The sequence below is a fragment of the Microbacterium faecale genome (assembly GCF_014640975.1).
Classification (GTDB): domain Bacteria; phylum Actinomycetota; class Actinomycetes; order Actinomycetales; family Microbacteriaceae; genus Microbacterium; species Microbacterium faecale.
The window spans coordinates 56221-113190 of the sequence record NZ_BMHO01000002.1; the positions used below are offsets into that span (position 1 = coordinate 56221).

Consider the following 56970-nt stretch of genomic DNA (forward strand, 5'->3'; position numbering starts at 1 on the left):
GATCTCTTCGTCGCTGATGCCCCCGAAGAACGGTTCGAACACCGACGGGGTCTCGTCGGTCATGCCCGTCGGCACACAGTCGAACAGCAGCGCGTGCGGCTGCGGATCGATCGCCGGCATACGATCCGCGAGGATTCGCGCCGTCTCAGTCGCGCGCACGAGCGGCGAATGCCACACAGACTCGAACGGCACGCCGGAAAGTCGATCGGCGAGCAGGGCCGCCTGGCGCGCGCCGCGCGCCGACAGCGGTCCGTCTTCGAGACCGTGCTCCGCGTCCTGGTGCTCACCGTGGCGTACAAGGTAGATGTAGTGCGTCACAGCCGTCCGCTTCGTCGTGAAGTTCCGAGCGCGACCAGGATGCCACGGCCGCTGCCCGTGCTCCAGCCTATCGCGAACCGATGCGGTCCAGTCGCGCGGCCTGTGCCGTCGTCAGCTCCGCGGTCGCGGCGGGGGCGAGATCGTCGATGTGGTGCACGGCGAGCACGTCGACGATCGGCGCCGCGACGGCGCGCTGTGCGCGCACCCAAGCGAGCGCCGTGGCGGCCGCCGTCAGGCCCGCCTCGCGCGAGACGGCGTCGAGCGCGCGCATCAATCGCCCACGGAAACGAGGGATCCCCGCCCGCCCGGGGCGCGGAACGTGGGCCAGCAGGCTCAGGGGGATCGCATCGACGGGCGTCACCGCCACGCGCTGCGGCACAACGACGCGACGCAGATCGCCTTCGAACCCCGCCCGGTCGCCGAGGCCGTACGGGGTCTCGAATACATCAATGCGCGGGTAGCCGCCCGACGCCAAGACCCGCGCCTCGAGCAGCTGCGTGGCGTCGAGACCGTACGCGCCGACGGAGCGCACCGCATCGGAGGCGACGAGCGGCTCGGCGGCCGCGAGTGCGTGCTCGAGTCGCGTCGCGTCATGGCCCTGCGCGGCGGTGTCGAGTGTGAGAACGTCGACGCGCTCCGCCCGCAGTCCGTCGAGCACGCGATCGAAGCCCGTGGCGAGGCGCTCGTCCCCCGTGCGCGTGCGCCGTGGTGCACCGACGCGGGCAGTCAGGAGGATGTCATCCCTGACGCCGCGCGAGCGGATCCAGCCGCCGACGAGTTCGAGGACGTCCGCGTCGCGGTCGGTGACGTGCACGGCGTTGCCGCCCGACTCGGCGTAGCGATCCAGGATCGCGGTCGCGGCGCGAGGATCGATGCGGCCGAAGCCCGCGGTGCCGAGTGCGAATGGGAACACCTGGAGCCCGGTGCGACCGAGCGGAATCCGCGGGCCGTGTGCCACGGGCGGTCCGACCTCGGGAAGCGGCGCGGACGGATGTGTCGTCGCGTGGTCATCCCGCGCGCTGTGCGTCCGTGTCGGTGCTGTGTCCATCTGGTCCCCTCGATCCATTGAACCCCGCTCCCGCCGGACCCCGGCCGCGACACGCTTACGATTCGGTCACGGATCCGAACGACGACGCGGCTCGGACGCCCCTGGGAGCGTCCGAGCCGCGTGGCGTCTCGCGTCAGATGAGGATCAGGCCTCGACAGCCTCCTCGGCCGTCTCCTGGTCCTCCTGGACGAGCTCGAGCGACAGCTTGCCGCGGTCGTCGACCTTCGAGATCCGCACCAGGATCTTCTGGCCGACCGAGACGACCTCCTCGATGTTCTCGACGCGCTTGCCGCCGTTGAGCTTGCGCAGCTCGGTGACGTGCAGCAGGCCGTCCTTGCCCGGAAGCAGCGAGACGAACACGCCAAACTTCGCGATGTTCACCGCCGTTCCGAGGTACTGCTCGCCGACCTCGGGGTTGGTCGGGTTGGCGATCGCGTTCACCTGAGCACGGGCGGCCTCAGCCGTCGGGCCGTCCGTCGCGCCGATGTACACGGTGCCATCGTCCTCGATCGAGATCGTCGCGCCGGTCTCGTCCTGGATGCCGTTGATCGTCTTGCCCTTCGGGCCGATCAGCTCGCCGATCTTGTCGACCGGGACCTGCACGCTGATCACGCGCGGCGCGGTCGGCGCCATCTCATCCGGGGCGTCGATCGCCGAGTTCAGCACCTCGAGGATGCGCAGGCGCGCATCCTTCGCCTGGGTGAGGGCGCCGGCGAGAACCTCGCTCGGGATGCCGTCGAGCTTCGTGTCGAGCTGCAGGGCCGTGATGAAGTCGCCGGTTCCCGCGACCTTGAAGTCCATGTCGCCGAGCGCGTCCTCCGCGCCCAGGATGTCCGTCAGAGCGGCGTAGCGCGTCTCGCCATCGACGTCCTCCGTCACGAGGCCCATCGCGATGCCTGCGACCGGAGCGCGCAGCGGCACGCCAGCGTTGAGCAGCGACAGCGTCGAGGCGCACACCGACCCCATCGAGGTCGAGCCGTTCGAGCTCAGCGCCTCCGAGACCTGGCGGATCGCGTAAGGGAACTCCTCGCGGGTCGGGAGCACCGGCACGAGCGCGCGCTCTGCCAGGAAGCCGTGGCCGATCTCGCGACGCTTCGGGCTGCCCACACGCCCCGTCTCGCCCGTCGAGTAGGGCGGGAAGTTGTAATGGTGCATGTAGCGCTTGGACGTCGTCGGCGACAGCGAGTCGATCTGCTGCTCCATCTTGAGCATGTTGAGCGTCGTGACGCCCATGATCTGCGTCTCGCCGCGCTGGAAGATCGCGGATCCGTGCACGCGCGGGATGACCTGAACTTCGGCATCGAGCGGACGGATGTCCGCGAGACCGCGACCGTCGATGCGTGCGCCCTCGGTGAGGATCCGGCCGCGCACGACCTCCTTCGTCACGCCCTTGTAGGCCGCGGAGAACTCGCCGGGCGCGGTCGCCGGAAGCTCCTCGGATTCGGCCTTCGCGGCGACCTCGTCCTTGATGCGCGCCTTGAGCGCATCGTCGGCGTTCTGGCGCTCCTGCTTGTCGGCGATCTGATAGATGCCCGTCAGCTCCTCGAGCGCCTTGTCGCGCACGAACGAGAAGACCTCGTCGCTGTAGGACGGGAAGACGGGGAACTCGAGCGGCTCGCGAGTCGCCTGCGACGCCATCTCGGCCTGCGCCTGGACGAGCTGCTTGATGAACGGCTTCGCGGCCTCGAGGCCGCCGGCGACGATCTCCTCATTCGGCTTCACGGCGCCGCCGCGGATGAGGTTCCACGACCCCTCGGTCGCCTCGGCCTCGACCATCATGATCGCGACCTCGCCATTGTCGAGCACGCGGCCCGCGACCATGAGGTCGAAGACGGCGCTGTCCAGCTGCTCGGCATTCGGGAACGCGACCCACTGGTCCTCGTGCTGGCCGAGGCCGGGGACGAGTGCGAGGCGCACGCCGGCGATGGGCCCGGAGAACGGCAGACCGGAGATCTGCGTCGAGGCGCTCGCGGCGTTGATCGCGAGCGCGTCGTAGAACTCGCCCGGCGCGATCGAGAGGACGGTGACGACGATCTGAACCTCGTTGCGCAGACCCGTCACGAAGGACGGGCGCAGCGGGCGGTCGATCAGACGGCACACGAGAATCGCGTCGGTGGAGGGACGTCCCTCGCGACGGAAGAACGAACCGGGGATCTTGCCGGCGGCGTACGAGCGCTCCTCGACGTCCACCGTCAGGGGGAAGAAGTCGAAGCCCTCACGCGGGTGCTTGCCTGCGCTCGTCGCGGAGAGAAGCATGGTCTCTTCGTCGAGGTAGGCGGCGACGGCTCCCTGCGCCTGCTGGGCAAGGCGACCCGTCTCGAATCGAATGGTGCGGGTACCGAATCGTCCGTTGTCAAGGACAGTTTCGGCCGCGGTGATCTCTGGACCTTCCACGAGGCCTCTCACTTTCTGTCGTGCCCGCGCATACGGGCGTGCGTCGGGAGCAGGAGAGGAGATGTGTGCTGGCCACCAGGAGAAACCCACCGGGATGTCCGGGAGATCACTTCTAGGGACCAGCTCCTGCACGAGCCTGCTCCACTGAGGTGTTGAGTTGTTCGTCGCCAGCCTATCAGCGAGGGGTGTGAGAACGCCGGTGCGCGCGTACTGCCCGCCTGGGCGATCGCGATAGCGTGAGGTGGTGGAAGATCCCAACGCTCTCATCGGCTTTCTTGCGATCGGCATCCTCCTGGCCCTCGTCGGGCTGATCATCATCGCGATCACGAAGCCGATCCAACGCCACCTGCCGTCATCACCGACGGTCCTGTTCACGCCGCCTCCCGGCGACGTCTTCGAGCACGGTCTCGCTCTCCGCGCTGACCGCCGGGTGCTCTCCGCGGCGTTGACCGGGCTCGCCGTCGCGCGTCGCATCCGGATCCTCGCGCCGCGCGGACGGCGCGGACCCGTCGCCGTCGAGGTCGTCGATAAGGCGGGTCTGACCCCGCGTGAACACGCGTTTCTCTCCGCGCTGCGCCCAGGAAAGCTGCGGCCGCGGCAGCAGCGGCGCTACCTGCGCGCCCTGCGCGACATCGGCATCGAGGTTCCCGACGCGGCCCATGCCCCCGACGTGTTCTTCGTGAAGGGGCGGGCCGCGTTTCGGCGCCGTCAGCGCAAGCAGCTGACGCGCGTGATCGACGAGACGCGGCGCGAGATGCGCCGTGACGATCTCGTCCGTCGAGGATCCGGGTCGTTCCACCTCGTGCTGCTCTCGCTCATCTTCCTCGCAACCGCGGTCCTCGGTGCCGTCCTGATCCTCGGTGCGATCCTCGAGGGCGCGTGGCTGGGCGTCGTGGTCGTTTTCGTCGACATCGCGCTCGTATTCTGGGTGCTCACGCTCGCCCCGCCGCCACTGTTGCGCTTCACCGACCGCGGTCGCGCACTGCGGACGCACCTCTCTGGCCTGCGCAGCTACGTTCGGCTCGCCGAGGGCGAGCGGATGCGCGCGTTGCAATCGATGGACGGCGCCCTGCGCACCGGCGCGGGTGAGGCGACGGCGGGCGGCCGCGCCCTCGGGATCTCCCCCCGCCCGACAGCGGCGGACCCCGTCGCGCAAGCGCAGCTCGACCGCTACGTGCTCATCGAACGCCTCCTGCCGTACGCGATCCTCTTCCGACAGGAGCGGTCGTGGCAGCGGGAGTTCCAACACGTCGGCGGCGCACCGGACCTCGCTCAGAACGTGCGCGTGCTCGGTGCGACGCTGAATGGTCTGATGGCGGTGCTCGAAGTCCTCGTCATCATCGGCAAGGTGGGGCGGGCGGTCGGTCTCGTGCTGTCGTTCTTCGCTCGATCGTGACCCCGAACGGATCTCAGAGCGCCGCGGCGCCGTCGGACCCCTGACGGTCGCCCCGGTGATTCGGGACGACGACGTACTCGCTGTGCTTCGCCGACAGGCCGTCGCCGGCGGCGCGCCCGTGCAGCCGACGCCAGATCCACGGCAGCGCGTGACGGGTGAACCAGCGCCGACCGGACGAGTCCGCGGAGTGCAGCGCATCGTCGAGGTCGCCGAGCGCCACTGCGTCAGGAACGCCGAGGATCTCAGCGGCGCGGTACGACAGAATCCGGTGCCCGCGACTCGCGAGATGCACGCGGTCCTCCGCGAACATCTCGGGATCCGCGAGCTCGGGAAGTGCCTCGACGTCGACGAGGAATGACCCGGTCTGCCACGCGATGCGTCGCAGCTCGTGCGCGAATCGGGCGAAGCGACCAGCGAACATCCGCACGGCGCGCCGGCGCGGGAGGAACGGCATCACGAGCAGCACGTCGGCTCCGCTCGCGCGCACGCGGCGCACTTCGCGTTCGAGCTGATGCGCGAGGCGCACCGGGTCCGCGACGTGCGTGACGAGGTCGTTCGCTCCCATGAAGATGGCGACGAGGTCCGGATCCAGCGCGAGCGCGGCAGGAACCTGCTCGCTCGTCAGGTCACGCACGCGGCGACTGCGCACCGCCAGATTCGCGTACTGGAACTCCTCCCGCGCGCTCTCCGCGAGCATCGTCGCAAGCCGATCCGCCCAGCCGCGGACGTGTCCCTCGTCCATGCGCGACGTATCGCACAGGCCCTCGGTCAGCGAATCGCCGAGCGCGACGAACCGTCGCCAGCGCGGTGTATCGGCACGCCGGACGGGCGTGAGCGGGCGCGTCGCGGCGCGGACGACGAGACGATCGTCGAAGCGCCGCAGCCGCGCCGCTTCTGCGTAGTGCGACACCAGCTGCTCGGTGAGCGCTCGCCAGGTGCGCTGCCGCACCCCATCACGCGCCGCGGATCCGAAGGACCGTCGCTTCGCCTCGTCGCCCAGGAGGTCCTCGACGCGCCGGCGGAGGTCGGCGAGGTCTCCCGGGGCGTAGAGCCACCCATCGATCGAACTGCGGACGAGATCGACGGGACCACCCGATCCCGTCGCGACGACCGGAACGCCGCTCGCGAGCGCCTCCTGGACGGTCTGACAGAACGTCTCTGCCTCGCCCGGATGCACGAACACGTCGAAGCTGGCGACCGCCCGGCCGAGATCGCCGCCGTCAAGGAACCCCGTGAAGACGGCTCCGTCGAGCTCGCGCTCGAGCCGGGCGCGCTCGGGTCCGTCGCCGACGATCACGAGTCGCGCCCCGGGGATCCGCGTCAATGCCCGCAGGTCGTCGACCTGCTTCTCCGGGGCGAGGCGTCCGACGTAGCCGATGATCCGTTCGCCGGGCGCCACCTGTTGCCGCCACGCATCCGACCGATGCGCGGGCGAGAACTTCACCGAGTCGACGCCACGCCCCCACCGCCAGAGACGGTCGACCTCGAGCGCGGCGAGCTGACGCTCCGCGGCGCTCGAGGGTACGAGAGACAGCGTCGCCCGACGATGCAGCCGCGCGACGTGCGCCTCCGCGAGAGCGGCGACGCCCGCCACCCCGTACTTCGAGGTGTAGGCGATGACATCAGTCTGGTAGACGGCGACCGTCGGGAGGCCGAGGGCATCCGCGGCCACGAGCCCCTGCCATCCCAGCACGGCCGGCGAGGCGAGGTGCACGACGTCGGGGACGAAGCCCGCGAGGATCCGCTTGAGCTGCGCGACCGACGCGATCGCCACGCGCACGTCCGGGTAGCTCGGCAGCGGGACCGACGCGAGCAGCGCTGTCGCCGGAAGCTCATGGTTCACGTCCGAGCCGGATCCGCCCGCTGCGCGCGGCGCGACGATGAGCACCTCATGACCGAGGTCACGGAGGTGACGCGACACGTGCAGCACGGAGTTCGTGACGCCGTTCATGTGCGGAAGGAAGCTCTCGGTGACGATCGCGACGCGCATGGCCTCATCGTGGCCCTGCGCACCGGAGGGCCACGACCCGACGCGGCGGATGTTGCGCAGAGTTCACCGTCCCGCCCTCTGCCGCCCCCGTACCGTTCACCGCGCACCGCGGATCCCCGCGAGCGCGAGTCAGGTGAGCAGATCCGCGAAGGACGCGGCGCCGCCGAGATAGGCCTCGGGCGAGTACGGATCCTGCGCGGCGCGGTGAGGCCCTCCCACCAGCCGGTCGGCGAGTTCACGCGCGGCGCGGTCGATGCGCTTCTGCAGCGGCGCGACACGATCGGCGCCCTCGCCCCAGTCGTCGGACGCGGCGAAGACACCCGTCGTGACCGGTTCGGCGTGCAGGTAGGTGAACAGCGGCCGGATCGCGTAGTCGATCGCGAGCGAGTGGCGCGGGGTGCCCGCCGTGGCGCCGATCAGCACCGGAGTGCCCTCGAGCGCGTCGCGATCGAGCGCGTCGAGCCAGCTCTTGAACAGCCCGGAATAGCTCGTCGAGAAAATGGGCGTCACCACGACGAGCGCGTCCGCGGCTGCAACAGCCTCGTTCACCTCAGCGAGCGGCTTCGGAGCGAAGCCCGTCAGGAGGTGGTTGGTGATGTCGTGGGCGACATCGCGCAGTTCGAAGATGCTCGCGGTCGCCTCGACGCCCCGGCCGGCGAGCTCGGCCGTGACCGCGGCGGTCACGCGGTCCGCGAGCATCCGCGTCGACGACGGCGTGCTGAGCCCCGCCGAGACGACGGCGATCGTTCGTTCGTCACTCATCGCTTTCCTCCGAGCCCGAACGCGCTGCCGGCTGGCGCCGGCGCGTCCTGGTACGGGGATCCGCCGGTGACGTTGTCGCCACGGTTCGCGTTGGGACGCGGCTGGCGCGGTTCGTCGTCGCCGTACTTCGCCGTCACCCGCGCGGCATGCGTGGGCGCGTCCGGGACCGTCTCGGGCCGGTCATTCTGCAGCTCGCGGCGGAGCACGGGGACGACATCCTGACCGAGGAAGTCGATCTGCTCGAGCACCATCTTCAGCGGAAGGCCGGCGTGGTCCATGAGGAAGAGCTGGCGCTGGTAGTCGCCGAACGCGTCACGCATGGAGGCGTAGCGATCGATCACCTGTTGCGGCGAGCCGACCGTCAGCGGCGTCATCTCGGTGAAGTCCTCCATCGTCGGGCCATTGCCGTAGACGGGGGCGTTGTCGAAGTACGGGCGGAACTGATCCGCCGCGTCCTGCGAGTTCTTCGCCATGAAGGCCTGCCCGCCGAGCCCGACGATCGCCTGCTCGGGCGTGCCGTGGCCGTAGTGCGCGTACCGCTGGCGGTAGAGCCCAATCAGGCGCTGGTAGTGCTCCTTCGGCCAGAAGATGTTGTTGGCGAAGAAGCCGTCACCGTAATACGCCGCCTGCTCGGCGATCTCGGGCGTGCGGATGGAGCCGTGCCACACGAACGGTGGCACGTCGTCGAGCGGCCGCGGCGTCGAGGTGAAGCCATTCAGAGCCGTGCGGAAGCGCCCCTCGAAGTCGACGACGTCTTCACGCCAGAGTCGGTGCAGAAGCTGGTAGTTCTCGATCGCGAGCGGCAGGCCCTCGCGGATGTCCTTGCCGAACCACGGGTAGACGGGCCCGGTATTTCCTCGCCCCATGATGAGGTCGGTGCGGCCGCCAGCGAGGTGCTGCAGCATCGCGTAGTCCTCGGCGATCTTGACCGGGTCGTTGGTCGTGATCAGCGTCGTCGCCGTCGACAGGATCAGTCGCTCCGTCTGCGCCGCGATGAACGCCAGGGTCGTCGTCGGCGACGACGAGAAGAAGGGCGGGTTGTGGTGCTCACCGAGGGCGAAGACGTCGAGCCCTGCTTCCTCGGCATGCGTCGCGATGCGGACGATGTCGCGGATCCGCTGCGCTTCGCTCGGCGTCTCCCCCGACACCGGGTCGCGCGTGATATCGCTGACGGACATCAACCCAAACTGCATCGCTGTGCTGTTGGTGTCGTTCATGAGACCTCCACTCATTTCCATGCATTTGAATATACATGATGCAACGCGTGCGCCGCGAATCTATTCCCGGAACGACGAAAGCCCGCCCCACACCGTGGGACGGGCTTTCGAGAAGTCGATTGAACGCTGGGCGCTCCCCTCGGCTCCTGCGGCTTATCGGCACGTTCACCGGGCAAGCCGGTGAACCAGACAGTGCTGGCCGATACGGGCTTCGTCGTTAGCGACGGAGACCGATGCGCGCAATCAGCGCGCGGTAACGCGCGATGTCGACGCGCTGCAGGTAGCCGAGAAGGCGGCGGCGCTGACCGACGAGCAGGAACAGCCCACGACGCGAGTGGTGGTCGTGCCTGTGCTCCTTGAGGTGCTCGGTCAGGTCGGAGATGCGCCGCGACAGCAGAGCAACCTGCACCTCGGGGGATCCGGTGTCACCGGGGTGCGTCGCGTACTCTTCGATGATCGACTTCTTGACGTCAGCTTCCAGTGCCATAGAAATTGATCCCCTTCCTCGTCATTGCGCGGCGCTCCACACCGAATGTGCGAGCTCTCTGTATCCGCGGCCGCTGTAACGGCAATCAGTGAGTCTACCCCACACGCACGCGCGCCCCTCCCAGGATCCAGGAAGGGGCGCGGAGGTCACGCGACGCAGATCAGGCCTGCAGCGTGCCCTGCAGGTCGAGCGTGATCTTGACGGTCTTGCCGACGAGCACACCACCGGTCTCGAGCGCGGCGTTCCAGTTGAGGCCGAACTCTTCGCGGTCGATCGTCGCCTCGGCCGTTGCGCCGCCCTTGTAGTTGCCCCAAGGGTCGGAACCGAAGCCACCCAGCTCGAGCGAGAAGGTGACGGCGCGAGTGACATCCTTGATCGTCAGGTCGCCATCGACGACGAGGCCGTCGCCCTGCTCGCGCACGCCGGTACTGGCGAATGAGATCGTCGGGAAATTCTCGGCGTCGAAGAAGTCGGCACTGCGCAGATGGCCATCACGACCCTCGTCGTTCGTGTCGACCGACGCGACGTCAGCGGTCGCCTCGACCGTCGCGTCGAGCGGGTTCTCCGGCAGCACGAGCGTCGCCTGCTTGACGAGGAACTTCCCCCGCACCTTCGAGATCATCATGTGCCGCACCTCGAAGTTGACGTCGCTGTGCGACGAGTCGAGGACGTAGGTGCCTGCCTTGTATCCGGGAATGTCAATGGTCATGCGCTCTCCTTGCCACAACGGCGATTCGATGGCGCGACTCGTTCGCGCTCCATACAAGTATTCATCTGCATGTAATTAAAGTCAAGTGAATAGATTGTGAATCGTCCGTGACGCACTCGTGGGCGGGCCCAGGCCGGACCCGCCCACGAGTGAAGGATTCAGGAAGCGTCGACGAGGTCGATGATGAAGATGAGGGTCTTGCCGCCGAGGAAGTGACCGGCTCCGGACTCGCCGTACGCGAGGCGCGGCGGAATCGTCAGGCGGCGTCGACCGCCGACCTTCATCCCGGGGATCCCGTCCTGCCAGCCCTGGATGAGCATGCCGAGCGGGAACTGCGCCGGCTCGCCGCGGTTCCAGGAAGAGTCGAACTCCTCGCCGGAGTCGTAGTCGACGCCGGCATAGTGGATCGTGACGGTCGCGCCGGGCTTCGCCTCGTCGCCAGTGCCGACGATGATGTCGTGAACTTCGAGCTCCGCGGGTGCCGGGCCCTCAGGCGGTTCGAACTCGGGCTTCGTGCGTTCTTCGGTCATGCTTACATCCTGACCGATGCGCACGCGCACGACCACCGAATGCGCTATCGGCGAAACGGTACCGCCGAGACAGAGAACCAGCGCCCGGGTCTCGGCGAGGCCGGAGAACGCATCGGGCGCTGGTCTATGGAGACAGAGTCTCCCACCGTGACGGGGAAGTCAAGACCCCCGCGACCAATCGTTACCGACCCCGATCGGCGCGAGGAGGCGCGCGCGGGTACTCATCATGCGCGCCAGGAGGGCGTGCTCGTCCGCGGCAGCGAGCGGGTCCGTCCCGGTGATCGCGCGCTGGCGGGCCCAGGCGAGTCGCGCGCCGTCATGGATGAAGTCGCGCATGATGGGGCGCCGATCGCCCGGCAGGCTGCGCGCCCACGCGAGCCCTGCCGTCCGTCCCGGCTTCGTCGACAGCATGTCTGCCTCGGGCGCCGTGAACCAACCGGCGCGCACGTAATCTTCGAGACGCTCTCGGCGCAGCAGCAGCTCCGCGCGACGGATCCGGATCGACACGGCGATGAACACGATGAACAGCGGCACCTGGAGCAGTACGTACGGCAGGAGGAAACCGGCGAATGCGGCGCTCGCGTTCCAGAAGGCGTGCAAGGCGATCGCGACCAGGAGGCCCAGCAGCCAGGGGAAGAACACCGGCCGCGCGCGGCGTACTGCGAGACCGACCGCGAAGCCGCATGCTGCCGTGAACATGATGTGCGCGAACGGCGAGAGGATCGCGCGGAGGAAGAACACCGTCGTGAGCTCGCCGACCCCGCCCGCCAGGAGCGCCTCGACGAAGTATTTGATGTTCTCGACGAACGCGAACCCGGCACCAACGAGGCCGCCGTAGATGATGCCATCGAGCGTGCCGTCAAGGCTTCGCTTCGCCATCGCGAGGATCAGGAGGATGCCGAGGCACTTCAGGATCTCCTCGACGATGGGCGCCTGCACGACCGATCCGAACCACGAGAACATGGTCGCGTACGGCACCGCCGTATAGAGGAACCCGCCGATCAGAAGGGTCAGCGCGATCGACACGAACGCGCCCCACGCCGTCGCGAAGACCAGCATGCCGACGGGTTCGGGCTCCCAGCGGTCGAGCCAGAGCAACGCGAGCACCACAGCGGCGAAGGGCAGGAAGGCGATGACCGACGCGAGCGCCGGTGCGGCGAGTCCGTACTCCCTGAGGAAGAACGCGAGCGTGGCGAGCGCGAAGAGCGCGATGAAGGGCCACGTCCACACCCAGACGGTGCGTCCCTCCTTGACGAGCGACGGCTGCGCGACCGGCAGATGCGGCTCACTCGCGGGCGCAGGAGAGATCTGCGCGCCGTCGGCGCGCGCGGGTCGGGCGAATGCGCGGGGGTCGTACTTCCCTCCGGGAAAACTCGTCATCGTCTCGAAGTCTATTCACCTGCGGCTCCGCGCCCGACGGATAGGCTGGTTCCATGCGCTTCGCCCACGTGATCCTGCCGGAGTCCACCGATCCTGCCCTCGTCCACGTGACGGATGCTGGCGTCGTCGCCGTCGCCGACCTCATCGCCGACGGGCCGGTCACCCTCGAGCAGCTCATCGCGCGTGGACCGCAGGCGACCGCGGAGATCGAGGCCGCAGCGTCGGACTACGCGGGCGAGCGAATCGACGTCGCGGACGTCTCGTTCGCGCCCGCGGTGCTCACCCCGCCGGCGATCATGGCCATCGGCCTGAACTACGCGGCGCACGCGGGCGAGCTCAGCCTGACCAGCGACGATACGCCGACCGTCTTCACGCTGTGGCCGAACTCGCTCGCCGGCCACGAGGGCACGACGACCTGGTCGCGCACGATCAGCGAGTCGGTGGACTTCGAAGCCGAGCTCGGCGTGATCATCGGGTCGCCCGCGCGGGACGTGTCCGAGGAGGACGCTCTCGATCACGTCTTCGGCTACACCGTTGTCAATGACATCTCGGCACGCAACATCCAGTACTCCGAGGCGCAGTGGTGCCGCTGCAAGTCGTTCGACGATTTCACCCCCGTGGGCCCGTACGTCGTGACGGCCGACGAGATCCCGGATCCGCAACAGCTCGCGATCTGGACGAGCGTCGACGGCGCGGTGATGCAGGACGCGTCGACGAACCAGATGATCCGGTCGGTCGCGAAGCTCATCGCGCACCTGTCGACCGGCATCACGCTGATGCCGGGCACGCTGATCTCGACGGGCTCCCCCGGCGGATCCGGCTACTCGCGCACCCCGCAGGTGCTGCTCGTGGACGGTTCCACCGTCACGGTCGGCGTCGAGGGCCTCGGCGAACTGACCACGCACTGCCGCACCGTCGCGTAGCGCGTCGCGTCAGGCCCGCCGCTCGCCGGATAGCGCGGCGTGGCTCGCAAGGCGGAGGAGGGAGGCGCACCGGGGTGCGTCGACCGACGACAACGCAGCGAGGCGCGTCGCGCTATTCGGCGATGCCGAAGATGTCGAGGATCCAGGCGAGCTGGTAGGCCCGCTCGCGCCATGAGTTGTATCGACCGCTGACGCCGCCGTGTCCGGCGACCATCTCGCACTTCAGCAGCGCGTCGGCGCCGACCTCGCGCAACCGGGCGACCCACTTGGCGGGCTCGACGTAGTACACCCGGGTGTCGTTGAGGGAGGTCGTCGCGAGGATCCGCGGGTAGGTGACGTCATCGCGCACGTTCTCATACGGGGTGTACGAGCGCATGTAGTCATAGAAGGTCTCATCGTGAAGCGGGTCTCCCCACTCCTCCCACTCGATGACCGTGAGCGGGAGCGACGGATCCAGGATGGTCGTAAGCGCGTCGACGAACGGAACGTCGGCGAGGATCCCCCCGAACTGCTCGGGGGCGAGGTTGCCGACGGCGCCCATGAGCAGGCCGCCCGCTGAACCGCCTTCGGCGACGAGGCGGTCCGGGCTCGTGTAGCCGTTGTCATTCAGGAAGCGCGCGACGTCCACGAAGTCGGTGAAACTGTTGCGCTTACGGGCGAGCTTGCCGTTCTCGTACCAGGCGCGGCCCATCTCGCCCCCGCCGCGCACGTGCGCGATGGCGAAGACGACGCCGCGGTCGAGCATCGACAGGCGCGACATGGAGAAGTGCGGATCGATCGAATGCTCGTATGCGCCGTAGCCGTAGAGGTGCACGGGCCGCGGCGACTCCCCCGGCGTGCCGAAGGAACGCTTCCAGACGAGCGAGACAGGGATCTCGGTGCCGTCAGCGGCGGGCACCCAGAGCCGCTGCTGCGCGTAGTCGTCGCGGTCGTACCCGCCGAGCACTTCGACCTGCTTCAGCACGGTGCGTTCGTCGGTGGCGACCTCGTAGTTGAGCACGGTCGCGGGCGTCGTCAGAGAGTCGTAGTTCAGCCGCACGATGGGCTGCGCCCATTCGGGGTTGCCGGACGCACCGGCCGTGTAGAGAGGCTCTTGGAACGTGATTTCGCGCACCTCGCCGCTCGCGTAGTCGAGGATCCCCATGCGCGCGATGCCGCCGGAGCGATACTCGACGATCGCGAAGTCCCGCAGACAGTCCACGTCTTCGAGTCGGACGCCGGCACGGTGCGGGATCACAGTCTCGGGCTCCGCCGCCGGGTTGCCCACGGGAACGCGCTCGAGGGTGAAGTCCTCGGCGCCGTCGTTGTGGAGGACGTAGAACCAGTCTTCGCCGTCGACGACAGCGTGGTCGACGGCGTACTCCACGCCGTCCTCGCGTGAGAACACCGTGTACGTGTCGACGTCCTGGCCCTCGTACAGGAGTGGAACATCGTCGGCGCGCATGATCGTCACGTCGGTCGTCGTGTTCGACCCCGACACGATCTGGAAGAAGTCACGACTGCGCGTATATCCGGCGCCGACCCAGAACGCCTCGTCGGACTCATGGAAGATCTCGACGTCGTCGTCCCGGCCGGCATCTCCCACGCGATGCAGCCATACTCGGTCCGGCCGCCAGGCGTCGTCGACCGTCGAGTAGAGGATGAAACGCCCGTCCGGGGTGAAGCTCGCGCCGGCCGCTATGCCTTCGAGCACGTCGGGCAGTGGTTTCCCGGTATCGATGTCGCGTACGCGCACGGTGTAGCGCTCGTCACCGGCGAGGTCGACGCCCCACAGCATGGTGCCACCGTCGAGCGTCACGCCGAAGGCACCGAGGGCGAAGAACTCGCTGTCGGCGGCCTCGACGTTCGCATCGAAGAGCACCTGCTCACCGGGGATCTTCTCGTCGACCGACAGCACCGGCGGCGTCCAGTCCTCCGGGTCCGAGATCGGCGCACGGCACTGCAGTCCGTACTGCTGGTCCTTGATCGAGCGCCCGTAGTACCACCAGTCGCCGCGGCGGATCGGCACCGACAGGTCGGTCTCGCGCACCCGCGACCGGATCTCGTCGAAGAGCTTCTCCCGGAGCGGCTCGAGGTGCGCCAGTCGCTCTTCGGCGTACGCGTTCTCGGCTTCCAGGTGCGAGATGACGGCGGGCGACTCCTTCTCGCGCAGCCACTCATACGGGTCGCGGAACACCCGACCGTGGTGCGAACGTGTCGTGAGGACCTTCTTCGCGATGGGTGCTGCCGTCACACCTCCACGTTACCGTTGGTGCCATGTCGTTCGGTCAGCACGCTCCCGCCTCCCACACTCTCGTCCACATCAGCGACACGCACCTGCTCGGCGCGAACCCGCGTCTCGGCGGCACGATCGACGTGCGGGCCAATCTGCAGGCGATGCTCGACCGGATCGAGCGCCTCGACCGTGCCGACGCGATCATCATCACCGGAGATCTGACCGACCTCGGCGAGCCCGACGCGTATCGCGAGCTGAAGCGTCTCGTCGAGCCCGTTGCCGCGCGCATGGCGGCGCCCGTGCTGTGGGTGGCGGGGAACCACGACGAGCGGCCCGCGATGCGCCGCGACCTGTTGGGCGAGGACCCGTCTGAGCGCGCGATCTACACCGCGATCGACGTCGGCGGCCTGCGCGTGATCGCGCTCGACTCATCGGTTCCCGGCTGGCATCACGGCCGCATCGACGACGAGCAGCTGCGCTGGCTGCGTGAGACGCTCGCGGCGCCCGCGCCGCGCGGCACGATCGTCGCCCTGCATCATCCGCCGCTGCCGAGCCACGTTCCGATGTTCGACATCCTCGAGCTGCAGAACCAAGCAGCACTCGCAGACGTGATCGACGGATCCGACGTGCGCGCCGTGCTCGCTGGCCACCTGCACTATTCGATGAGCGGATCCTTCGCGGGGGTTCCGGCCTTCGTCGCGGCGGCGAGCTGCTACACGATGGACGTCGCTCGTCCGCCGCGCCGGATCAACGGCATGGACGCGGGACAGACCTTCCATCTCGTGCACGTGTACGACGACCAGATCACCAGCACCGTCGTTCCCGTCGACGCCGCCGACCCGGCCGAGGTCTTCACACCCGAGTGGTACGAACAAGTGGAGCGGATGACTCCCGCCGACCGTCTCGAGTTCTTCTCGCGAAAGCGGCCCGAGCCGTTAGCCTGAGGGCATGGCACCCGCGACGACGCGAACTGAAACCGACTCCTTGGGCTCGAGGGAGATCCCCTCCGACGCCTATTGGGGGATCCACACACTCCGCGCCCAGGAGAACTTCGACATCACCCGGCGCGCGATCTCGGTGTATCCCGAGCTCGTGACCGCGCTGGCGATGGTGAAACAGGCGGCGGCGCGCGCGAACAAGGAGGTCGGGGCGCTCGACGCGGCTCGGGCGGACCTCATCGACAACGCGGCGCAGCGTGTCATCGACGGCGAGTTCCACGACCAGTTCACGGTGGGCGTGATCCAAGGTGGCGCCGGCACCTCGACGAACATGTGCGCGAACGAGATCATCACGAACATCGCGCTCGAGATGTCGGGACATGAGAAGGGCGATTACACCTCCCTCTCCCCCACCGACCACACCAACCGTTCGCAGTCGACGAACGATGTCTATCCGACGGCGTTGAAGATCGGTGTGCTGCTGGCGCACCGCACCCAACTCGACGAGCTCGACCTGCTACGACAGTCGTTTGCGCGCAAGGCCGACGAGTTCCGTGACGTCGTCAAGGTCGGTCGGACCCAGCTGCAGGACGCGGTGCCGATGACGCTCGGCCAGGAGTTCCACGGCTTCGCCACGACGATGGGCGAGGACTGGAACCGGCAAGCGTCGAATTCCGAACTGCTGCTCGAGATCAACATGGGCGCGACGGCGATCGGCACCGGCATCAACGTGCCCCGCGGCTACGGCGAGTCCGTCCGCAAGCATCTGTCAGAGATCTCGGGCCTCGACCTGCGCACGGCGACCGATCTGATCGAGGCCACGAGCGACACGGGTGCGTTCATGTCGTTCTCCGCCTCGATCAAGCGAACGGCGATGAAGCTGTCGAAGATCTCCAACGACCTGCGTCTGCTGTCGTCCGGACCGCAGGCGGGGTTCGGCGAGATCAATCTGCCGGCCCAGCAGGCTGGATCCTCGATCATGCCCGCCAAGGTGAACCCCGTCATCCCCGAGGTCGTCAACCAGGTGGCGTTCGCCGTCGCCGGCAATGACATGACCGTGACGATGGCGGTCGAGGGCGGTCAGCTTCAGCTCAACCCCTTCGAGCCGGTGATCGGCCACGCCCTGTTCCAGTCGATCATCTGGATGCGGCAGGCGATGCGCACGTTGCGGGTGAACTGCATCGACGGGATCACCGCGAACACCGAGCGTCTCGGCGCCATGGTCGGCCAGAGCGTCGGCGTCATCACCGCGCTGACGCCGTACATCGGCTATTCCTCGGCAGCGGCACTGGCGAAGACCGCGTTGCTGACGGGGCGCGACGTCGCCGATCTCGTCGTGGACGCGGGTCTCATGGATCGCGCCCAGGTCGAGAAGTACCTGCGCACGGAACGCCTGACGGGCCTCGAGCCGCCAACGACCGCGATCCCCATCATCGCCCCGGAGGATCTCCCGTAACGCACGTCGACTGAGGCCAACGTCGCGACCCGCCTCGCAAGGCGGCCGAAGGAGGCGTGCCCGCGCACGTGGACTGAGGCCAACGCCGCGAGGGGGGACTGTGGGGTCAGCCGAAGAGGGCGGAGGCTTCTTCGTAGCGGGAGTGGGGGACTTCGTTGAGCTCGCCGAGGGCGTCGTCGAAGGTGACGCGCTCGATCTCGGTGCCACGCATCGAGAGCATCTCTCCCCAGGCGCCGTCGACGACGGCGTCTGCGGCGTGGAGGCCGAGGCGCGTCGCCAGAACGCGGTCGAAGCCGGAGGGCGAGCCGCCGCGCTGGATGTGACCCAGCACGGTCGAGCGGGTCTCGATCCCGGTCTTCTGTTCGATCATCGGGCCGAGGACTTCGCTGATCCCGCCGAGGCGCGGCCGGTTGAACGCGTCGAGGCCTTTGTCGGAGTATGCCTCTTCCTGGCCCTTCAGCTTGAAACCTTCGGCGACGACGACGAGCGGAGCACGGCCGCGCTCCGATGCGGACTCGACCTGCTCGCAGATGTCGTCGATCGTCAGGGGAACCTCGGGGATGCAGATGATGTGGGCACCGGCGGCCATTCCGGAGTGCAGGGCGATCCATCCGACGTGACGGCCCATGACCTCCGCGACCATACAGCGCTGATGGGAGTCACCGGTCGTACGCAGCCGGTCCATCGCCTCGGTGGCGATATTCACGGCCGTGTCGAAGCCGAACGAGTAGTCGGTCGCCGCGAGGTCGTTGTCGATGGTCTTCGGCACACCGACGACCGGCACGCCTTCCTTCCACAGCCGGTTGGCTGCCGCGAGCGTGCCCTCGCCGCCGATCGCGATGATGCCGTCGATCTTGTGACCGTAGAGGGTCTTGGTGATGTTCTCAGCGCCGCCGCGGTCACCCTCGTAGGGGTTCGTCCGGCTCGTTCCGAGAATCGTGCCGCCGACCTTCGACAGCCCCTTCACGTCCGCACGCTGAAGGGGGAAGAAATCGGCGTCGACCAGACCGCGCCAGCCGTCGCGGATTCCGACGAATTCGATGCCGTACTTCCGCGAGCCCTTGAGCACTGCTCCGCGGATGACGGCGTTCAAGCCTGGGCAGTCTCCGCCCGATGTGAGGATCCCGATCTTCATGCTCCGAGACTATCGGTTCCGGCCGGTGCGACGTTACGCGGAAAGCGCCTCACGGAGGAGTGATTTGAGCGTCGCGAGCTGCACGGATTCGACGTCCTCTGCCGGCATCTGCGCACCGTCGAGGGCGCGGGCGGCGAGGCCCTCCTTCGAGTCGATCAGTTCGGCGATCCGCTGATCGATCGTGTTCGCCGCGACGATGCGCCACGCCGTGACGGGCTCGCCCTGTCCGATGCGGTGCACGCGGTCGATCGCCTGCGTCTGCTCGGCGGCGGTCCAGCTCAATTCGGCGAGGACGACGTTCGAGGCAGCCTGCAGGTTGACGCCGACACCGGCTGCCGTGAGCGAACACACGGCGACGCCGACGGCGGGGTCTTCGTTGAACGCATCGATTGCGTCCTGCCGCGCCTGGGCCGTCTGCTCGCCGCGGATCGACACGGAGGTGAGACCGGCTTCGCGGAAGTGCTTCTCGGCGCTGTCCATGACGTCGATGTGCTTCGCGAAGAAGACCACCTTGCCGACCGAGCGCTGCAGTTGCACCGCGTAGTCGGCAGCGAGCTGAGCCTTGCCCTGTCCGATGCGGCGCACCATCGAGAAGACGTTGTCGCCGTCGGTTCCCGCCGCGCGGGATTCGTCGAGCTCCCCCGACGCCACGAGATGCACGATGTCTTCGTCGATATCCCCCGGCGCGCGCTCGCGATCGCCGCGCGCCGTGAGGATCCGGTGGTAGCGGTCGACGAGGCGTCGCTGGAGCTCGCGCTCCGCCTGCGCGATGGAGCGGCCGAACTCGTCGTCCAACTGCACCGGCATGTCGGCGATGAGCTTGTCCGGAAGGTCCTTCGCGACGTCCTTCTTGCGGCGACGCACGATGCCGAGGTCGATGACGGCCTGGCGCGCTGCCGGGTAGAACGACTTGTCCGCGGGTGTATAGCCCGCGGCGTCGAGGCTCTCCATGAGCTCGGGGCCGGGCTTCGTGCCGTCGGCCCATCCGAGGAACCGCCAGATCGCGTCGAAGTCCTCGACGTCGTTGATGAGCGGCGTTCCGGTCAGCGCCATCAGCAGGGGGTCTCCGCCCGGCGCGGTCTCGCGGATGCGTTGGCCGAGGGCGAGCACATTCTGCGACCGCTGCGAGCTGAGGTTCTTGATGAAGTGCGCCTCGTCGACGACCATGCCTCGCAACCCGATCTCGCTCAGCCACGCGAGGTGGCGGTCGAGGATCTCGTAGTTGACGATGAACACGTCGGCGAATGCGTCGACGTCGTTGCCGTCTCCCGTGATGACCGTCGCGCGACGCTGCGGGGTCCACCGCTCGACCTCGCGCGCCCAGTTCATCTTCACCACATTCGGGACGACGACCAGCATCGGGTAGGCGTTCGCGACGCTGGCGGCGAGCACCGACTGCGCAGTCTTTCCGAGGCCCGGCTCGTCGGCGAGCAGGAATCGACGGTGCCCGGCACGCACGGCCTCGAGGAACCGCGACTGGTGGACCATGATCTCGAGGCCGCGCGGCGAAAGCCGATCGAACTCGGGCAGCTCCGGGAGCTGCATCGTCGCGGCCCCGCCGCCGGCGCCCTGAGCGAACGCCTTGTACAGCGGGCCCATCAGCTCCCAGCTGTCAAGCTGCCGACGCGGCTGAGTGATCGGCGTGAACCGGGCCGGGTCCGGAGCGAGGAACGGGTTCGAGTCGATCCGCGCCTCGACCTGAGCGGGCCGCACGGCCCGCTCAGCCGCGACGGCCGGCACGATCGGCGCCGCCACCTTCGGCTTCGCGTCGTCGATGACGAGGTCCTCGGGCGGCAGCTCGACGCCGGCGTCGAGCAGCCAGTCGCGGCGCATGCGCTTCGCGACAGGGCTCGTGGCCTGGTCGACTTCGAGCAGTTGGATCAGCGAGGTGTCGCGCGCCGCCGTCTTCGCGAGGATCGTCGCGACGCCATCGAGTCGTTTGAGCAGCTCTGCGCGCGCCGAATCGGAGAGCTCATGGTCTTCCTTCACTCGTGCGCGCTCCTCGCGCACGAGGAAGGCGATGACCTGGAACTTCACGCGGTTGGTCGGCCCCAGCTTGTTCTTCTGGGACTTCGCCTCAACCTCACGCACCTTGCGCGCGAGGATCGGGATGATCGGTGCCACGTCGTCGCGTCGTGCGGACGAGGACTTCTTGCGCTGTCGCGCGGGTGCCGTGGTCGGCATGCTCCTCCTGAGCCGAATAGCCGTTGCCGTCAGAGGCGAACGGGCCGTGAGGTCGTGCATCGCGGGTTGCGGCTGTGAGCCGGTCCGACGAACGCGGACCGAGCGTCCATTCGTCGTCCCCCGCGGGTAACGCTAAATATTCTACGCCATGCCTTCAACTCCGGCGGGTAACCTGGCCCCATGCCCACCGAGCTGACAGAAGAATATGTCGCGTCGACGATCGATCACGCGATCCTCAAGCCGGACCTCACGCGTGCCGACGTCGACCGCGAGCTCGACATCGCCGCGGAATGGGGCGTGTTCAGCGTGTGCGTTCGCCCGTCGGATGTCGCGTACGCGGTTCGGCGTCTCGACGGCACGGGTGTCGCCGTCGGCACCGTGATCGGGTTCCCCCACGGCACCACGTCAACGGCGGCGAAGATCGCCGAACTCCGTCAGGCGCGTGCAGACGGCGCGAGCGAGTTCGACATGGTGGTGCACATCGGCGCCCTCCGCGACGGCGATGACGACCGCGTCACGGACGACATTCGCGGGGTCGTCGAGGCGGCGGACGGCATGGTGACGAAGGTGATCCTCGAGACGAGCCTCCTCGACGACGAGCAGATCGCTCGCGGCTCGCGGCTGACGGAGCTGGGCGGCGCGGACTTCGTCAAGACGTCGACCGGCTTCGCGGGCGGCGGCGCGACGGTGCCGCACGTCGAGCTGATGCGAGCGACCGTCTCCTCGAAGACGCAGGTCAAGGCATCCGGCGGCGTGCGCGGCCTCGATGCCGCCTCGGCGATGCTCGCGGCCGGCGCGACGCGCCTCGGCACGAGCGCGAGTGCGGCGATCCTCGGCGAGTTGCGCACGCGACAGTCGGGCGGCCCCGCTTCATCCGCAGAAGACGGATCCAGTTACTGACGCAGCGCGTCACGCGCCGCATCGACGTCGTCGCGCATCTGCGCGATGAGGTCGTCGAGCCCCTCGAACGCGACCATCCCGCGGAGCCGCGAGACGAACTCGACGTCAACGGTACGGCCGTAGAGGTCGAGGTCGTCGCGATCCAGCACGTGCGCCTCGACGACGCGCTCGGGCACATCGTCGAATGTCGGGTTCGTGCCGACCGAGATCGCCGCGGGGTGCTGCGCGCCGGATCCGAGGACCCCTTCCGCAGGCCGAACGGAGAGCCAGCCGGCGTACACGCCGTCGGCGGGCACGAACCCGTCCAGGCTCGGAGCGAGATTCGCGGTGGGAAAGCCGAGAGCGCGACCGCGGCGCTTGCCATGCACGATCTCGCCGCGAACGCCGTGGTCGTGTCCGAGCAGCTTCGCGGCACGTTCCACGTCGCCGACCGACAGCAGCTCGCGGATCCAGGTGGATGACACGCGTCGGTCATCCGCGACGTCGGCGGAACGGCTCGCGACCGGCGGAATGACCTCGACCGTGAAGCCGTGGTCGTCGCCCATGCGTCGCAGCAGCGTCGCATCGCCCGCGCCGCGGTGCCCGAAACGGAAGTCCTCGCCGATGAGCACGCGCCGTGCGCGCAGCCCGTCAACGAGGTAGCGCAGGACGAATTCCTCCGCGGGCACCGATGCGAGTGCCGCGTCGAACGTGAGCACGAGCGTCGCGTCAAGGCCGCTCGCCGCGAGCAGGTCGATCTTCTGGGCGATCGACACCACCTGCTCCGGGGATGCGTCGGGCGCGATCGTCGCGAGCGGATGTCGATCGAACGTCACCGCGACGGTGCGCGCTTCGTCGGAGGCGGCGTCGACGAGCAGCTTCTCGATCAGCGCGCGGTGGCCAGCATGGACGCCGTCGAACTTGCCGATGGCGACGACCGTGGAGCCGAATCCCTCCGGGATCTCGGCGGGATCGTTCAGCACGATCATGCGGTGTCCTTCCGGGCGCGCTCGCGCTTGGTCGCGAGGTACCAGATGCCGACGAGCGGCAGCACGAGGGGGATCCATACGTAGCCGTTGCCGTAAAGCGACCACACCGTGGCGTCGGCGTGGAAGACCTCCGGGACAGCCCAGCTGAGCGTGCCGATCACGAGAACGCCGACGAGTTCGAAGAGCACCGCGATCCAGGCGATGCGGTACCACGCGCGGCTCGCGGACAGCAGGAGGGCGATCGTGGCGATCACATAGACGACGGCAGCGGCGGCGCTCAGCAGGTACGGGAGAGGAGCCTCACCGAACCGGCCGACGATCTGGACGAACGACCGTCCGCTCGCGGCGAGCGCCATGACGCCGTAGACGAATGTGAGCACCGTGCCGATGCCCGTGACGCGGCGAGATGATCGAATGTCAGACATACCTGGGTCAGTTTATCCGGCGCACAGCGGCGTTCAGGCCACGGCCTGGATCGTCCAGATGACGTGCATCCGGTAGAGCATCACCGCGACCGCGAGCGCGAGCACGCCCATCACGACGACGCTCCAGCGGCCACGGTCAACGAACGCCCACACGATGCCGGCGATCGGGAGGACCGCCGCGGAGATCAGGTACGTCCAGAACTCGAGCAGGCTGCCGGTCGGCGCGTTCCCGGCGAACGGAGCGATGATCGCGACGACGATCTGCGCGATGAGCAGGACCTGCACGAGCGCGAGGGATCCGACCGAGACGTCTCCGGGGCGGCGGCCGGCGAGCCCCAGTGCCACGCACAGCACGCCGGCGATGACCGCCACGGCGATCTGCGCGATCGTGAACCACAGGATCATCGGTCTTCTCCCTGCCGCTCCGGCATGTTCATCGTGCTCTTCATCGTGTCGCCTCGACGCTCGACGACGCCGATGAGCTCTCCGTCTGGGGCGATCGCGGCGCGCTGGCCATCGAACGCCTCGGGCACCGCGACGCGCTTGCCATGGCGCAGGTCGCGTGCGACATCGGACGTGACCTCGAGCGCGCCCAGCACACGAGCAGCGACGTCCGCGGGCGGCAGGATCGGTGCCTGCTCGAGCTCGTCCGCTCCGCTCGCCTCGTCGACCGAGAACTCACCGACGCGCGTGCGACGCAGCATCGTCAGGTGCCCGCCGACGCCGAGAGACGCACCGAGGTCCCGGGCGAGCGCACGGATGTACGTGCCCGTCGAACAGTCGATCTCCGCATCGATATCGATGGACCTGGCCTCGCGGCGAACCGCGGAGACGGCGAACCGCGAGACGGTCACGTGCCGCGCGGCCAGCTCGACCGTTTCGCCGGCACGCACGCGGTCGTAGGCGCGGCGCCCATCGACCTTCACCGCCGAGACGGCACTCGGCACCTGCGCGATGTCGCCCGTCAGTGCGGCGACGCCCTCGCGGATCCGCTCGTCGGAGACCGCTTCGAGGTCTGCGCGCGAGCTGACGTCGACGACGTCGCCCTCGGCGTCGTCCGTACTCGTCGCGGATCCGAGTCTGATCGTCGTGCGGTACGTCTTGTCGAGCCCGACGATGAACGTCAGCAGGCGCGTGGCCGCTTCGACCCCGACGACGAGCAGCCCCGTCGCCATCGGATCCAGCGTGCCGGCGTGACCGACTTTTCGGGTCCCGCGCGCGCGTCGCGCCCGCGCGACGACATCATGACTCGTCACGCCGGACGGTTTGTCGACGAGCAGGATCCCGGATTCAGCCACCGAGTCAGTCTAGAGCGCGAGGTGTGTGGCCGAGCTGTTCGAGGTCGTGTATCGAGCCCGTTCCTCGGGAGCGATACACGACCTCGAATCCAACAGGACAAGCGGAGGACGGTCGATCAGCCGACGTACGTCATCGTCGTCCACGGCATGCGGTTGCTCGCGGGGCGTGGTTCGTCCTGGCCCGCCCACCGGCTCGTGTTGTAGCTCGGGAACTGTCCGTTGAACCAGGCGATCGGAGCGTGGTACATCAGCTCTGCGGCACGGTTCTGGAGCGCTGCGAACGCTTCTCCGCGCTGTGCCTGGTCCGCCGTCTTCAGCGCATCAGCCGCGGCCGCATCGATCTCGGAGTCACAGATCTGCGAGGGGTTCGCCGCAGAAGCCTTCTCCTCGTTGCACGTATACCAGCGAGAGATGCCGACACTCGGGTCTGCGCCGACGGTGCTCGCCTGGAGGGCGAGGTCAAAGTCGCTCTCGGTGAACACCTTCTCAATGAAGACAGCCGCCGTCGTTCCGACGAGGTTCAGCCCGATGCCGACGTCCTGGAACATCGACTTGGCGAGTTCCGCGATGCCGGACGTATCGGTGCGCTCCGACAGATACCGGATGTCCAGTGTGAACCGCGTGCCGTCCGCATCGCGCGGGAAACCGGCCTCATCGAGTTCCGCGTTGATCGTCTCGACGTCGCGCGGGAAGTCCCGTTCGAAGTCCACGTCCGGGCTCAGCGCCCAGTCCAGAGACTCGGGGAAGAACCCGTTGGTGGGTGTCCCGAAGCCCTTCAGGATCTTCTCTCCGATCGTGTCGCGATCGATGGCCGAGAAGACTGCTCGGCGTACCGCAGCGCTCTCGAGCGGACCTTCGCCGGCGTTGAACAGAAGCGAGATCGTCTGCGGATACGCAAAATCGTCCAACAGCTCGGTCGCGGGGTCGTCCGAGATTCGCGGAAGCTGAGCGCTGGAGATGACCGTCTGGTCGATCTCACCGGCAAAGAGCGCCTCGGACCGGCTCGTCGAGTCCTTCATGATGGGGAACACGACTCGATCCACCTGGACGTCACCACCCCAGTAATCCGGGTTCTTCACGAGCACCACGTCTTCGCCGGACGAGTACGACTCGAACATGAGGGGCCCCGTACCGACCGGTGCCATGTTGGCCTCGTTCGTGGCGTAGTCCGTGCCCTCGTAGACGTGTTTCGGGAGCATGAACTGCGCCGAGACGACCTCCAGCAGCGGGCCGTATGGCTCCGTCATGTGCAGGACGACGTCCTCATCGTCGGTGATCTCGACCGAATCCAGGCGGCTGTCGACCGCCGCGCCGAACGACGACAGCGGAACGATCTCTTCGAAGTTGAACTTGACGTCCTCCGCGGTGAAGGGCTCGCCATCGTGCCAGGTCACCCCGTCCCGCAACGACAGCTCGAGCTCACGCCCGTCCGGGCTCAGCTCCCAGTCCTCCGCGAGCCCCGGTGACATCGTGTAGTCACTCGACAGGAAGATGAGCGGCTCCAGCATCTGCGCACTGAACATCGACGTCGCCGGCGCTCCGACGAGCTGCGCGTTCATTCCTCGTGGATCGTCGTCGATCGCGTACACGTAGGTCCGATCCTCGCCGCCGGAATCAGAGGTCGCCCCCGCACAGCCAGTCAGCGCGAGCATCCCCGCGGTGACGCCGACGAAAGCGGTGCGGGCCCGGGTTGTCTTCTTCACTGTCTGCCTGCCTCCCTGCCGGACTCGAGCGCGAACCGACACCATCATCGTTCGCCATCCGACCTACATGTTCACTTGATGGTAACGCGGGGTTGCGGCGTACTCAAGGGCTCACACAGGTCAACCTTCCAGGCGCCAGGTGGTTCTCCTCACCCTTGACACCTGATGACACCATTCGCCGCTCACAGGAACTGATTCACATTACGAACTTTCAAATGTTATTGTGAACATCGTTCGTGAGTGTGTGCCGGCGGCGCCCACCCCTCAAAGGAGAGCCAGGATGCAGCAGAACAACGACGATCGACTCCAGTCCCTGCTTGACCGGGAGGAGATCTTCGACCTCGTTCGGCGGGAACGGTTCGCGCGGGACCAACGCCGTTACGACGTGATGAGCGCCTGCTTTCATCAGGATGCCTACGTGCGCACGAGCTGGTACGACGGACACGGCGGTCAGGCCTATGTCGACGCCTCACGCAAGGGGATGGTGGGACGGGGGAACAGCAAGCACTGGGTGTTTCCGGCGATCGCTCAGCTCAACGGCGACCGAGCGACCGTCGAGAGCCCCGCGATGATCTTCAATCGCGTGGCGGTCGAGGACGTCGATGTCGACTTCTTCGTCTTCTGCCGATTCTTCTCCCGCGTGGTACGGGAGGACGGCGTGTGGAAGCTGCTCACCTTCGAAGTGCTCTTCGAACGCGACATCCTCGCCCCGGTCGATGCGACGATGACCGCTCCGATCGACAAGGCGCTCCTCGAGACGCTGCGCCCCTCATACAAGCACCTCGCGTACCTGCAGCAGCGGCGCGGGATCACCGTGAACCCGGACCTGCTGGGCGATGACCGGCGTGACGCCTTGGACGAGTTCTACGAGCGCGAACAGCGCTGGCTCGCCGATACGAACTGAACGACCCGGCGCGGCGCGGCCGTCATGACGTCGCGCCGCGGCCCGTTCTCACCGCGTCATTGCGCCGTTCCGATGAGTCCGGAGACGCGGCGCGACGCGACGACGAGCGCTTCGACGAGCGCGTCGAACTCGCCGCGGCTCCGCAGCTCTGAGAGGGAGGTCGCATACAGCGCGAGGACAACCTCGCCGTCGCCGAAGACGGGAACCTGGATGCCGCTCACGCGCTGCCACACCCTCTCGGGATCGTCGTCGAGTCCGCCCCCGACCGCGAACATCTCGTCCCATGTCTGCGCCAATGCGCTGCGTGACGCGCCCTCGCTGAAGAGAGTGTCGAATCGAGGTCCGGCGGGGCGACGACCCACGAGGCCATACCCTCTCTCGCGGACGCCGTCGAGCTGCCGAGCGATCTGCGCTCGCTCCACTCGCCCGATGAGGTGCCGCGCCCCCTCCGTCCACGCATGCATCCGCTCGGGCGGGGCCCAGGCGGCGAACACGGGCGCCACGGGAGCGGCAAACGGAAAGGACCGCCCGATCCTCGCGGAATCGAACTCCGCGGAGTACGGAGCGACCATTCCCACGGTGACCACGGAGTCGCCGATCTGGGTGTTGACGGTGAGGGGCACGCCCAGCGCGTCCGACACACGCTGCAGCTCATGGTCAGCTGCCTGCGCCAGATGCAGTCGCTCGACGAACGACCGCATGTCATAGGGCTCGCTCGGGGCCGCGAACGATCCGTAGCCGGCCCGCCGAAACAGCAACGGCAGCTCGGCATCGGCGCCGATGCCGAAGTCGGTGACCCGGGCGACGACCAGATCATGGTCCCCGATCTCCTCGCGACGTTCGATGACGGTGTCGAACCAGGCAACGGCATCCGCGAGGTGCGGGTGTCCCGCCTCACCGTCGACGAATCCCGCCTGGTCGAACCGACCCGGCGCCTTCGCGGCAACGTTCCGGCTGAGCTGCTCGTGCGCGGCCCCCAGCACGCTCACCGTGAACCCGCCCGCGGCGGCGAGGCGCGGGAACGTCGTCGAGGTGCGGTCGACGAAGACGCCGACGAGTGGCGGCTGCTGACTGATCGCGGTGAAGGTGCCCACGACCATGGCATGCAGCTGTGAGCCTGTGCGTGCGGTCAGCAGGCAGACCCCGGTCGAGTACTCGCCGAGGACCGCACGCCACCAGACGGTCTTCTCGTTCTGCGTCGGTTCAGGCGCCGGTCGTGCCTCGCTCGGGCCGCTCGTCCCGCGCTCTGCTCGTTGTTCGACGGACACTCGAGATCACCTACTGCGAAGCCTCGTCGACGGGAGGCTTCACGCCGAACACGGTCAACTGGGTGGCGAGCACGTCGAAGTAACCGAGGAGTGAGATCAGTTCGAAGAGTTTGCGCTCCCCCAGCACCGCGGTCGTCTCGGCGTACTGCTCGTCCGTGAGCTCACGGTGACGCACCAGTGCGAGCGCGGTTCGGAAGATCATCTCCTCCTCCTCGGACGCGTTCTCGATCGGACGTTGCGCGACCAGGGCCTCCACCTCGTCCTCGCTCAATCCGTCGCGAATCGCGATCAGGCGATGGGCGTGCAGCTCGAAGGCGCAGTCGCGTTCCGCGGCGTGAAGCAGAACCGCGATCTCGCGGCCTCGTGCTGTGAGTTCCGTCTCATAGCGCAGCGCGCGGTACATCGCTCGAAACGCCCGACCGACCTGCGGACTCAGAAGCCATGTTCCGGGAGGTCCATTCAGTCCTCCGCCTTGCGGCTTCGGGACAGCGTGCTTGAACGTGTCGGCCATGAACTCGGCATACAGGTCCGCCTGCTCCTGGCTCATGTCGTCGGGCAGGATCCGAGGCATCCGGTTCGTCATCTGTGCTCCTTCATCTGTGGCATCGCAGCCACGCTCGTCTTTTCGAGCTCACGACTCATGCCGTGAGGCCACCGTCCACGGGAAGCGTGACGCCAGACACGTGACTCGCGCGATCACTGAGCAACCATGCCGCGGCGTGCGCGACTTCCTCCGGCATTCCGGCCTTGCGCAACGGAGTGGCGGCCACACGAGCCCTCACTGGCTCGGGGACCTCGCCGTCGCCCTTCAGCACCATCGCCGTGAGGATCGGTCCCGGCGCGAGTGCGTTCACACGGATCCCGTCGGGTCCGTTGTCGTGAGCCGCCGTTCGCGTCAGCCCGAGCACGGCGTGCTTGGTCGCCTGATAGGCGCCGAAGCCGGGGCTGCCACGGTATCCGCCGATGCTGCTCACGTTCACGATGGATCCGCCCCCTGCCGGGCGCATCGCTCGGAGCTCTTCGCGCAGGCAGAACCACACGCCCTTCACGTTCACGTCGAGGATCCGTTCGAGCTCTTCCTCGGACACGTCGTCCAATTTGCCGCCCTGACCCATCGCCGCGTTATTGAACGCGCCGTCGAGCCTGCCGAACTTCTCCACAGTTGCGTCCACGGCCCGGGCGACCTCCGCGCCCGTCGAGACATCGGCGACCACGTACGCGGCGGCGTGCCCCGCGCCGCGGAGCTCATCCGTCACACTCTCAAGGAGGTGCTGGGAACGTGCGGCCAGCATGACCGACGCTCCTTCCGCCGCGAAGACACGGGCGGCGGCCGCGCCGATGCCGCCGCTTGCGCCGGTGACGAGAACTGATTTACCGGCCAGCAGACCGAGAGGAGAGATTTCGTTTGTCATGGGTGCTCCTGGGAATGGTGGCCGAGATCGGACGAAGGGTCGCTGCTCTCCGCGCGTCCGACGGCAACCGCGGTGGCGGCCGCCTCGCCGAGCAGGCTGGCGTCGTTGCTCAACATGGTGAATGAGAATCCCGCATCAGCGGCTTCTCGCACCGCGCGTCCTGTCGCTGGTCCGGAACAGCCGATCGGGGTCTGTTGCTCCCGCGCACCCTGTACGGCCTGGCTGATCAGACGAGCGACGACCGGATCCGATCCCTCGCGCTGCTCGGACATCGCAAGATCCGCCGCACCGACGAGGAGGGCGTCCACGCCCGCGACAGCGGCGATCATCTCGACGTTCTTCACTGCCACAGCGCTCTCGAGCTGGGCGATGAACACCACTTCCTCCTGGGCGAAGCGTACGTACTCATCGCGGGGAAGTGCTCCCCAGCGGCCGGCCCGACCGGTCGAGCCGACACCCCGCTCCCCCAGCGGAGGGAAGCGCATCGCCCGGATCGCCTCCTCGGCATAGCTGGGCGAGTCCACGTGCGGCAGCATGATGCCCTCGGCCCCCGCGTCGAGCAGGCGGCCCACAAGGCCGGCATCGAGATTGGGAACACGAACGATCGGCGACACTCCCATCAGCGTTGCCACGCCGATCTGCCGGTACGCCGACTCGGTACTCATCGCCGAATGCTCGAGGTCGATCACGACGAAGTCGAACCCTGCGTGAGCGATGAGCTCCATGCTCTCCATGGCCGGGATCTTGACCCACGTCCCGAGCGCGGGCGAGGTGCGACGAAGTGCCGCACGAAAGAGACTCTGGCCGCGAGCAGTCATCGCTCGACCGGGTAGTCGTCGGGGTGATCCGTATACGCGTGGAACTCGATCAACTGCGCCCGGCTGATGGGAGTCGACGGGTCGGCCGTCGCGCGTGGAGCCGTCACCTGCAGAGGCGAGCGGATGTCATCTTTGGCGTACATCATGGTGTCTTCCCTTCCTGGAGAGCGGCGGCCCCTTGTCCCTTCAACCGAAGCATCGTGCGGACGTCATCAGGGGTGGCAATCGCGAGTCCGAGATCCTCGAGCGTCGCCCTGATCTTCTGGACCTGCTGAGCGTTGCTCTGCGCGAGTCGCCCCGGGCCGATCCAGAGGCTGTCCTCGAGGCCGACCCGCACGTTCCCGCCCAGCCACGCGCTGTGTGTCGCGAAGGGCATCTGGTGCCGGCCCGCGGCGAACGCTGACAGGTAATAGTCGTCGCCGAAGAGTCTGTCGGCCACGGAGACCATATGAGTGAGGTTCTCGTGATCCGCGCCGATGCCGCCGAGGACGCCGAAGACGCCCTGAATGAAGAACGGCGGCTTCACCAAGCCTCGGTCGACGAAGTGCTCGAGGGTGTAGAGGTGCCCGATGTCATAGCACTCGAACTCGAACCGGGTCCCTGCCCCCTCGCCCAGTTGCCGCAGGATCTGCTCGATCTGCTCGAAGGTGTTCACGAACGGCTGGGAGTAACTGCGCAAGACGTACGGCTGCTCCCATTCGTGCTTCCAGTCGGCGATGCGATCAGCGATCCCGGAATACACGAAGTTCATGCTTCCCATGTTGAGGGAGGCGAGCTCCGGCGCGAAGTGTCGCGCGGCCGCCAGCCGTTCGTCGATGCCCATGGAAGGCGACCCTCCCGTGCTGATGTTGATCACCACGTCGCTCTGAGCACGAAGGGGCTCAATGACCTCGGCGAACTGCGCCGGCTCGAATGCCGGACGTCCGTCGGCGTGACGGGCATGCAGGTGAATGATCGCGGATCCGGCGGCGGCCGCGTCGAGGGACGCCTGCACGATCTGTGCCGAGTTCGCGGGCAGGTGCTCACTCTGTGACGGGACGTTGATGCTGCCGGTCACTGCGGTGGTGATGATCACCTTCTTCGCGCGACGCATGATCCGGACTCAGCTCTCGTCGGAGGCGTTCAACAGGTATGTCGGCGTGTCGACGAACATCCGCCGCACGTCCTTCTCGGGGAACCCCCGATCGAGAAGCTGCGTGGCGACGTAGATGAACGCGTCGACGGGATGCGTTCTGCCGATCTGGCCGAGGTCAGAGGCGAGGTACGTGCGTTCCACGCCGACCGCGTCGATCCATTCCACGAGGGTGCTGATGTCGAAGAACGGCTGCTCATCCGGGAGGTACATCCCGACCTCGTGCTCCATATAGACGCCCATCTCCGCCATCGCGACACCCTGCTCGACGGTGACGTCGCTGATGAAGTTGGGGTGGCTGGCGACCATCCGCTCCACCCCGCGATCCGCGCCGACTGAGAACAGCTCGAACATGTCGTCGGGATGCAGATGTCCACCGTTCAGCACCGCGCCGGCCTCCGCGACGACGTCTGCGATATGCGCGACTTCTGGGCGAAGTGCGCCGTCATCATCGTGAATCAGCACGGGCGTCGTCGTCAGCTCGACGGCGCTCGTGGGAAATCCCTGCGCGAGCGCGTGTTCGTGGAACTCGATATGACGACGAGACGAGAACGTCGGGAACCACACGATCTTGCCGCCCATCCTCACGCACATCTCGACGGCGTAGGGGTTGAGCCCGCCGACCTGGTTGTTGAGGACGATTCCGCCGTAGGCCTTCGTGCCCACCCCGGCGAATGACCGGTGGGCGGCACGAATATCCATCACCGTGCTGTGGTGGTGGGATTTCGAGACGAACGCCCGCATCTTGATACGGTCGCCTTCCTTCGCCGCATCGACGTGGTCGAACTCGCGCGGAAACGGCGCGGGCCCGGAATGGCAATGCATGTCCACGAGGCCCTCAAGAACCTTCGCGACGGCGGGACTGGCTTCCATGAACAACTCCTCGTATTACGTGCGCATGGGCGCACGGCGGACTTCCATTAGCGACGAAAAAATATGAGCTGTGTTGGCGGCGGCTCCGGCGCCGATCAATCACCCGTGTAGGTCATCGATATCCAGGGCACGCGGCTGGCGATCGGCTGGGGTTCTCCCTGCCCACTCCAACGCGTCGTATTGACGGAGGGGAACTGGCCGTTGAACCACACGAGCGGTGCGTAGAACATCAGGTCCGACGCGCGATCTTGAAGCGTGCTGAGGGCCTCCGCGCGTTCCTCGTGCTTCGCAGAGTCCAGAGCCTGATTCGCAGCCGTCTCGATCTCCTCGCCACACACCTGAGAGGGGTTCCGGCCGGCAGCCTTGTCCTCGTTGCAGGTGTACCAACGGGTGATCCCGATGCTGGGATCCGCACCGACGGTCGCTGGCAGCAGTGCGAGATCGAAGTCGCTCTCCGAATACACCTTCTCCGTGAAAACCGTCGCCGAGGTGCCATCGAGGTTGAGCTCGATGCCTACCTCCGCGAAGAGTGATCGCGCCATTTCGGCCATCGCCGCGGTGTCCGTGCGTTCCGTGGTGTAGCGGATGTCGAGCGTGAACCTCGTGCCGTCCGCGCCCCGCGGAAGACCGGCATCATCGAGAATCTCCTCGATGGCACCGGTGTCGTGGGGGAAGTCGTCTGAGAAGCTCACGTTCGGGCTGACAGACCATTCCATGGCCGGTGGGAAGAAACCATCGGCCGGGACGCCCTGCCCCTGGAGCGCCGTCTCAACCAGCGCCTCGCGATCGAATGTCGCGAACACGGCCTGACGCACGTCCGGATCCGTCAGGTACTCGCTCTCCGCGTTGAACATGAGCGCGATGTCCTGGGGGAATCCGAACTCGCCCAACTGCTGCGTATTCGGGTCGTCCGCGATTCGGTTCAGTGCGGTGATGTCGACCACGGTCTGGTCGACCTCTCCCGCGAACAGCGACTCTGTGCGGCTCGTCGCATCGCCCATGATCGGGAATACCGCACTGTCCACCGCGACCTCGCCGCCCCAATAGTCATGATTCTTCACGAGGGTGATCGACTCGCCCGACGAGTAGTCGTCGAACTTCATCGGCCCCGTGCCGACCGGCGCCATGTTGGCGGGGTTGGTCACGTAGTCGGTGCCTTCGTAGACGTGCTTCGGAAGCATGTACTGGGATGAGAGCGTCTCCAGCAACGGGCCGTACGGCTCCGTGAGTCTGAGGATCACCGTCGATTCATCTTGGATCTCAACCGATTCGAGGCGCTCACTGATCGCCGCGCCGTAGGAGTTCAGAGGAACGATCTCCTCGAAGTTGAACTTCACGTCCTCCGCGGTAAACGGCTCGCCATCATGCCACGTCACACCGCCGCGCAGCTGCACAGTCAGCGTGAGGCCGTCGTCGCTGAGCGCCGTGTCTGTGGCAAGGCCCGGCGACATCTGGTAGGTGCTCGACAGGAAAACCAACGGCTCGAGCATCTGCGCGCTGAACATCGCCGTCATCGGCGCACCGACGAACTGCGCATTGAGGCCGCGCGGGTCATCATCGATGGCGTAGACGTATGGCGGCGCTGACTCCGGGCCATTGCTCCCTCCCGCCGGCGCGCACGCCGAAAGGACCAGCGCCCCGATGAGCGTCCCGGGAATCGCCCCGAACGATGTCGACTTCTTCACGTTCTTGTTCTCCCTGCGTCATTGCACGGCTGTCGATGGTGGTCATGCGCGTTGCGCGCGGAACCGGACCCACCGTTCCGTCGCGCCGCGCGTCCGGCTCACACGTATCGCCGCCGGACGTTCGTCACATCCGTGTCCGCGATCATCAGGCCTGAGCGCTCACGGAACGTGTCGCCGACATACTCGTCGCGGAAGTATCCTCTGTTCTGCAGCTCCGGAATCAGGAGCCCGAACATGTTCTCCATGCCTTCGGGGATGCTCGGCGGGTTGAAGTTGTATCCGTCACAGGCTCGAGCATCGAACCAGTCGATCATCGACTCCGCGACCTGCGCAGGAGTGCCGACGACGAAGCGGTGCCCGAGCGATCGAGAGGCGTGCACCATCAGTTCTCGCAGTGTCATATCCTGCGCCATGTCGCGGAACAGGTACCAGCGCTTGACGTGCTGAGGACCGTCGACGAATCGCTCTGAGGGGATCTTCTCGTTGAGTTCGAGGTCGCTCAGGTCGAACTCGAGCATCCGGCCGAGCATCGCGCGGCCCGACTCCTCGACGATGCAATCGGCAAGCGCGTTCGACAGCTCCTCGGCGTCGGCTTCGGTTTCGCCGACCACGGGCATGATCCCCGGAAGAACCTTTACCTTCTCGGGGTCTCGTCCCTTCGCGCGGACCTTCTCCTTGTACATCGAGTAGAACTCGATTGCGCCGGCCCGGTCGGGTTGCACCGCATAGATGATGTCGGCGTAGGTCGAGCCGAGCTCGATGCCGTCGGCAGACTGTCCGGCCTGGACCAGGACCGGCCACTCCTGGGGCGAGCGCCGAATCGATAAGGGGCCTTCGACGCCGAAGAATTCCCCGCGGTGGTTGATCTCTCGAATCTTCGCCTCGTCAACCCATCGTCCGCTCGCACGGTCAGCGATGACGGCGTCAGAATCCCACGTGTCCCAGAGCTTCTGAACGACATCGACGAACTCCATGGCGCGCCGATACCGAAGTTCGGGGAGTGGCATCTCCTCGCGCCCGACGTTCTCGTTTCCGCGTGTCGAGGTCACGATGTTCCAGCCGATCCGTCCGCCCGTCAGCACATCGAGGCTCGCAAGCTGCCGAGCTACGGTGTACGGCTCGTTCCACGATGTGGACTGCGTGCCGATCATGCCGATCTTGTCGGTATGGCCACTCAGCACGCCCATCACCGAGATCGGCTCATAGACGGAGGTACCGCGGTAGCTGCCGTCCCGGAGCCCTTTCGCGCCGTAGCTGTCTGCGAAGAAGATCGCATCGAGACGCGCGCGTTCAGCCGAACAAGCCATGTCGCGGATGAGAGAGAGCTCTCCGATCTCCTCCGCGCGACTACCGGCACGGCGCCACGCATCGTTGTGGAAACCGAACCCGACCATGAACATCGTCAGGGCCATCTGCCGGTTCGATCGACCGCTCATGTGTGACGCTCCCTTGCGTAAAATGTTCACTATACGTTCGCTTAGTTCAGCATACGATACGGCCAGAGGGGTGTCTAGACATTTCTGCGGGTGAGATCTCCTGACGGACGCCCCATCCGGGCACGATGAACACCCCCACCGCGGGGCGCAGAGAGCAACACGGGTTGCGGGCGATCCCCGTGCGCGCCGAAGCGGGCCGCGGCCCCTCAGTCAGCCGTCGGTATGGCGCTGCCCATCTCCCGACTCAGCGCCGACGCCGCCTCGCGCAGCCGCGCGGCGATCTCCGTATTCACGTCGAAGGGGAGCATGTCGTTCGTGCCGATCAGCGCGAGGCTCGCACAGACGCTGTACTCATCGAATACCGGAGCCGCGATCGCGTGAATGCCGAGGCCGTCGATGCCCACCGCGATGTCGTCGGGCGCACCCAGTTCGCGGATCTCACGCCCCACCTCCGCGCGCAACTCATCCGGCAGCACGGCCAACAGTCGCTCCGCACGATCACGGTCACTCTGATGCGCGAGGAAGATCTTCGCCTGCGCCGATGCGAGTGACAACTGGGTCCCCACACGCACCGTTACGACGACGGAACGCGCCGACTCCTCTTCCACCCGCGAAACGACCGGCCCCATGGAACCCCACAGGCTCAGAACACTGGTCAGTCCCGTGTCGACGCTCAAGCTCCTCATGTGAGCGGATGCGAGATCGACGACCTGCCGACGCCCGATGGCGAACGCGCCCAGCTGCACCAGAAGCGCACCCGGCACGAAGGTCCCGGACTCTCCCCCCCGCTCGAGCAAGCCGGCCGCGACAAGTGAAACGCAATATCTGTAGGTCGTCGTGCGGTTCAACTGAAGCAACTCGGCAGCCTCCGCGGCCGTGAGTCGCGGCCGCTCCGGACCGAAGAGGCGGAGGATCTGCGCCGCACGGTCCACCGCCTGAATCTCGCCAGCGGCTCTCGGCTCACTGCTTCCTGCATCTGCCACGAGCGACTCCCCTCGATGCGTCCCACCTCGCACCAGGACGGTCCAGAAATTCCACTATACGAACTTGCTCTGCGACGCGTGAATCAATTTGTGTGCGAATCCGGCCCGCCACGCAGACCGTCGATTCGCGCGCGTTCTGAATGCACACCCGTACGGATCCATACTATGAACAATACCTACACAATGCGAACCGGTTCCGGAGATCCGCGCGGTGAGGTCACAACGAGCGGAACGCCCGTGACACGGAGCCGTCCTTCGCCCGCTTCCTCTCCGGCTCGCGCATGCCCTGGCGCGAGAAGTCACTCCGTCGGCGGCTCCAACTCGAAGACGGTCAGCTGCATCGCGACCAGGTCGTAGTGTCCGATGAGCGAGACCAGCTCGAACAGCCCTCGCTCCCCGAGCGCGCCGACAGCCTCCGCGTATTCGTCGTCGTTCAGGCGTCGGTGGTCGAGCAGCGCGAGCGTGGCATGAAAGACGGCGTGCTCTTCGGGCGTATTCAGAGCTGGCGGCGTCCGGGACGCGAGTCCTTCGATCTCGCCATCGGTCAGTCCCGCTGCGCGACCCGCCATGCGATGCGCGTAGATCTCGAACGCGCAGTCGCGCTCGAACGCGTGCAGGAGGAGAGCGATCTCCCGCGCACGCTCCGAAAGCTGCAAGGCAAAGCGCATCGCCCCGCCGGCCTGCTCGAAGATGTGAGCGAGTGGAGGGCTGAGCAGCCACGCACTTGGTGGCCCGATCAGTCCGCCGTCGGGGTGGACGAGCGAGAAGGCACTCTTGGATCCGACGCGATCGCCGGAGGAGAACTTCGCATAGATCTCACGCTGCTCGGCAGTCATCGCTTCTGGGCTGATACGCGGAAGTCGCGGAGTCATCGTATTCCTTCCTCATGCGCGGGAGGCCGGTGGGACGGCAGCACGGGTGCCGAATCAAGCAGCATGCGCGTATAGGGGTGAGCGGGGCTGTCGAAGATCTTGTCCTTCTCTCCGTGCTCGACGATCTCCCCGGCCTTCATCACGTACACGTAGTCGGCTACCTTGCGCACGACCGGCAGGTCGTGGGTGATGAAGACGTAACCCACGCCGAGACGCTCCTTGAGATCGACCATCACCTTCAAGACGCCGGCCTTCACAGACGCGTCCAGCGCGGAGATCGCCTCGTCAGCGACGATGATCTTGGGATTGAGAGCGATCGCTCGGGCGATGAGCACACGCTGGCGCTGACCGCCGCTGAGCTCATGCGGGTAGCGGTCGAGGAACCGTTCGGCCGGCGACATCCCGACGATGTCCAGGACCTCCTCCGTCTTCCGCCGGACGTCGGCCGCGCGACGAGCGATGTCGTGCAGCCGTATCACCTCGCCGATCGTCTGATCGATCCGTTTGCGGGGGTTCAGCGAGCCGGCGGGATCCTGCAAGACGGCTTGGACGTTTCGCCGATACGAGATCGCCGCGGCCCGGTCACGCCGGTTGACGGGTGCGCCGTCGAGCTCGACGCTGCCGCTGGTGGGCTCAATGAGATACAAAAGAAGACGAGCCAAAGTACTCTTTCCGCTTCCGCTCTCGCCCACGATGGCGACGAACTGCCCCGGCTGCGCCACGAAACTTGCTTCCTTCACCGCGGAGACGGCGTGGCCGCCACGCCGGCTCCGGAAGGTCTTCGATACACGCTTCGCTTCAAGACGCATGTCCCACCTCCTCAGAGAGGGACCGCCGCAAGTCGGGCGGGATCGAGTACAGCGGGGTTCCATCATCGCTCAGGCTGCGCACGCTCGTCAGGAGCGCCCGTGTGTAGCGATGCTCCGGAGCGTGGAGAACCTGAGACGTCGTCCCGGACTCGACGACTCGACCGTTGTACATCACGTAGACACGATCGGTCATCTCGGAGACGACCGCGATGTCGTGCGAGATGAGAATCAACGACGTGTGAAGCGTCCGCACGGCCTCGTCAAGGGTGGCGAGAACCTTGCGTTGGACGGTGGCGTCGAGAGCGGTCGTCGGTTCATCAGCGATGATCAACGTCGGGCGCTTTGCGATCGCAATCGCGATGAGCACGCGCTGGCGCATGCCCCCACTGAGCTCGTGAGGGAAGCGACGTTCGAGGTTCTCGACGTCCTCCAGCCCGGCCTGCGCAAGAAAATGCCGAACCTCGTCGCGTCGGCCTGCCCGCGAGCGCGGAATCGACTCTGCGACCTGATCGCCGACCTTCATCGTCGGGTTCAGGAAGGTGAGCGGATCCTGGAAGATCATGCCGACGGTCTTGGTCCGGATGCCGTTCCACGCGGCAGGCGCTGCGCCGACCATCTCGCGACCCTCGATTCGAATCGACCCCTCCACGCGCACGCGGGGCGAGGTGGGGAGCAAGCCCGCGATGGCACGGCCCGTCACCGACTTCCCCGAGCCGGACTCGCCGACGATGCCGACGCGCTCACCATCAGCGACGGACAGCGCCACGGATGTGACCGCCTCCACTTCCGATCGGTCACCGGTGGGCAGCGTGACTCGCAGATCCCGCACCGCAAGGAGCGGATCAATCTGTTCCGCGTCGTGCACCGATACCCCTCTCACTTCACTCGCCCGACCGTCGGATTGAGCGCGTCGTTCAGGCGGTCGCCGAGGATGTTCACGGCGAGCACCGCAGCAAAGATCAGCAGACCGGGGAACACGGCGAGCCACCACCCGGTCTGCATATATCCCTGCGCCGAGTTCAACAGCGCACCCCAACTCGGGTTGTTGGCGTCGCCGATTCCCAGGTATGCCAGGCCGGATTCGATGAGGATCGCCCGGCCCACGGTCATGCTCGTCGCAACGAGTGCTGGTGGCATCGCGTTCGGCATCACATCCGACCAGATGATGCGGATCCCGCGGAAGCCGGCTGCCTCCGCAGACTCGACATACCCGAGCTGCGAGATCCGCATCGCTTCCGCGCGGACGATACGAGCGACAGCTGGCCACATCGTAATCGCGAGAATGACAACGAGGATCCACATATTGGAGCCGAGTAGGGCCGCGGCGACGAGTGCGAGCACCAGTCCGGGCAGCACTTGGAAGAACTCCGCGATCTTGACGAGGGCGGCGTCCAAGAACCCTCCGTAGAATCCGGCAAGTCCGCCGATCACGAGGCCGATCGTCATGCAGAGGAATGCGACGCCGAACCCTACGAAGAGCGAGATGCGGCCGCCGTTGACGACACGCGCGAAGTAATCGCGGCCGAGCATGTCGGTTCCCATCAGGTGGTCCGCGTTCGGTGCCTTGAGGACCGGGCTGCCGGTATCCACCGGGCTTCCCACGAAATAGGGGCCGATGAACGACAGCACCGCAAGAACGGCGAGCACGATGAGGAAAGCGATCGTCGACGGCTGGCGAAGAAACACCCGCCACGGGGATGAGCGCCTCGTGCGTCGAGCAGCGATCGGCTCGGTGAGCGGGATGCGACCGCCTGTCGCTTCGGCGGCCGTGTCTTCGGTGGTGCTCATACCGACACCTCCTGGTCGGGAACTTTCACGGAGGGCTTCCGCGCGAACCGGCCTCGCAGGCGTGGATCGACGAGCCCGTAGACGATGTCCGTGAGGATGTTCACGATGATGATCGTGACTGTCAGGACGATCACGACACCGAGCACCACCATGTTGTTCTGCTGGTGGATGGCGTCGACGAGGAGAAGTCCCATCCCGGGCCAGCCGAACACGCTCTCCACGAGCGCGGAGCCGGCGAAAAGGAACCCCAAGCTGTACCCCGCCACCGTCACCATTGGCAACAGCGCGTTCGGCAGAGCGTGACGCCACAGGACGGACTGTGCAGATAGCCCCTTCGAGCGTGCGGTGTCGATGAAGTCCTGGCCGAGCGCTTCGATCATCGATGAACGCATGATTCGGGCCTTGTAGGCCAGTTCCGTCGTCGCCATCGTGATGACCGGCAGCACGGCGTACTGCCACGCGATGCCGTCCTGTCCGTATGGGCTCTTCCCTTGGGTCGGGAACCAGCCCAGCCAGAGCGCGAAGACCATGATCAGGACCATCCCGAACCAGAAGTTGGGGATCGAGAACAGCGCGACGGCACCGCCGGAGATCCCACCATCGAGCCACTTGCGGCGCGTGCGTGCGGCGATCGAGCCGAGCAAGATGCCGCCCGCCGTCGAAATGATGAAGGCCGGTCCGCCCAGCGCGAGCGTGTTCCAGGCGCGCGAGAGGATGAGCCCGAGCACCGGCTCGTTGTTCGTTCCGAACGAGTAGCCGAGATTTCCGCTCAGCACGTTGCCGATGTAGATGAAGTAGCGCTGCCACGACGGGAGGTCGAGGCCGTATGCCGCGTTGATCTGGGCTTCGAACTGCGGCGAGATCGGGGCGTCACCGACGAGCGTCTGCACCGGATCACCGGGAGCCAGCTCCAGAAGGAAGAACAGCACCGTCAGCACCACGATGAACAGCACGAACGACGACAACAGCAGCTTGGCGACGTAGAACACGAACGCCCTCATGACATGAACCTCCCTCGAGAGCTGATGGATACGGCCACCACATCCGGCTCACGCTGCATGCGATTCTCCGTGCTCATCGTCACCGACGACCTCTCGCTGATCCGAACCCGTGAGAGGCTCGTCTCGCCTATGACCGTCACGTCCCTCTCCCGCGGGGCCCGTCGGTGGCATCTCGTATCCGTGCGCGACCATACTCAGCTCGGGTGCCACCGCACCGGGGACGCAGTCCGGCCAGTAGTTTTCCGGAACGCGCCCGCTGACGAGGTTCCGATAGTGGAACCACATGGGTACGATCTCCGGCCACTGCAGCGCTTTTCCGGGGCCTCCGCGAAAGCCCCGCGCGCGGTCGCCGATCGCCGACAGAGGAATGTCCGGCGGGCAGGCCTCGGCCCAGGGCCGGGTCGGAGGATTCGGCGCATTCGATGCGCGAGGAAGTGCTGACGCCCAGCCGCCCGACCAGCTCGGCGACATGAAGTAGTACTCGTCGATCGTGATACTCCACAGGCGCCACACGCCGTCCTCGAGCACCGCTTGGTCGTTCGCGTAGCTGCCGCTGTGTAAGCCGGTCCATTCGCGGAGGATCTCCGGGGCGGTTCGCGATTGGAAGAGCCGCGTCCGCAGGGTCGCGGAACGGGCATCGTGGGAGACGAGAATGACGCTCTGTGGTCGCCAGTGGACGACGAGGCGCTCCCGTCGTGCATCGAGGGCGCGCGGCGCGCCGTGCGCGGCCGTGGCCGCTTCGAGAATTCGGTCTTTCCCCACGTAGTAGCCGACGAACGGACTCTGCTTGTGTCCTCGAGTGGCGAAGAGTGCCGCCATTCGGGGCCACTGGAAGTCATCGAGGTGGTACCCGTACGCCGCCGAGATGTTCTCGACTGCGTCGTACGCACGAGAGCGCGACAGGCGCCGTTCGAGATCGGCGAGCACGGGGGCGTCCTCGGTCGCATCGTCGCCCTCCGCCGACGCCGGACCCGTGAGCACACGCCGCTCGAGGCGTCGTGGCGGTGCCAGACGAGCATGACGACACACGTCCCGCCCATCGCCCCAACCGCGATCGTAGTCAGCGCGCGCGAGGGTCGTCACCGAGATCTCCTGGAGCTGCCAGACCCCATCGATCTTGCGAGCAATGCTCTCGAACGCCGAGAACTCCCACTGCCCCGCCCCGTCTCCGGCGGCGAGCAGCCCCAGCTGGATGCCGCGGGAGCGGGCGTCCCGGCCGTTCGACTGGACTTCCACTACCGTGTCGAAGATGACGTGGTCGTTGAGCACGCCGTCGGTCAGCCCCTCGGGGCCCATGAGTTCCAGGGCCTGGCGGATCCCGCCTCGTCCCTGGTACTCCGTGCCATCGACGATCATTCGTCCGTCAGCGGTGAAGAGCTCCTCGGCGTCGGTCCACATCCTGCGATCGAGGTAGTACCCCCACGCGTGCTGGAGATTTCGGACGTCGTCTTCGGAGTTGAGCCGGGCGATGCGCCTCGCAAGCGCCTGAGCCGGCTCCGGTCCGAAGGCCGTCACCCGCTCAACGTCCGGTATCGGCGTTCCAGCGTCGTCCGGCGTGAAATGCGTCGGGATGATCGGCAGTCCGGCCGGGTCGGAGTTCGTCCACCCCTCACGGTAGGCCCCGCTTGACTGCGGGAAGAACCGCACGAGGGAGATCTTCCACTGGCCACCGTCGAGGCGGTACTCGTTCTGGAAGATGCCCGCTTCGATACGGGCGTCCCCCTGACCGTCGCCGAGGAACCGCAGACCTTGCCAGCGACCGCTTGCCTGCGTCGCACCTCGCGAGAGGGTGACCAGGGGCTGATCGACGATCGCGAATATGAGGGACGCGTCCCCACTCCACCTGGCGATGTCCTGCTCCAGCCATGTGCCGATCTCGGCACGGCCCTGCCGTTCTTCCTCGCCCCAGTTCAGGACGGCGTCCTCGGTGTACAGATCGAGCAGACCCGCGACATCACCTTCGCTGTAGAGATGGGCGTGGTGACGTTCGAGGTCTTTGACGTCCCGCAGATCCTCAACGAGCCGGAGTGCTCGAGTGAGGGTGTGGGCACCGTCTGTTCGCGTCGCGTCGATGAGGATCGCCTCCCGCCTGTCAGGCAGCGTGTTGTGCCGTGCAGCTGATCCAGGAGCGGGTGCCAGACGAGGGCGAGGCCTGCACCGTTGCAGCCTGGTGAATAATACTCAATGTGAACATCCGGTTCACTTTACGTACATTACCGAGCAGGCGCTGCTATTGCAACCGATGGCAGACACCAGCTTCGGCGCTCCGCGTCGACCATCGCCGGCGGGCGCAGCGCTCATCGATGCCCGCCGCGATCGGACCACCGTCGCGCAGGCGCCCGCGACGACTCAGCGGCCGTCAGGCGCGGGGGCGACCGTCAGGCGCAGGGCTCGTACGCGGGCTCTTTGCCCGTGATCACGGAGACGCCGACAGCGCCGTCATAGCCGGAGAGGTAAGAGAAGACGAGGGTGCCGTCGCCGTTGTCGTCGGCGATGTTCACGAACGATCGGTTGGCGATGACGGACGTGACCTCTTCGGCGCTCTCATACGTGCCGAGCACCTGCTGCTTCGTCGATCCGAGGCCGAGGCCCTCAGCGGTGCGCGGTCCGACTCCCATGGTGTCGCCGTTCCAGCCGACGCTCACTTCGACGATTTCGTCGGTGCCGTCGTAGCGATCTTTGATCACCATGATGTCGTACGCGTTGTCCTTCGCGAACCCATAGGCGACGCCGTCGCAGTCGAACGGGCCCACGCCGGTGTCCTCAATCTCGTGGAGCACGTCGTCGAAGTTCGCGGTGACCGCGACGGGACCGATGCCCTCGGTCGACACGACCCAGCTGTCGGCGTTCGACGGGTCATCCGCCGGGGTCTCGGTCGGCGTCGGCGTCGGCGAGGTGACACCGGGCGTCGTCGGGGAGATCGACGTCGACGCGGAGCTCTCCGGAACGGCCGGAACATCGGACGTACACGCGGCGAGTACGCTCGCGGCCAGGAGAGCGGCGGCCGTGACGGCGGCCGCGCGGCGGGCGCGCGGGTGCGTCATGCTGCCTCCTGAGTCACGTGGGGGATTCCTTTTCGAGCGTACGCGGCGAAAAGCACGGGGAGGTCACGAATCCCCCCGATAATGCAACCGTTCCATCACGATCCGCTCGACATAAACTGATCGGATGCGTTCTCGCCGCCTCGCCGACGTCCTCGTCCCCTGGTACCGGCAGACGGCGCGCGAGCTTCCCTGGCGGCGCAGCGGGTTCGGTGCCTGGGGCACACTCGTGAGCGAGTTCATGCTGCAGCAGACGCCCGTCGCACGGGTGATTCCGATGCTCGAAGCATGGCTCGAGCGCTGGCCGACCCCCGACGCATTGGCAGGGGCCTCGCCCGCAGAGGCCGTCACTCAGTGGGCGAACCTCGGGTACCCACGACGCGCGCTCTGGCTGCACCGGGCGGCCGTCGAGATCCGCGACCGTCACGACGGGGTCGTCCCCCGCGACGTCGACGAACTGCTCTCACTCACCGGCGTCGGTGACTACACGGCACGCGCGGTCGCGGTGTTCGCCTACGGCGACCGCCATCCCGTCGTCGACACCAACTCGCGACGGGTGATCGCACGAGCCATTCACGGCCGCACCCACCCCGACGCCGCACACCGTCGCGATCTCGACGAGATGTCAGGCCTTCTCCCCCACGCCGACATCGACGCCGCCGTCATGAACGCGGCCATGATGGAACTCGGTCAGGTGGTGTGCACGGCTCGCTCACCGCGCTGCGACGTCTGCCCCGTGCGCGATATGTGCGCGTGGGTCGCTGCGGGATCGCCCTGGACAGCGGACACCCGCCGCAAGCAGGCGAGGTACGAAGGCAGCGACCGTCAGGCGCGCGGCCTGGTGCTGAAGGCACTGCGTGATGCCGCGCCCGATCCGCTGCCCGAAGAAGCGCTGCTCACCAGCTGGCACGACCCGCGCCAACGCGACCGCGCTCTCGCGTCGCTCTACGACGACGGCCTCATCGAGCCGGACGGAGACCTCGTTCACCTCCCCCGCCGCTGAGGGCACGCGGGCCCCACGCAAGATCCGGCCGCAGTCCGCCTTACGATTCGTGCTTGTACGGATCCTCGTCGCCGGCGTACTGCGCACCGGCGGCGAGCCCGTGCACCTGTTCGTCGCGCTCGCGCGCCTGACGAAGCAGCTCAGTCATGTGCGACGCCTCCTCAGGGAGCGCGTCGGAGATGAACTCGAGCGTCGGCGTGAGGCGGGTGTTGAGCTTGCGGCCGACTTCACTGCGGAGCAGGCCGGTCGCGGCCTTGAGCGCGACGGCGGAGCCCTCGCGCTCCTCGTCGGTGCCGTACACGGTGTAGAACACGCTGGCGTGCTGCAGGTCCCCCGTCACGCGCACGTCGGTGATCGTGACGAAGCCGAGGCGCGGATCCCGAAGCCCCCTCTGCAGGCGCTCCGAGAGGACCACGCGAATGCGGTCGGCGACGCGTGCCTGCCGTTCTGAACCGGCCATGATCTTCCCCTTTCCGGGACGGCTCTGCCGGGCGGCGCGGATGCCGCCCGGCAGCGCCGAGATGTGCGTTCTACGCTACGCGATCAGTCGCGCGGCTTCTCGACCATCTCGATGGTCTCGATCTCGTCGCCGACCTGGATGTCCTCGTACTTGCCGAGGCCGATACCGGCTTCGAAGTCGGTCCTGACTTCGGTGACATCGTCCTTGAATCGCCGCAGCGATTCGATCGCGAGACCGTCGGCGAGCACGACACCATCGCGGATGATGCGCGCCTTGGCGTTGCGCGTGATCGTTCCACTTGTGACGAGCACACCGGCGATGTTCCCGACCTTCGAGGAGCGGAAGACCTCCCGCACCTCGGCCAGACCGGCCTGCTTCTCTTCGAACTCCGGCTTGAGCATGCCCTTGAGCGAGGATTCCACGTCGTCGATCGCGTTGTAGATGACGTTGTAGAAGCGCACGTCGACGCCCTCACGCGCAGCAGCCTCGCGGGCCTTCGTGTCGGGACGAACGTTGAAGCCCAGCACGATCGCGTTGTCGATCGTGGCGAGGTCGATGTCGCTCTCCGTGATGGCACCGACTCCGCGGTGGATGATGCGCAGCTGCACGCTGTCATCGACCTCGATCTTCATGAGGGACTCCTCAAGCGCCTCGACGGCACCGGAGACGTCACCCTTGATGATGAGGTTGAGCGACTCGACCTTGCCTTCCTCGAGGGCCTTGGTGAAGTCCTCGAGAGACAGGCGCTTGCGGGCCTTCGCGAGGGCCGCGTTACGTTCGACCGCTTCACGCTTCTCAGCGATCTGACGGGCCGTGCGGTCGTCCTCGGGGACGAGGAACAGGTCACCGGCGCGTGGCACCGAGTTGAGTCCCTGAACCTGGACGGGCCGAGCGGGCGCCGCCTCCTGCACGCGCTCGCCGTGCTCGTCGATCATCGCGCGCACGCGGCCGAAGGCCGTGCCCGCAACGATCGGGTCGCCGACGCGGAGGGTTCCGCCCTGAACGAGGACCGTCGCGACGGATCCGCGTCCCTTGTCGAGCTTCGCCTCGATCGCGATGCCGCGTGCTTCCTTGTTGGGGTTCGCGCGAAGGTCGAGACCGGCGTCAGCGGTGAGCAGCACGGCGTCCAGGAGCTGCTGGATCCCCTGGTTCTCACGCGCCGAGACGTCGACGAACATGACCTCGCCGCCGTACTCTTCCGCGATGAGACCGTACTCGGTGAGCTGCGAACGAACCTTTGCGGGGTTCGCCTCGGGCTTGTCGACCTTGTTGACCGCGACGACGATCGGCACATCCGCGGCCTTGGCGTGGTTCAACGCCTCGACCGTCTGCGGCATGATGCCGTCATCGGCCGCGACCACGAGGATCGCGATGTCGGTCACGTCGGCACCACGGGCACGCATCGCCGTGAAGGCCTCGTGACCCGGAGTGTCGATGAAGGTGAGCGCGCGGTCGTGACCGTCGTGCTCGGTCCACACCTGGTAGGCACCGATGTGCTGGGTGATGCCGCCAGCCTCGGCCTCAGTGACGGTGGTGTTACGGATCGCATCGAGCAGACGCGTCTTACCGTGGTCGACGTGACCCATGACGGTCACGACGGGCGGACGGATCTCGAGATCCTCGTCGTCCTCGTCCAGCTGCTCCTGCTCGAGGTCGAGACCGAAGCTTCCGAGGAGCTCCTTGTCTTCGTCCTCCGGCGAGACGACCTCGACCTTGTAGCCGATCTCGGCGCCGAGCACCTCAAACGTCGACTCGTCGAGCGACTCGGTCGCGGTTGCCATCTCACCGAGGTGGAACAGCACTGTCACGAGGTTTCCCGGAGGAACCGGAACTCCGTGCATCTGCTCGATCTTCTCGGCGAAGTCCGCGATCGACGCGCCGCGCCGCATGCGGATGACGGTGTCGCCGTCGCCGCGCGGAACCTTGACGCCGCCGACGATGGGCGCCTGGCGCATCTCGAACTCTTGGCGCTTGGCGCGACGCGACTTACGCTGCCGAGACTTGCCGCCCCCCTTTCCGAACGCACCGGCCGTGCCGCCGCGGCGGCCACCGGGTCCGGGACGACCGGCGAAGCCGCCGCCCGGGCGGAATCCTCCGCCGGGGCCGCCGCCGGGAGCCCCCGGACGCTGCTGGAACGGCGCGCCGCCGGGACGGCCGCCGCCGGCACCGGGACGACCCCGGCCGCCGGGACGACCCGGCTTGGGGGCACCGGGTCGCGGGGCCTGAGGCTTGGGCGGACGCGGGATGTTGCCAGGGCTCGGCCGCTGGCCCATGCCCTGCGCGGAGGAGTAGGGGTTGTTGCCGGGGCGGGGTCCGCCCGGGCGCTGACCCATCCCCTGCGATGAGGAGTACGGGTTGTTGCCGGGGCGCGCCTGACCTGGGCGGGGCGGCTGGGACGTGCCCTGCGGCTTCGCCTCGCTCGGGGCGGGCTTCGGCGCCTGCGGCTTCACCGCACCGGGCGACGGGGCAGAGGAGGCCTTCGGGGCGGCCGCCTTCGACGCGGGCGCCGGCTTTGCCGCGGGCGCCGGCTTTGCCGAACCGGGCGTCGCGGGGGTCGCCTTCTGCGGCGCCTTGGGCGCCGGCTTGGCGGCCGGCTTCTTGTCCTCGGCCGGCTTCGCGCCGCCCTCAGCTTCGAACGCGGCGCGCAGCTTGCGCGCGACCGGCGGTTCGATCGTCGACGACGGGCTCTTCACGAACTCGCCGATCTCCTTGAGCTTCGCGAGGGCCGTCTTACTGTCGACGCCAATCTCAGCCGCGATCTCATGTACGCGTGGTTTAGCCACAATTCTCCTGTCTGGGCGAGTCTGCCCAGGCAGGGCAGACCTCTAAAGGCGGACGGGTCTCATTTCGAGCCGTTCACTTGTTTTCCATAGCTGTTCAGCCGTTCTGTGAGTGTCTGCGTGTCGAGTGGTCCCGGCACACGGAGTGCTCGCACGAAAGCGCGGCGCTGGATGGCCAGCTCCGCGCACTTGTGATCCGGATGCACCCACGCGCCCCTCCCCGACGCCGAACCACCCTCATCGAGGATGAGGTGGGATTCGGAGGCGATCACCCGCAGAAGAGCGGATCGGGAGTCGCGCGTGCGGCATCCGACGCACGTTCGTACAGGTTCCATCCTACACCTCTCGCGACGCGACATGATCGCGTCGGCCGGCGTCGCGGCGCTAGTCGTCGAGGACGCTGTCGGGCTGGATGTCGATCTTCGCGCCCGTCAGCTTGGCGGCGAGACGGGCGTTCTGCCCTTCCTTGCCGATCGCGAGCGACAGCTGATAGTCGGGCACGAGTGCGCGCACGGCCCGGGTCTTCTCGTCGAGCACGAAACTCGAGGAGACCTTCGCGGGCGAGAGTGCGTGTGCAACGAAAGTCGCGATGTCGGCGTCGTAGTCCACAATGTCGATCTTCTCGCCGCCGAGCTCATCCTGCACCGCGCGGACGCGGCGCCCCAGCTCGCCGATGCATGAACCCTTCGCATTGATCGACGGGTCCTTCGCCGTGACGGCCATCTTCGTGCGGTGGCCAGCTTCGCGCGCGAGCGAGGTGATCTCGACGAGGCCCGAGGCGATCTCCGGAACTTCGAGCGCGAACAGCTTGCGGACGAGGCCCGGGTGCGTGCGGGACACGGTGATCGACGGGCCCTTCATTCCGCGCGACACGCTCGTGACATAGACGCGGACGCGGGAACCGTGCGAGTACTCCTCGCCGGGGACCTGTTCCTCGGGCGGCAGGATCGCCTCGACGGTGCCGAGGTCGATGTGAATCATGCGCGGGTTCGGGCCCTGCTGCACGACGCCGGCGACGATGTCGCCCTCCTTGCCGCGGAACTCCCCGAGCACCGCGTCGTCGGCGATGTCGCGCAGACGCTGACTGATGACCTGCTTCGCCGCGTAGGCGGCGATCCGCCCGAACTCCTCGGGGTTCTGCTCTTCCTCGCCGATGACGGCGCCCTCGTCATCCGTGACGGGCGTCAGTACCGCGACGTGACCCGTCTTGCGGTCGAGTTCGGCGCGCGCACCCGTGGGAAGCTCGCCGGACTGCGTCATGTGCTTTGCGAATGCCGTGAGCACCGCCTGCTCGATGATCGCCGCGAGTTCGTCGAACGGAATCTCTTTCTCACGCTCGATCGAACGCAGAAGTGCAAGATCGATCTCCACAGCAGCCTCCCTATTCAGCTCTCCCACCAGCTCACGTTCATGCCGGTGTCGACATGACGATACCCGATGACCTCAGCCGGGTTCCTGGGTACGGGCCGCCGCGATCGTTCGGAGCAGGGGACTCGCCGTCCGCAGGCCCAGACCTTGCTCCACGAGCCGGAGGAATTCCCCGGAGCCTGCACTGCGCGTCCCCCACTGCGAGACACACGTGCGAAGTTCCCACCTGACCCGCCGCCGTTCCCCGCACGCTGGCATACGGGAGCCAGCTCCGGATCAGGCGGTGAGCCGCGCGATAGCCTCCGCGACCGGCACCGTCTCACGGTCGCCCGTGCGCCGGTCCCACAGTTCGACGTCGCCGTCCTTCGCGCCGCGGCCCGCAACGACGATCTGCGGCACGCCGAGGATCTCCGCGTCGCCGAACTTCACGCCCGGGGATGTCTTGAGGCGATCGTCAAACAGCACGTCCTTGCCTGCGGCCTCGAGCCCGGCGATGAGCTCGTCTGCGAGGTCGTAGGCTTCCTTTCCCTTGCCGGTCGCGACGACGTGGATGTCGAACGGCGCGATCTGCTCGGGCCAGATGAGGCCCTTTTCGTCGCTGAATAGCTCGGCGATGATCGCCAGCACGCGCGTCACGCCGATGCCGTACGACCCCATCGTGACGGTGACCTGCTTGCCGTTCTCGTCGAGCACCTTCAGCCCGAGCGAGTCGGCGTACTTGCGACCGAGCTGGAAGACGTGGCCGATCTCCATGCCGCGCTCAAGCGTCACGGGACCGGATCCATCGGGGGCCGGGTCTCCCTCGCGGACGTTCGCGACCTCGACGACGCCGTCGGCGGTGAAGTCACGACCGGCGACGAGACCGTAGACATGCGCGTCGACGGTGTTCGCGCCCGTGATCCACGTGGTGCCGTCGACAACGCGCGGATCCAGGAAATAGCGCACGCGTGTCGTCGACTTCTCGCCGAGCGCGGGGCCCGCCTCGCTCCACGGCCCGATGAAGCCGCGCACGAGACCAGGGTTCCGCTCGAGATCTTCCGCCGTGGCGGGCTCGACCGCGGCCGGAGCGAACGCGACTTCGGCGCGCTTGTCGTCCACGTCCCGGTCACCGGGGATACCGACCACGACGACCTCGCGGGTGCCGTCGAGGTGCGTGAGCGCGAGCACGACGTTCTTCAAGGTGTGCGCCGCGCTCCAGCCGCCATCGGGCGCGCCCGGGACGACGGCGTTCGCGTGATCGACGAGCGTCTGGATCGTCGTCGTGCCGGGCGAGTCGAAGATCACCGGGGCGGGAGCGCCGTCGGAGGCGACGGGCTCCGGGAGGGAGGTGGTGTACGCCTCGACGTTGGCGGCGTACCCGCCCGCGCTGCGCACGAACGTGTCTTCACCGACGGGTGTCGGGTGCAGGAACTCCTCGCTGCGCGAACCGCCCATCGCGCCGGCATCGGCCTGCACGATCTCGTATTCGATGCCGAGTCGCGTGAAGATGCGCTCGTAGGCCGCGCGCTGCGTCTCGTAGCTGCGGTCGAGGCCTTCATCGGTGTAGTCGAAGGAGTAGGCATCCTTCATCGTGAACTCACGGCCGCGCAACAGGCCCGCACGCGGTCGCGCCTCATCGCGGTACTTGTCCTGGATCTGATAGATCGTCAGCGGCAGGTCCTTGTACGAGGTGTAGAGATCCTTCACCAGCAGGGTGAAGGCCTCCTCGTGCGTCGGCGCGAGCAGGTAGTCGGCCTCCTTGCGATCCTGGAGCCGGAAGAGCGCCTCGCCGTACTCTTCCCACCGTCCCGTCCGCTCGTACGGCTCGCGCGGCATGAGTGCCGGGAAGTGCACCTCCTGGGCCTCCGCGCGCTCCATCTCCTCACGGATCACCTGCTCGAGGCGCGCCTTCACGCGGAGCCCGAGCGGCAGCCACGCGAAGATCCCCGGCGCCTGGCGACGGATGTATCCCGCGCGGATGAGCAGCTTATGGCTGCGCACCTCGGCGTCGGCGGGATCCTCGCGGAGGGTACGGACGAAGAGCTTCGAAAGACGTGTGGCCACGCGTCGAGTCTATTCCGTCGCCACGGCCGCCTCGTCGCCGCCCCGTTCGTCCGTCGGGAGGAGCTTCAACCCGATGGCCGCGCCGACGATGCCGGCGAGGAAGAGGACGCGCCAGAACGTGATCGGCTCGGCACCCGTTGCCATCGCGTACGCCACGGTCAGTGCTGCGCCGAGTCCCGTCCAGAGCGCGTACGCGGTGCCGATCGGGATCTCGCGCATGGCCCAGCCGAGTCCGAGCATGCTCGCGGCGAGCGCGACGAGGAATATGGCAGTCGGAACTGGCCGCGAGAGGCCGTCGCTCGCACCGAGCGCCGTCGCCCAGACGGCCTCGAGCACGGCGCTGATGAAGAGGATCACCCAGTGCATCAGGACACCGCCTTCAGCCCGATGACGCTCGCGACGAGCAGCGCGAGCAGTGCTCCGCGCAGGATCGTCATCCGCTCTTCCCGACGGAACACGGCGAGGACGACCGTCAGCACGGCCCCGATCCCGACCCACACCGCGTAGGCAGTACCGGTCGGGATCGCGTTCATCGCATACGCGAGTCCCGCCATGCTCGCGGCCAGCGAGATGACGAACAGCACCGACGGCCACAGCTTCCGGAAGCCTTTGGAAGCAGACAGCGCGGTGGCCCACACCGCCTCGAGCAGACCCGAGGCGATCAGCACGATCCATTCCATGCGGGGATCCTCTCCCACCGGGGTCGTCCCCGAGATGCAGGCAGTCGAACGGGTCGTCCCGTCCGGCACGCAGGATCCGCGTACGTTCCTAGTGTCTCACAACAGCGGCGCGACGCGCTCGCGGATCCGCGCGGCGAGGTCCTCCGCGGAAGCGGTTGCGTCAAGGACGAGGAACCGCTCGGGATCGGCGTCCGCGAGCGCGAGATACGCGTCGCGGACCCGCGCGTGGAAGTCGGACTTCTCGGCTTCGAGCCGATCGAACGGTTTGTCGTCCGCGTCGAGACGTGCGCGCGCGGCGACAGGATCGAGGTCCAGCAGCACCGTGACGTCGGGCAGCGCGCCCCCCGTCGCCCAGAGCGACAGCTCGCGCACCTCCTCGGCACCGAGCGAGCGCGCCGCGCCCTGGTACGCGACGGACGAGTCGAGGTAGCGGTCCTGGATCACGACCTCGCCGCGGGCGAGAGCCGGCGCGACAAGCGCTGCGACGTGATGGGAGCGGTCGGCGGCAAAGAGCAAGGCTTCCGCGCGCGGCCCGATGTCGCCGCGGTGATGCAGGACGAGCTCGCGGATCGTCTGCCCGACATCCGTGCCGCCCGGCTCACGGGTGCGGACAACACGGTGCCCCTCGTCCTCGCACCACGCGCGCAACAGCTCAGCCTGGGTGGTCTTGCCCGAGCCGTCGCCGCCTTCGAAGGTGACCCAGAGGCCGCGCGCGTCGCCGCTCATCCGTTCTCTGCGGCGCGTGCCGCCTTGTTCGCCGCCCGAGTGGCGGCAGCCTTCTTCGCGGCCTCAGAGCGCGAGGCACTCGTCGTCTTCTTCGCAGGAGCCTTCTTCGTCGGCGCCTTCTTCGCGGGTGCCTTCTTCGCGGGTGCCTTCTTCGCACCCCGCTTCTTCGCCGGTCCCTTCGCACGCTTGTCCGCGAGCAGCTGCACGGCTGCTTCGAAGTCGACGTCGGCCACATCGGTTCCGCGCGGGACCGTGGCGTTCGTCTCACCATCGGTCACGTACGGCCCGAAGCGACCATCGCGGATCCGTACGGCCTTGCCGCTGGTCGGATCTTCCTTCTCGAAGTCCTTCAGCGCCGTCGCCGCGCGACGTGCTCCGTACTTCGGCTTCTTGTAGATCTCGAGTGCCTCATCGAGCGTGAGATCGAAGATCTGCTGCTCCGTCTCGAGCGAGCGCGAGTCGGTGCCCTTCTTGAGGTAGGGCCCGTAGCGACCGTTCTGCGCCGTGATCGGCTCGCCGCTCTCGGGATCCTCGCCGACCGTGCGCGGCAGGTTCAGCAGTCGTAATGCTGTGTCGAGGTCGACCGTATCGGGTGACATCGACGCGAAGAGCGACGCGCGACGAGGCTTGGGCGCGGCCTTCTTCTTCGTGGTCTTCTTCGCCGGAGCGTCCGTCACCTCGCCGGTGGCGGTGTCGACCTCGGGCTCTTCCGGTTCTGTCTCTTCGAGGTACGGGCCGAAGCGTCCGTCCTTCACGATGATCGTCTTGCCGTTGTCCGGATTCTCACCGAGCACGCGGTTTCCGGCGACGGGTGCGTCGATCAGCTCCTGCGCCTTCTCGCTCGTGAGCTCGTCGGGCGCGAGGTCCTCGGGCACGTTGATCCGGCGCGGATCCGCATCGGGGTTCGCCGCATCCGTAATCTCGAGGTACGGGCCGTACTTTCCGAACCGCAGCGTGGCAACGTCGGTAATCCGCGTGGCGTTGAGCTCACGCGCATCGATCTCGCCGAGGTCGTCCACGATGGTCCGCAGACCGGGGTACCCCTCGCCACCGAAGTAGAAGTCGTGCAGCCAGTCGGCGCGGTCGGCCTCGCCACGCGCGATGCGGTCGAGATCCTCCTCAAGCGTCGCGGTGAAGTCGTAATCGACGAGCGCGCCGAAGTGCCGCTCGAGCAGCCGGACCACGCTGAACGCGAGCCACGTCGGAACAAGTGCCTGGCCGCGCTTGCGTACGTAGCCGCGGTCGAGGATCACGCCGATAATGCTCGCGAACGTTGAGGGTCGCCCGATCCCCCGCTCCTCGAGGGCCTTGACGAGAGTGGCCTCCGTATAGCGCGGCTTCGGCGACGTCTGGTGGCTCTTCGCCTCAGACTCGCGGACCGCGACGACGTCGCCGGACGCGACCTGCGGCAGCTGCTGGTTCCTGTCCTCGTCGCCGGCGAACCGCTTCTCGTCGGAGCCCTCCTCGTAGGCCTCGAGGAAGCCCTTGAACGTGTAGACGGTCCCGGACGCGGTGAACTCGAGCTGCTGCTCAGCGGCAGTCAGCCCGAACGTGATCGTCGTCGTCTCGAGCTTGGCGTCGCTCATCTGGCTCGCGACCGTGCGCTTCCAGATCAGGTCGTACATGCGCTGCTCGTCGCGACCGAGCTGACCGGCGACCTGATTCGGCGTGCGGAACGTGTCGCCGGACGGACGGATCGCTTCGTGCGCCTCCTGCGCGTTCTTCGACTTCGACGCGTACACGCGGGGCTTCGCGGGCACCGCTCGGTCACCGTACAGCGCGACCGCCTGCGAGCGCGCGGCCTGAACGGCCTGTGCGCTGAGGCTCGTCGAGTCCGTACGCATATAGGTGATGTAGCCGCGCTCGTACAGACTCTGCGCCACCGACATCGCGATTTTCGCCGTCATGCCGAGCTTGCGGCCAGCTTCCTGCTGCAGCGTCGACGTCGTGAACGGCGCGTAGGGGCGACGCGTTCCGGGCTTCGCCTCGACCGCGCGGACCTCCGCGGATCCGGCGTGATCGATCGCTGACGCAAGCGACGTCGCCTGCGTCTCGTCGAGAACGACGACGGCCTTCTTCAGGTTGCCCTCGTCGTCGAAGTCGCGTCCCGAGGCGAGCGGAGCGCCGTCGATGCGCGCGAGGCGGATCGAGAAAGCGGCTCCGCCGTGATCAGCCGTCGACGTGATCGAGCAGTAGTTCGCGGAGACGAATGCCATCCGCTCACGCTCGCGGTCGACGACCATGCGCGTCGCGGCAGACTGCACGCGGCCGGCGCTCAGCGCCTGGCCCGAGCTGCCGGATCCGACCTTGCGCCACAGCACGGGCGAGACGTCCCAGCCGTACAGCCGGTCGAGCAGACGCCGCGTCTCCTGCGCGTCGACGAGCGAGGTGTCGAGCTCTCGGGTGTCCTCGACGGCCTTCTCGATCGCGTCCTTGGTGATCTCGTGGAACACCATGCGTTTGACGGGGACCTTCGGCTTCAGCGTCTCGAGGAGGTGCCAGGCGATGGCCTCGCCTTCGCGGTCACCATCCGTCGCGAGCACGAGCTCGCTCGCACTCTTGAGCGCGCGGCGCAACTCGGCGACCGTCTTCGTCTTGCGGTCGCTCACGACGTAGTACGGCGCAAACCCGTTCTCGATGTCGATCGAATACTTCCCGTACCGTGCGCGGTCCTTCTCAGGAATGTCGCGCTTGCCGGCGAGATCGCGAATGTGACCGACCGAGCTGAGCACCTCGTAGTCGTCCCCCAAGTAGCTCTGGATCGAGCGCATCTTGGTGGGCGACTCGACGATGACGAGTTTCTTGCCGTCTGCCAAAGCGGGTCCTTTCTTCGTTGCACACCATACACACCGCTGTCTGGGGGTCGGCGCGCGCGCCCGCCATGCGGAAGCTCACGGAGGCGGGCCAGCTCTGGCGCGTGCGGACAGCGGGATCCGCGCGAACGATCCGACGACCTCGACGGTCGCCGTGAGGTCGTCCACGACACACGAGGCGACATCGACGCCGGCGGCGTTCGCGACGTCGGTCGCGCGTGTACACGGCGCACCACTCGCGAACCCTGCGGCAGCATCTGCCGCGGCGAGGGCCGCCGCGTCGGCGACGCCCGCCACGCGCTGGCTTGCGCCGGCTGCGCCGCCCACGGCGGCCAGGCCGAGTGCGAGGGCCGCGGTGAACCCCATCGCGCCGACCGCGACGACGGTTCCGGCCATCACAGGCCCCCGTCCAGCGCGCAGCTTCTGGCCATGACGGGGACGACGACTGCTGCGACGCGAACCTCGGCCGTCGCCGTGACGCACACGAGGTCGCCGTCGGATCCGATCACCGCGGCTGCTCCCGCAACGGACGAGGCGACCAATCCCGCCGCGCGGTCGGGTTCGCCACGGGAGACGAGGCGCGCCGCATCGGCCGCCGCGTCCTGGAGACGCACGTGGGTCGAACCGACCATCAGAGCCGCCGCGCCGACCGCAATGACGGCGACGATCGCAGGGAGTGCGACCGCGAACTCCGCCGAG

At 67.2% G+C, this 56970-nt stretch carries 53 protein-coding genes and 1 pseudogene (2 of these 54 cut by a window edge); 7 read left to right on the plus strand and 47 right to left on the minus strand.

Annotation, left to right across the window (positions count from 1 at the left end; translation table 11 throughout):
* The 3 genes from IEW87_RS13215 to IEW87_RS13225 all read right to left on the minus strand — a co-directional run.
* Nucleotides 1-318: the 5' portion of a histidine phosphatase family protein gene (locus tag IEW87_RS13215; protein ID WP_188712865.1), read on the minus strand. 285 nt of this gene lie to the left of the window's left edge; the window shows 318 of its 603 coding nt (coding positions 1-318); it begins with the start codon at nt 316-318; its stop codon lies off the left edge, out of view.
* Between the two features lie 67 nt (nt 319-385).
* Nucleotides 386-1366, minus strand: coding sequence for an aldo/keto reductase (locus IEW87_RS13220; RefSeq protein ID WP_188712866.1), 981 nt, complete (start codon nt 1364-1366; stop codon nt 386-388).
* Nucleotides 1367-1510: 144 nt separating this feature from the next.
* The gene (locus IEW87_RS13225; protein WP_188712867.1) at nt 1511-3760 is read right to left on the minus strand and encodes a polyribonucleotide nucleotidyltransferase; all 2250 of its coding nucleotides are present in this window, start codon (nt 3758-3760) and stop codon (nt 1511-1513) included.
* Between the two features lie 244 nt (nt 3761-4004).
* Here IEW87_RS13225 and IEW87_RS13230 point away from each other — a divergent pair, with 244 nt between their 5' ends.
* Nucleotides 4005-5156: a DUF2207 domain-containing protein gene (locus tag IEW87_RS13230; RefSeq protein ID WP_188712868.1), complete on the plus strand. Its 1152-nt coding sequence runs from the start codon at nt 4005-4007 to the stop codon at nt 5154-5156.
* A gap of 13 nt (nt 5157-5169) precedes the next feature.
* On the opposite strand, the gene IEW87_RS13235 is transcribed toward IEW87_RS13230, so the two are convergent.
* From IEW87_RS13235 to IEW87_RS13265, 7 genes are all read right to left on the minus strand, one after another.
* Nucleotides 5170-7146, minus strand: coding sequence for a glycosyltransferase (locus IEW87_RS13235; protein ID WP_188712869.1), 1977 nt, complete (start codon nt 7144-7146; stop codon nt 5170-5172).
* A gap of 129 nt (nt 7147-7275) precedes the next feature.
* Entirely contained in the window at nt 7276-7908 is a 633-nt protein-coding gene (locus tag IEW87_RS13240; protein WP_188712870.1) for a CE1759 family FMN reductase, read from the minus strand.
* The gene (locus IEW87_RS13245) at nt 7905-9125 is read right to left on the minus strand and encodes an LLM class flavin-dependent oxidoreductase (RefSeq protein WP_188712871.1); all 1221 of its coding nucleotides are present in this window, start codon (nt 9123-9125) and stop codon (nt 7905-7907) included. Before IEW87_RS13245 ends, IEW87_RS13240 begins: the two co-directional genes overlap by 4 nt.
* 217 nt (nt 9126-9342) lie before the next feature.
* Nucleotides 9343-9612 (minus strand): 30S ribosomal protein S15, encoded by a 270-nt coding sequence (rpsO, locus tag IEW87_RS13250; RefSeq protein WP_188712872.1) that lies wholly within the window; start codon nt 9610-9612, stop codon nt 9343-9345.
* A gap of 160 nt (nt 9613-9772) precedes the next feature.
* Complete coding sequence (locus IEW87_RS13255; protein ID WP_188712873.1) at nt 9773-10321, minus strand: YceI family protein; 549 nt, start codon at nt 10319-10321, stop codon at nt 9773-9775.
* A 158-nt stretch (nt 10322-10479) separates the two neighbouring features.
* Complete coding sequence (locus tag IEW87_RS13260; RefSeq protein WP_188712874.1) at nt 10480-10851, minus strand: FKBP-type peptidyl-prolyl cis-trans isomerase; 372 nt, start codon at nt 10849-10851, stop codon at nt 10480-10482.
* Nucleotides 10852-11010: 159 nt separating this feature from the next.
* Entirely contained in the window at nt 11011-12231 is a 1221-nt protein-coding gene (locus IEW87_RS13265; protein WP_188712875.1) for a PrsW family intramembrane metalloprotease, read from the minus strand.
* A gap of 53 nt (nt 12232-12284) precedes the next feature.
* On the opposite strand from IEW87_RS13265, the gene IEW87_RS13270 reads away from it, so the two are divergent.
* On the plus strand, nt 12285-13154 hold the full coding sequence (locus IEW87_RS13270) for a fumarylacetoacetate hydrolase family protein (protein WP_188712876.1): 870 nt from the start codon (nt 12285-12287) through the stop codon (nt 13152-13154).
* 112 nt (nt 13155-13266) lie between these two features.
* On the opposite strand, the gene IEW87_RS13275 is transcribed toward IEW87_RS13270, so the two are convergent.
* Nucleotides 13267-15387 (minus strand): S9 family peptidase, encoded by a 2121-nt coding sequence (locus IEW87_RS13275; RefSeq protein WP_188712877.1) that lies wholly within the window; start codon nt 15385-15387, stop codon nt 13267-13269.
* Between the two features lie 23 nt (nt 15388-15410).
* On the opposite strand from IEW87_RS13275, the gene IEW87_RS13280 reads away from it, so the two are divergent.
* The gene (locus tag IEW87_RS13280; protein WP_188712878.1) at nt 15411-16313 is read left to right on the plus strand and encodes a phosphodiesterase; all 903 of its coding nucleotides are present in this window, start codon (nt 15411-15413) and stop codon (nt 16311-16313) included.
* A 4-nt stretch (nt 16314-16317) separates the two neighbouring features.
* On the plus strand, nt 16318-17763 hold the full coding sequence (locus IEW87_RS13285; RefSeq protein WP_188712879.1) for an aspartate ammonia-lyase: 1446 nt from the start codon (nt 16318-16320) through the stop codon (nt 17761-17763).
* 106 nt (nt 17764-17869) lie between these two features.
* On the opposite strand, the gene IEW87_RS13290 is transcribed toward IEW87_RS13285, so the two are convergent.
* The gene (locus IEW87_RS13290) at nt 17870-18898 is read right to left on the minus strand and encodes a 6-phosphofructokinase (RefSeq protein WP_188712880.1); all 1029 of its coding nucleotides are present in this window, start codon (nt 18896-18898) and stop codon (nt 17870-17872) included.
* Nucleotides 18899-18931: 33 nt separating this feature from the next.
* Nucleotides 18932-21082 (minus strand): DEAD/DEAH box helicase, encoded by a 2151-nt coding sequence (locus tag IEW87_RS13295; RefSeq protein WP_188712881.1) that lies wholly within the window; start codon nt 21080-21082, stop codon nt 18932-18934.
* A 180-nt stretch (nt 21083-21262) separates the two neighbouring features.
* Here IEW87_RS13295 and deoC point away from each other — a divergent pair, with 180 nt between their 5' ends.
* Nucleotides 21263-21982: a deoxyribose-phosphate aldolase gene (gene deoC, locus IEW87_RS13300; RefSeq protein ID WP_188712882.1), complete on the plus strand. Its 720-nt coding sequence runs from the start codon at nt 21263-21265 to the stop codon at nt 21980-21982.
* Here deoC and IEW87_RS13305 read toward each other — a convergent pair.
* The 5 genes from IEW87_RS13305 to IEW87_RS13325 all read right to left on the minus strand — a co-directional run bounded on the left by IEW87_RS13305 (nt 21976) and on the right by IEW87_RS13325 (nt 26376).
* On the minus strand, nt 21976-22950 hold the full coding sequence (locus tag IEW87_RS13305) for a bifunctional riboflavin kinase/FAD synthetase (RefSeq protein ID WP_188712883.1): 975 nt from the start codon (nt 22948-22950) through the stop codon (nt 21976-21978). The two genes, deoC and IEW87_RS13305, sit on opposite strands and share 7 nt — an antisense overlap.
* Nucleotides 22947-23375 (minus strand): hypothetical protein, encoded by a 429-nt coding sequence (locus IEW87_RS13310; RefSeq protein WP_188712884.1) that lies wholly within the window; start codon nt 23373-23375, stop codon nt 22947-22949. The genes IEW87_RS13305 and IEW87_RS13310 overlap by 4 nt, the downstream gene beginning before the upstream one ends.
* Nucleotides 23376-23408: 33 nt before the next feature.
* Nucleotides 23409-23780: a hypothetical protein gene (locus IEW87_RS13315; protein WP_188712885.1), complete on the minus strand. Its 372-nt coding sequence runs from the start codon at nt 23778-23780 to the stop codon at nt 23409-23411.
* Entirely contained in the window at nt 23777-24673 is an 897-nt protein-coding gene (truB, locus tag IEW87_RS13320) for a tRNA pseudouridine(55) synthase TruB (protein WP_188712886.1), read from the minus strand. The genes IEW87_RS13315 and truB overlap by 4 nt, the downstream gene beginning before the upstream one ends.
* 116 nt (nt 24674-24789) lie before the next feature.
* Nucleotides 24790-26376, minus strand: coding sequence for an ABC transporter substrate-binding protein (locus IEW87_RS13325; protein WP_188712887.1), 1587 nt, complete (start codon nt 26374-26376; stop codon nt 24790-24792).
* A gap of 280 nt (nt 26377-26656) precedes the next feature.
* On the opposite strand from IEW87_RS13325, the gene IEW87_RS13330 reads away from it, so the two are divergent.
* The gene (locus IEW87_RS13330) at nt 26657-27280 is read left to right on the plus strand and encodes a nuclear transport factor 2 family protein (RefSeq protein ID WP_188712888.1); all 624 of its coding nucleotides are present in this window, start codon (nt 26657-26659) and stop codon (nt 27278-27280) included.
* Between the two features lie 56 nt (nt 27281-27336).
* Here the strand turns inward: IEW87_RS13330 and IEW87_RS13335 are convergent, their stop codons facing one another.
* From IEW87_RS13335 to IEW87_RS13420, 18 genes and pseudogenes are all read right to left on the minus strand, one after another.
* Nucleotides 27337-28548 (minus strand): flavin reductase family protein, encoded by a 1212-nt coding sequence (locus IEW87_RS13335; RefSeq protein WP_188712889.1) that lies wholly within the window; start codon nt 28546-28548, stop codon nt 27337-27339.
* Between the two features lie 10 nt (nt 28549-28558).
* The gene (locus IEW87_RS13340; protein ID WP_188712890.1) at nt 28559-29131 is read right to left on the minus strand and encodes a carboxymuconolactone decarboxylase family protein; all 573 of its coding nucleotides are present in this window, start codon (nt 29129-29131) and stop codon (nt 28559-28561) included.
* A 55-nt stretch (nt 29132-29186) separates the two neighbouring features.
* A complete protein-coding gene (locus tag IEW87_RS13345; protein ID WP_188712891.1) occupies nt 29187-29960 on the minus strand; it encodes an SDR family NAD(P)-dependent oxidoreductase in 774 nt (257 codons plus the stop codon).
* Complete coding sequence (locus IEW87_RS13350; protein WP_188712892.1) at nt 29957-30778, minus strand: HpcH/HpaI aldolase family protein; 822 nt, start codon at nt 30776-30778, stop codon at nt 29957-29959. The genes IEW87_RS13345 and IEW87_RS13350 overlap by 4 nt, the downstream gene beginning before the upstream one ends.
* Entirely contained in the window at nt 30775-30924 is a 150-nt protein-coding gene (locus IEW87_RS13355) for a hypothetical protein (protein WP_188712893.1), read from the minus strand. Before IEW87_RS13355 ends, IEW87_RS13350 begins: the two co-directional genes overlap by 4 nt.
* Complete coding sequence (gene kce, locus IEW87_RS13360) at nt 30921-31871, minus strand: 3,5-dioxohexanoate:acetyl-CoA acetone transferase (RefSeq protein ID WP_188712894.1); 951 nt, start codon at nt 31869-31871, stop codon at nt 30921-30923. The genes IEW87_RS13355 and kce overlap by 4 nt, the downstream gene beginning before the upstream one ends.
* A 9-nt stretch (nt 31872-31880) precedes the next feature.
* Entirely contained in the window at nt 31881-32783 is a 903-nt protein-coding gene (locus tag IEW87_RS13365; RefSeq protein ID WP_188712895.1) for a DUF6282 family protein, read from the minus strand.
* A gap of 95 nt (nt 32784-32878) precedes the next feature.
* The gene (locus tag IEW87_RS13370; protein WP_188712896.1) at nt 32879-34468 is read right to left on the minus strand and encodes an ABC transporter substrate-binding protein; all 1590 of its coding nucleotides are present in this window, start codon (nt 34466-34468) and stop codon (nt 32879-32881) included.
* A gap of 98 nt (nt 34469-34566) precedes the next feature.
* On the minus strand, nt 34567-35904 hold the full coding sequence (locus tag IEW87_RS13375; RefSeq protein ID WP_188712897.1) for an NtaA/DmoA family FMN-dependent monooxygenase: 1338 nt from the start codon (nt 35902-35904) through the stop codon (nt 34567-34569).
* A gap of 206 nt (nt 35905-36110) precedes the next feature.
* A complete protein-coding gene (locus tag IEW87_RS13380; RefSeq protein ID WP_188712898.1) occupies nt 36111-36887 on the minus strand; it encodes an IclR family transcriptional regulator in 777 nt (258 codons plus the stop codon).
* Between the two features lie 299 nt (nt 36888-37186).
* A complete protein-coding gene (locus tag IEW87_RS13385; RefSeq protein WP_188712899.1) occupies nt 37187-37759 on the minus strand; it encodes a carboxymuconolactone decarboxylase family protein in 573 nt (190 codons plus the stop codon).
* Nucleotides 37756-38568: an ATP-binding cassette domain-containing protein gene (locus IEW87_RS13390; RefSeq protein ID WP_188712900.1), complete on the minus strand. Its 813-nt coding sequence runs from the start codon at nt 38566-38568 to the stop codon at nt 37756-37758. The genes IEW87_RS13385 and IEW87_RS13390 overlap by 4 nt, the downstream gene beginning before the upstream one ends.
* Nucleotides 38558-39433, minus strand: a complete 876-nt coding sequence (locus tag IEW87_RS13395) for an ABC transporter ATP-binding protein (protein ID WP_188712901.1) — start codon at nt 39431-39433, stop codon at nt 38558-38560. Before IEW87_RS13395 ends, IEW87_RS13390 begins: the two co-directional genes overlap by 11 nt.
* An 11-nt stretch (nt 39434-39444) precedes the next feature.
* A complete protein-coding gene (locus IEW87_RS13400) occupies nt 39445-40356 on the minus strand; it encodes an ABC transporter permease (protein ID WP_188712902.1) in 912 nt (303 codons plus the stop codon).
* Nucleotides 40353-41357, minus strand: a complete 1005-nt coding sequence (locus IEW87_RS13405) for an ABC transporter permease (protein WP_188712903.1) — start codon at nt 41355-41357, stop codon at nt 40353-40355. The genes IEW87_RS13400 and IEW87_RS13405 overlap by 4 nt, the downstream gene beginning before the upstream one ends.
* Nucleotides 41358-41405: 48 nt before the next feature.
* On the minus strand, nt 41406-43004 hold the full coding sequence (locus IEW87_RS13410) for a nuclear transport factor 2 family protein (protein WP_188712904.1): 1599 nt from the start codon (nt 43002-43004) through the stop codon (nt 41406-41408).
* A gap of 60 nt (nt 43005-43064) precedes the next feature.
* Nucleotides 43065-43523 (minus strand): annotated as a pseudogene (locus tag IEW87_RS15245) (nuclear transport factor 2 family protein); the annotation flags it as partial.
* Between the two features lie 212 nt (nt 43524-43735).
* A complete protein-coding gene (locus IEW87_RS13420) occupies nt 43736-44401 on the minus strand; it encodes a hypothetical protein (RefSeq protein ID WP_188712905.1) in 666 nt (221 codons plus the stop codon).
* Nucleotides 44402-44525: 124 nt separating this feature from the next.
* Here IEW87_RS13420 and IEW87_RS13425 point away from each other — a divergent pair, with 124 nt between their 5' ends.
* Entirely contained in the window at nt 44526-45401 is an 876-nt protein-coding gene (locus IEW87_RS13425) for an iron-sulfur binding domain-containing protein (RefSeq protein ID WP_188712906.1), read from the plus strand.
* Nucleotides 45402-45441: 40 nt separating this feature from the next.
* Here IEW87_RS13425 and rbfA read toward each other — a convergent pair whose 3' ends face one another.
* The 11 genes from rbfA to IEW87_RS13480 all read right to left on the minus strand — a co-directional run.
* Nucleotides 45442-45861: a 30S ribosome-binding factor RbfA gene (rbfA, locus tag IEW87_RS13430; protein WP_188712907.1), complete on the minus strand. Its 420-nt coding sequence runs from the start codon at nt 45859-45861 to the stop codon at nt 45442-45444.
* 83 nt (nt 45862-45944) lie between these two features.
* Nucleotides 45945-48644, minus strand: a complete 2700-nt coding sequence (gene infB, locus IEW87_RS13435; RefSeq protein WP_188712908.1) for a translation initiation factor IF-2 — start codon at nt 48642-48644, stop codon at nt 45945-45947.
* A 59-nt stretch (nt 48645-48703) separates the two neighbouring features.
* Entirely contained in the window at nt 48704-49000 is a 297-nt protein-coding gene (locus IEW87_RS13440) for a YlxR family protein (RefSeq protein WP_188712909.1), read from the minus strand.
* Between the two features lie 25 nt (nt 49001-49025).
* Nucleotides 49026-50012 (minus strand): transcription termination factor NusA, encoded by a 987-nt coding sequence (gene nusA, locus IEW87_RS13445; protein ID WP_188712910.1) that lies wholly within the window; start codon nt 50010-50012, stop codon nt 49026-49028.
* A gap of 273 nt (nt 50013-50285) precedes the next feature.
* Entirely contained in the window at nt 50286-52052 is a 1767-nt protein-coding gene (locus IEW87_RS13450; RefSeq protein WP_188712911.1) for a proline--tRNA ligase, read from the minus strand.
* 9 nt (nt 52053-52061) lie between these two features.
* Nucleotides 52062-52418, minus strand: a complete 357-nt coding sequence (locus tag IEW87_RS13455; protein WP_188712912.1) for a DMT family transporter — start codon at nt 52416-52418, stop codon at nt 52062-52064.
* Nucleotides 52418-52732, minus strand: a complete 315-nt coding sequence (locus tag IEW87_RS13460; RefSeq protein WP_188712913.1) for a DMT family transporter — start codon at nt 52730-52732, stop codon at nt 52418-52420. The genes IEW87_RS13455 and IEW87_RS13460 overlap by 1 nt, the downstream gene beginning before the upstream one ends.
* 96 nt (nt 52733-52828) lie before the next feature.
* Nucleotides 52829-53458: a dTMP kinase gene (gene tmk, locus IEW87_RS13465; RefSeq protein WP_188712914.1), complete on the minus strand. Its 630-nt coding sequence runs from the start codon at nt 53456-53458 to the stop codon at nt 52829-52831.
* Nucleotides 53455-56274 (minus strand): type I DNA topoisomerase, encoded by a 2820-nt coding sequence (topA, locus tag IEW87_RS13470; RefSeq protein ID WP_188712915.1) that lies wholly within the window; start codon nt 56272-56274, stop codon nt 53455-53457. The genes tmk and topA overlap by 4 nt, the downstream gene beginning before the upstream one ends.
* A gap of 75 nt (nt 56275-56349) precedes the next feature.
* Nucleotides 56350-56667, minus strand: coding sequence for an Rv3654c family TadE-like protein (locus IEW87_RS13475; protein ID WP_188712916.1), 318 nt, complete (start codon nt 56665-56667; stop codon nt 56350-56352).
* Nucleotides 56667-56970: the 3' portion of a TadE family type IV pilus minor pilin gene (locus IEW87_RS13480; RefSeq protein ID WP_188712917.1), read on the minus strand. The gene runs 35 nt beyond the window's last position; the window shows 304 of its 339 coding nt (coding positions 36-339); its start codon lies off the right edge, out of view; it ends in the stop codon at nt 56667-56669. Before IEW87_RS13480 ends, IEW87_RS13475 begins: the two co-directional genes overlap by 1 nt.

Excerpts from the sequence above, each read along its gene's own strand:
- IEW87_RS13280 (WP_188712878.1), top strand. The coding sequence starts at position 15,411 with ATGTCGTTCGGTCAGCACGCTCCCGCCTCCCACACTCTCGTCCACATC.
- deoC (WP_188712882.1), top strand. The coding sequence starts at position 21,263 with ATGCCCACCGAGCTGACAGAAGAATATGTCGCGTCGACGATCGATCAC.
- IEW87_RS13350 (WP_188712892.1), bottom strand. The coding sequence starts at position 30,778 with ATGACTGCTCGCGGCCAGAGTCTCTTTCGTGCGGCACTTCGTCGCACC.
- IEW87_RS13260 (WP_188712874.1), bottom strand. The coding sequence starts at position 10,851 with ATGACCGAAGAACGCACGAAGCCCGAGTTCGAACCGCCTGAGGGCCCG.
- IEW87_RS13315 (WP_188712885.1), bottom strand. The coding sequence starts at position 23,780 with ATGATCCTGTGGTTCACGATCGCGCAGATCGCCGTGGCGGTCATCGCC.
- IEW87_RS13310 (WP_188712884.1), bottom strand. The coding sequence starts at position 23,375 with ATGTCTGACATTCGATCATCTCGCCGCGTCACGGGCATCGGCACGGTG.
- IEW87_RS13440 (WP_188712909.1), bottom strand. The coding sequence starts at position 49,000 with ATGTCGCGTCGCGAGAGGTGTAGGATGGAACCTGTACGAACGTGCGTC.
- IEW87_RS13295 (WP_188712881.1), bottom strand. The coding sequence starts at position 21,082 with ATGCCGACCACGGCACCCGCGCGACAGCGCAAGAAGTCCTCGTCCGCA.
- IEW87_RS13245 (WP_188712871.1), bottom strand. The coding sequence starts at position 9,125 with ATGAACGACACCAACAGCACAGCGATGCAGTTTGGGTTGATGTCCGTC.
- IEW87_RS13455 (WP_188712912.1), bottom strand. The coding sequence starts at position 52,418 with ATGCACTGGGTGATCCTCTTCATCAGCGCCGTGCTCGAGGCCGTCTGG.
- IEW87_RS13385 (WP_188712899.1), bottom strand. The coding sequence starts at position 37,759 with ATGACTCCGCGACTTCCGCGTATCAGCCCAGAAGCGATGACTGCCGAG.
- IEW87_RS13240 (WP_188712870.1), bottom strand. The coding sequence starts at position 7,908 with ATGAGTGACGAACGAACGATCGCCGTCGTCTCGGCGGGGCTCAGCACG.
- IEW87_RS13375 (WP_188712897.1), bottom strand. The coding sequence starts at position 35,904 with ATGAGCGGTCGATCGAACCGGCAGATGGCCCTGACGATGTTCATGGTC.
- IEW87_RS13425 (WP_188712906.1), top strand. The coding sequence starts at position 44,526 with ATGCGTTCTCGCCGCCTCGCCGACGTCCTCGTCCCCTGGTACCGGCAG.
- IEW87_RS13365 (WP_188712895.1), bottom strand. The coding sequence starts at position 32,783 with ATGGAAGCCAGTCCCGCCGTCGCGAAGGTTCTTGAGGGCCTCGTGGAC.
- IEW87_RS13330 (WP_188712888.1), top strand. The coding sequence starts at position 26,657 with ATGCAGCAGAACAACGACGATCGACTCCAGTCCCTGCTTGACCGGGAG.
- IEW87_RS13475 (WP_188712916.1), bottom strand. The coding sequence starts at position 56,667 with ATGGCCGGAACCGTCGTCGCGGTCGGCGCGATGGGGTTCACCGCGGCC.
- IEW87_RS13305 (WP_188712883.1), bottom strand. The coding sequence starts at position 22,950 with ATGATCGTGCTGAACGATCCCGCCGAGATCCCGGAGGGATTCGGCTCC.
- IEW87_RS13400 (WP_188712902.1), bottom strand. The coding sequence starts at position 40,356 with ATGAGCACCACCGAAGACACGGCCGCCGAAGCGACAGGCGGTCGCATC.
- IEW87_RS13390 (WP_188712900.1), bottom strand. The coding sequence starts at position 38,568 with ATGCGTCTTGAAGCGAAGCGTGTATCGAAGACCTTCCGGAGCCGGCGT.
- kce (WP_188712894.1), bottom strand. The coding sequence starts at position 31,871 with ATGCGTCGCGCGAAGAAGGTGATCATCACCACCGCAGTGACCGGCAGC.
- IEW87_RS13255 (WP_188712873.1), bottom strand. The coding sequence starts at position 10,321 with ATGACCATTGACATTCCCGGATACAAGGCAGGCACCTACGTCCTCGAC.
- IEW87_RS13340 (WP_188712890.1), bottom strand. The coding sequence starts at position 29,131 with ATGACGAACCGGATGCCTCGGATCCTGCCCGACGACATGAGCCAGGAG.
- IEW87_RS13290 (WP_188712880.1), bottom strand. The coding sequence starts at position 18,898 with ATGAAGATCGGGATCCTCACATCGGGCGGAGACTGCCCAGGCTTGAAC.
- IEW87_RS13220 (WP_188712866.1), bottom strand. The coding sequence starts at position 1,366 with ATGGACACAGCACCGACACGGACGCACAGCGCGCGGGATGACCACGCG.
- IEW87_RS13420 (WP_188712905.1), bottom strand. The coding sequence starts at position 44,401 with ATGACGCACCCGCGCGCCCGCCGCGCGGCCGCCGTCACGGCCGCCGCT.
- rpsO (WP_188712872.1), bottom strand. The coding sequence starts at position 9,612 with ATGGCACTGGAAGCTGACGTCAAGAAGTCGATCATCGAAGAGTACGCG.
- IEW87_RS13270 (WP_188712876.1), top strand. The coding sequence starts at position 12,285 with ATGCGCTTCGCCCACGTGATCCTGCCGGAGTCCACCGATCCTGCCCTC.
- IEW87_RS13405 (WP_188712903.1), bottom strand. The coding sequence starts at position 41,357 with ATGAGGGCGTTCGTGTTCTACGTCGCCAAGCTGCTGTTGTCGTCGTTC.
- tmk (WP_188712914.1), bottom strand. The coding sequence starts at position 53,458 with ATGAGCGGCGACGCGCGCGGCCTCTGGGTCACCTTCGAAGGCGGCGAC.
- IEW87_RS13355 (WP_188712893.1), bottom strand. The coding sequence starts at position 30,924 with ATGATGTACGCCAAAGATGACATCCGCTCGCCTCTGCAGGTGACGGCT.
- IEW87_RS13265 (WP_188712875.1), bottom strand. The coding sequence starts at position 12,231 with ATGACGAGTTTTCCCGGAGGGAAGTACGACCCCCGCGCATTCGCCCGA.
- IEW87_RS13235 (WP_188712869.1), bottom strand. The coding sequence starts at position 7,146 with ATGCGCGTCGCGATCGTCACCGAGAGCTTCCTTCCGCACATGAACGGC.
- IEW87_RS13460 (WP_188712913.1), bottom strand. The coding sequence starts at position 52,732 with ATGGAATGGATCGTGCTGATCGCCTCGGGTCTGCTCGAGGCGGTGTGG.
- IEW87_RS13285 (WP_188712879.1), top strand. The coding sequence starts at position 16,318 with ATGGCACCCGCGACGACGCGAACTGAAACCGACTCCTTGGGCTCGAGG.
- IEW87_RS13345 (WP_188712891.1), bottom strand. The coding sequence starts at position 29,960 with ATGACAAACGAAATCTCTCCTCTCGGTCTGCTGGCCGGTAAATCAGTT.
- rbfA (WP_188712907.1), bottom strand. The coding sequence starts at position 45,861 with ATGGCCGGTTCAGAACGGCAGGCACGCGTCGCCGACCGCATTCGCGTG.